This is a genomic window from Streptomyces ochraceiscleroticus, assembly GCF_000720485.1.
GTDB classification, from domain to species: Bacteria; Actinomycetota; Actinomycetes; order Streptomycetales; family Streptomycetaceae; genus Streptomyces; species Streptomyces ochraceiscleroticus.
Genome location: NZ_JOAX01000045.1, coordinates 1 through 45,772 on the forward strand (window position 1 = coordinate 1; position 45,772 = coordinate 45,772).

Below are 45,772 nucleotides of genomic sequence, written 5' to 3' on the forward strand. Positions count from 1 at the left end.
CTCCGCGATCTGCTGCAGCGTCGCCCCAATGTCCGCCGTACGCGTCGTCGTCATCGACTGCACGGAGACGGGCGCGTCCCCGCCCACGGCCACCGGCCCCACGTGGATCTTCCGGCTGACACGGCGGTCGGCCAGCTTGGTCGGTACGTCCGGCATTCCCAGCGCAATGGCAGTCATCTGGCGAGCAACCCCAAGGTTTGATCAAGGTCCCGAGATCGGCGGGCTCCGGAAACCGAGGTTACGACACCGGGGTTGCGCGAGGCACATCGCGCGCCCCACACCGCCCGAAAGTAGGCAATCGGGCACCGCAGGTGATGATGCGGATGCCCGATTGTCCGACTTCCGTACATGCGTTCTACCCGGTCAGCCCGTTAGACGTACCGGATTGACCACGTCGGCGACGAGGACCAGGAGCGTGAAACAGATGAAGATGCCCGCAACCACGTAGGCGACCGGCATCAGCTTTGCCACGTCGAAGGGGCCGGGGTCGGGGCGCCGGAAGACCTTGGCGAAGGCGCGGCGCAGGGACTCCCACAGGGCGCCCGCGATGTGCCCGCCGTCCAGCGGCAGCAGCGGCAGCATGTTGAACAGGAAGAGGGAGAGGTTGAACCCCGCGACCAGGAAGAGCATGGTCGCCACCCGCTGCGAGGGCGGGATGTCCAGGGAGAAGACCTCGCCGCCGACGCGGGCCGCGCCGACCACGCCCATCGGGGAGTCCTGCTTGCGCTCGCCGCCGTTGAACGCGGCGTTCCAGAGGTCGGGGACCTTGCCGGGCAGTGCGATCAGCGAGTCGACGCCCTGCGTGACCATGTTGCCCATGCGGTCGACGGACTGGCCGAAGTCCTGCCGGACGATGCCGCTGGCGGGCGTGAAGCCGAGGAAGCCGGCGGTGACGTACTGGTCGGCGACGTAGCCGCCGTGGCCGTCCGTCTTGGCGACCTTGTTCTTGATGAGGTCGGCGTGCAGCACCTTCTCCGCGCCGTCCCGCCGGACGGTGATCGTCGCGGGCCCGGTGGTGTCGCGGATGGCCTGCTGGAGGGTGTTCCAGTCGGGCACGGCCCGCCCGTCGAAGGCGACGATCTTGTCGCCGGCCCGCAGCCCGGCCGCCTTGGCCGGGGAGTCCTTGGCGTCGGACGGGCACTTGTCGGTCTTGGCGGAGGCGGCGATGACGCAGTCCGAGACCGAGCCGACCTGGGTGGTCTGGGTGTTGATGCCGAAGCCCATCAGGACGCTCATGAAGATCACGACCGCGAGGATCAGGTTCATGAACGGCCCGGCGAACATCACGATGACGCGCTTCCAGGGCTTGCGGGTGTAGAACAGCCGCTTCTCGTCGCCCGGCTGCAGCTCCTCAAAGGCGGCCGAGCGGGCGTCCTCGATCATGCCGCGCCAGGGCGAGGTGGAGCGGGCCGAGAGCTTCCCGTCGTCGCCGGGCGGGAACATGCCGATCATGCGGATGTAGCCGCCGGCCGGGATGGCCTTGATGCCGTACTCGGTGTCGCCCTTGCGGCGGGAGAAGATCGTCGGTCCGAACCCGACCATGTACTGCGGCACGCGGATGCCGAACATCTTCGCCGTCGAGAGGTGTCCCAGCTCGTGCCAGGCGATCGAGAAGAGCAGGCCGACGACGAAGACGACGATGCCAAGAACGGTCATCCAGGTCGTCATGCGCGGGCCTCCGATGGTGTACGTGCCGCACGGGCGGCCAGTTCGCGGGCGCGGGCGCGCGCCCAGGTCTCCGCTTCCAGTACGTCCGAGAGGGTCAGGGAGGTTCCCGGCGCGGGCGTGCCGTGCTCGGCGACGACTTCGGCGACCGTATCGACAATTCCTGTGAACGGCAGCCCGCCCTTCAAGAATGCGTCCACGCACTCCTCGTTGGCGGCGTTGAAGACGGCGGGGGCGGTGCCGCCGAGCGCGCCGACGTGGCAGGCGAGCGGTACGGAGGGGAAGGCGTCCTGGTCCAGCGGGAAGAACTCCCAGGTCTGGGCCTTGGTCCAGTCGATGCCGGGCGCCGCGTCCGGCACCCGGTCGGGCCAGCCGAGTCCCAGCGCGATGGGCATCCGCATGTCGGGCGGGCTGGCCTGGGCGAGGGTGGAGCCGTCGGTGAACTCCACCATGGAGTGGATGTAGGACTGCGGGTGGACGACGACCTCGATGCGCTCGAACGGCACGTCGTACAGCAGGTGTGCCTCGATGACCTCCAGGCCCTTGTTGACCAGGGTCGCGGAGTTGATCGTGATGACCGGGCCCATCGCCCAGGTGGGGTGTGCGAGCGCCTGTTCGGGGGTGACGGCGGCCAGCTCGGCCTTGCTGCGGCCGCGGAAGGGGCCGCCGGAGGCGGTGACGACGAGCTTGCGCACCTCGTCGCGGCGGCCGCCCATCAGGCCCTGGAAGAGCGCGGAGTGCTCGGAGTCGACGGGGACGATCTGGCCGGGCTTCGCGAGCGCCTTGACCAGCGGGCCGCCCACGATCAGCGACTCCTTGTTGGCGAGCGCGAGGGAGGCGCCGCTCTCCAGGGCCGCGAGGGTGGGCGCGAGGCCGATGGAGCCGGTGATGCCGTTCAGTACGGTGTGGCACTTGGTACCGGCGAGCCGGGTGGCGGCGTCGGGGCCGGCCAGGATCTCCGGCAGCGGCTCGCCCGGTCCGTACTGCGCCGACAGGGCCTCGCGCAGCGCGGGCACGACGTCCTCGCGGGCCACCGCGACCGTACCGACGCGCAGCTGCCGCGCCTGCTCGGCGAGGAGCGCGACCCGGCCGCCGGCGGCGGACAGGGCGGTGACGCGGAAGCGGTCCGGGTTGCGCAGCACGAGATCGATCGCCTGGGTGCCGATGGAGCCGGTCGAACCGAGGATCACGATGTCGCGTGGCTCGCCGGGTGCGGCGGCCGGCGGGTCGAAACGCAGGTGCGGATGGGCGAGGGATTCCGTCATGGGCACCATTGTGGCCGGTCACGTCCGGAGTGCGGACACCAGCTCGCAGGAGATCCGGCCGGAGGGGGGCGCCGGGAGGCACGCCGGGTGGTGCGCGCGCCGGGCCCGCCGGTCGGCGGGTACCGGAGCCGCCCGGGGAGATTCGCTGGTCACGGAGCGGAAACAGTGGCTGTCGGGGGCCCGGTCGCTGCTTAGCCTCGGGAAATGAGTCCGCCGAGCCGCGAGGAGTGCCGCCCGTGGAGAGCCCGCGCGAGCGTGTGGAGACCACGCTGACCCGCTACTTCCAGCTGTGCGACGTGCCGGCGCCGAGCGGCGCGGGCGGCCCCGGGGCGGTACGGGAGGCGCTGTCCGCGCTGTTCAGCGAGGACGCGGTGTGGGAGGGCGTGGGGCCCGCGTACGCCGCGAAGTTCGGCCGGGCGCAGGGGCGGAAGGCGGTCGTCGCGAAGGTCGCCTCGTTCCTGCCGCCGCGCCCGCACTTCACGTCCACCGTCCATCTGCTGGGGCAGGGCACGGTCGTGACGGACGGGGTGACCGCGCACGGGACGTGGCCGCTGCAGCAGTTCTCGCGCTATGTGTCGGGCGAGGCGGAGCTGCTGGTGGCCCGGCTGGAGGTGGCCTTCTACCTGAGCGAGGAGCGGACACTGATCACGCACTTCCGCACCGAGCGGATGTTCCGCACTCCGCTGAGCTGATGCGTGCGGGCGCAGTACGGGCCGGTCCTCGTGCTTCACGAGGACCGGCCCGTCCCCCGTCCCGTCACCGGCGGATCCGCCCGTCACCGGATCCGCCGGTGTACGTCTCACCTGATGCGCCGGTGCACGTTCTCCCTCCTCGCGGGCCCCGGTGTCGCGTCCGCGATCCACGGGCCGTCGCCGCTGGGGTCGATGACGCCCTCCTCCAGCCAGGCGTACGTACCGGTCAGCACCCCGGCCACGACCTTGCGGTCAAGGTCGTCGGTGTTGGTCCACAGCCGTGCGAACAGCTCTTCGACCCGGACCCTGGCCTGCCGGCAGAACACCTCGGCGAGCTGGTGCGCCTCGCGGCCGTGCTCGCCGGTGGACAGCAGGTGCTCGGCCCGTACGCACGCCGCGCTCATCGCGAACAGCTCCGCGCCGATGTCCACGATCCGCCCGAGGAAGCCCTGCTTGGTCTCCATCCGGCCCTGCCAGCGGGACATCGCGTAGAACGTGGCGCGTGCGAGCTTGCGGGCGCTGCGTTCGACGTACCGCAGGTGCGTCGCCAGCTCGCCGAACTCCGCGTACGCGCCGGGCACCTGGCCGGGCCCGGCGACCAGCTTGGGCAGCCAGCGGGCGTAGAAGCCGCCCGCCCGCGCCGCGGCCTTCCCCTTGTCCGTGAGGGACTTTTCGGGGTCGATGAGGTCACCGGCGACGGACAGGTGGGCGTCCACCGCCTCGCGGGCGATGAGCAGGTGCATGATCTCCGTGGAGCCTTCGAAGATCCGGTTGATGCGCATGTCGCGCAGGACCTGCTCGGCGGGGACGGCCCGTTCGCCGCGCGCGGCGAGCGACTCCGCGGTCTCGAAGCCGCGGCCGCCGCGGATCTGGACCAGCTCGTCCGCCATCAGCCAGCCCATCTCCGAGCCGTACAGCTTGGCGAGCGCCGCTTCGATGCGGATGTCGTTGCGGTCCTCGTCGGCCATCTGCGAGGAGAGGTCGACGACGGCCTCCAGCGCGAAGGTGGTGGCGGCGATGAAGGAGATCTTGCCGCCGACCGCCTCGTGGTTGGCGACCGGTTTGCCCCACTGCTCGCGCGCCGCGGACCACTCGCGGGCGATCTTCAGGCACCACTTGCCGACGCCCACGCACATGGCGGGCAGCGACAGCCGTCCGGTGTTGAGCGTGGTCAGCGCGATCTTCAGGCCGGCGCCCTCGGGCCCTATGCGGTTCGCGGCGGGGACCCGTACCTGATGGAAGCGGGTGACGCCGTTCTCGATGCCGCGCAGCCCCATGAAGGCGTTGCGGTTCTCCACCGTGATGCCGTCCGAGCCCGCCTCGACGACGAAGGCGGTGATGCCGCCCTTGTGCCCCTCGGACTTCGGTACGCGCGCCATGACCACGAGCAGGTCGGCGACGACCCCGTTGGTCGTCCACAGCTTCACGCCGTCCAGTACGTACTCGTCCCCGTCCGGTACGGCCATGGTGGCCAGCCGGGCCGGGTCCGAACCTACGTCCGGTTCGGTGAGCAGGAACGCGGAGATGTCCGTACGGGCGAGGCGCGGCAGGAACTGGTCCTTCTGCTCCTGTGTGCCGAAGAGTTTCAGCGGCTGCGGTACGCCGATCGACTGGTGCGCGGAGAGCAGCGCCCCGATCGCGGGGCTGGCGGAACCGACCAGTGCCAGGGCCTTGTTGTAGTACACCTGGGTGAGGCCCAGGCCGCCGTACTTGGTGTCGATCTTCATGCCGAGCGCGCCGATCTCCTTGAGGCCGGCGATGGTCTCGTCGGGGATCTGCGCCTCGCGCTCGATGCGCGCACCGTCGATCTTCGTCTCGCAGAAGTCACGGAGCTTGGCGAGGAATTCCTCGCCACGCTGGACCGCTTCCGCGGCAGGGGTGGGATGCGGGTGTATGAGGTCGAGCCGAAAGCGCCCCAGGAACAGCTCCTTGGCGAAGCTGGGCTTGCGCCAGTCCTGTTCACGGGCCGCCTCGGCGACCTGCCGGGCTTCGCGTTCGGAGACGTTGCGGGTGGATGGAGCGGTCATGAGGAGGGTCACCTCACCGCGGAGTCGGGTCATCCGTACCGGTCCGCCAGGTTGGCTACCGGTCAGTTCGCCTGCCCGGGTTGGCTACCGGTCAGTGCTACTTGTGAGTCTGTACCCGATCCGCACGACTTGCACCAGCCTTCGCGCACACGGACGCAGGGCTGTGACCCCGGGGCCGGCGCCCGGCTCCCCGGTCCTCAGTCCCGCGGCGGGTCGATCAGCCCGCGCTGGTACGCCTTCACGAGACGGCGCGGCACGGTGTACTGACTGCCGTCGATGGTGATCGGCACCAGGTCCGGCTGCGCGGCCTTCCAGTTGGAGCGGCGGTGGCGGGTGTTGGAGCGGGACATCTTCCGCTTGGGGACGGCCATGGGGATCCTCCTGTCGGCAGGGCTCGGTACGGCCGCAGCTTACCTGAAAATGATTCCCATGTTTACGACGGGTCCGGTCGGCGCACCCGGTCCCGCGCAAACCGGAGGGCCGGGGCGCACCCGAATATGCGCCCCGGCCCCTGCTGTCCAGTTGTCCGGCCCTTGGCCGGAAGCGTCAGAGTTCCAGCCCGGTCATCACCATCACTCGCTCGTAGGTGTAGTCGTCCATCGCGTAGCGGACGCCCTCGCGGCCCACACCGGACTGCTTGGCGCCGCCGTACGGCATCTGGTCGGCGCGGTACGACGGCACGTCGCCGATGATCACGCCGCCCACCTCCAGCACCTTGTGGGCGCGGAAGGCGGTCTGCAGGTCGTGGGTGAACACGCCTGCCTGGAGGCCGTACTTGGAGCTGTTGACGGCGGCGAAGGCCGCGGCCGCGCCGTCCACCTTCTGGACCGAGAGGACCGGTCCGAAGACCTCTTCGCACGCGAGGGTAGTGCCCTCGGGGAGGTCGGCCAGCACGGTCGGCGCGTACGTGGCGCCCTCGCGCTTACCGCCGGCGAGCAGCTGGGCGCCGGCCTGCACGGCCTCGTCGACCCAGGACTCCACGCGCTTGGCGGCGTCCTCGCTGACCAGCGGGCCGACCTCGGTCGCGGGGTCCGTCGGGTCGCCGGTGACCTGGGCCTCGACGCGCTCGACGATCTTCGGCAGCAGCCGGTCGTACACGCTCGCGTCGGCGATCACGCGCTGCACGGAGATGCAGGACTGGCCGCCCTGGTAGTTGGAGAAGGTGGCAATGCGCTGCGCCGCCCAGTCCAGGTCCGCTTCGGAGGCGTAGTCGGCGAGGATCACGGCCGCGCCGTTGCCGCCGAGCTCCAGGGTGCAGTGCTTGCGCGGCACCGAGTCCATGATCGCGTAACCGACCGTCTCGGAGCCGGTGAAGGAGATCACCGGCAGCCGCTCGTCCTGGACCAGCGCGGGCATCCGGTCGTTCGGGACCGGGAGGATGCTCCAGGAGCCGGCCGGCAGGTCGGTCTCGGCCAGCAGCTCGCCGAGGATCAGGCCGGAGAGCGGGGTGGCCGGGGCGGGCTTGAGGATGATCGGGACGCCGGCCGCGATCGCCGGGGCGACCTTGTGGGCGCTCAGGTTGAGCGGGAAGTTGAACGGCGCGATGCCGAGCACGGTGCCCTTCGGGACCCGGCGGATCAGCGCGAGGCGGCCCGCGCCGCCGCCGTCGGTGTCCAGGCGCATGGCCTCGCCGGCGTTGAAGCGGCGGGCCTCCTCCGCGGCGAACCGGAAGACCGACACGGCGCGGCCGACCTCGCCGCGCGCCCACTTGATCGGCTTGCCGTTCTCCGCGGAGATGAGCTGCGCGATCTCCTCCGTACGCTCGACCAGGCGCTTGGTGACGTGGTCCAGCGCGGCGGCGCGCACGTGCGCGGGGGTGGCGGCGAACTCGGCCTGGACCGCGACGGACGCGGCCACGGCCTCCTCGACCTGCTCCTCGGTGGGCACGCTCACGGTGCCGACGGTGCGGCCGTCCCAGGGCGAGGTGACCTCGAAGGTCTCCGCGCCGGTGGCGGCTCGGCCGGCGAGCCAGAAAGCCGTGGTGGCTGCGTCATTACGGATCGGCACAGTGGATACCGGCCCTTCTCGGTGGCGTGGTGAGTGGCGTGCCGGTCGGTACGCGCGGCGGCTGCCTGCCGCGTCCGACCTCGGTCGCTCTTCCGGACGGGATCCACGGTAGGGCGGCGCTCCCGGACCGTCGTTTGTCCGGTGCGTACTACTACGGGAACGCGATCCGCCGGTTTGGCGAGTGCGGGGCCGGCCGGGCGGGTGCGGGGGCCGCTCGGCGGCGTACGCGGGGCGGTCCGGTGGGCGCGCGGCCCGGCAGGGCGGGGCAGGCCGTCGTTACGGAGTGTCCGGCGACAGCGTGGTGGCCTTCAGGGCCAGCCACAGTTCCATCCGTACGTCCGGGTCGTCCAGCGAGCGGCCGAGGATCTCCTCGACGCGGCGCATCCGGTAGCGCAGCGTGTGCCGGTGCACCCCGAGGTCGGCGGCGGCCGCGTCCCACTGACCGTGCCGGGACAGCCACGCGCGCAGCGAGGCGACGAGGTCGCCGCGGCCGGTCGCGTCGTGGTCGTGCAGCGCCCGCAGCATCCCGTCGGCGAAGGCGCGTACCGCGTCGTCCGCGAGCAGCGGCAGTACGGAGCCGGCCGCCACGTCCTCGTGCTCGACCAGGGCCCGCGCCCGCCGCCTGGCCACCGAGAGCGCCTGCTCGGCCTGGCGGTGCGCGGTCGCCGCAGCGGCCGGTCCGGACGGTGCGGAGAGGCCCACGGCCAGGCCCGGAGTGCCGCGGGCCGCGTCGGTGGCGGCGCTCTTGCGCGTGCCCGCTCCGGTACCGGAGCGGGCCTGCAGCGCGGCGGCGTGGTCGGCGCACGCCTCGATGGCGGCGCCGCCGTCCGCCGCGAGCACGGTCAGCCGGGTGCCGTCCGGGACCGCGAGCACCGCCTCGCCGCCGCGCGCCGCCGCCGACTCCACCGCGTCGGCCAGCGCGTCCAGCGTGCCCTGCGCGTCGTCGGCGGAACGCTCCTCGGCGCCGGTCACCGGCTCGGCCACCAGTACCCGGAACGGCGCGTCGAGCAGCCCGCCGTACAGCCGCCCCGCCACCGCGCGGGCGTGGTCCGGCTCGCCGGCCAGCAGCATCCGCAGCACCGCGGCGCCGAGCCGCTGCTCGGCGTCCTGCAGCGCGCGGGACCGTTCGGTGGTCAGGGTCAGCAGGGCGACGGCGGAGTGCATGGCATACCGCTCCGCCGTGCCCAGCGGGGCGCCCGTGCCGACCGCGAGGACGCCGCGCGCCCGGCGCCCCGTGCCCAGCGACTGCAGCTCCACCCGGTCGTCGCCCTCGGTGTCCGCCACCACCGAGCTGGCGGGGGCCGGCCGCTCCCGCAGCTTCGCGATGTCGTCGGTGAGGCGCGCCGCACGGCGGGCCGCCCAGTCGGGGGCCGCGGCGACGACCGCGCCGGAGGCGTCGTACAGCGCGGCCCAGCCCTTGAGGTGCGCGGCGAGCCGGGCGAGCAGCTCGGCCGGGCCCTCGGCGCTCAGCGCCGCCCGCGTCAGCTCCCGCTGCGCCTCGAAGCCCTCGGTCACCGCCCGGTACTGATCGGCGGCCACGGCCGCCGAGACGGCCTTGCTGATCGCCACGAACGGCGTCCGGCGCGGCACCGCCAGCAGCGGGAAGTCCGCCTCGCGGGCCGCGGTGAGCAGCGCCTCGGGCACGTCCTCGTAGTTCACCCCGACCGCGAAGCCCAGGCCGACCACGCCGGCGTCGGCGACGCGGTGCACGTACCGCCGCGCGACCTCCGGGTCCTCCGCGTCCAGCTTGAGCGCGGTGATCAGCAGGAGCTCGCCGCCCTCCATGTACGGCACCGGGTCGATCAGCTCGCTCACGTGCGCCCAGCGGACCGGTGTGTCCAGCCGGTCCTCGCCCGCGAGCACGGTCAGCTTGAGCGCGGAGTGGTGGGCGAGGGAGGCGAGGGTGTGAGGCATGGGACCTTCGATGCGCGTGAGGCGTGTGGCGGGGGTTTTCTCCGTCCCGTATGAACGGCCCTCACCGATTCTGCCTCAGCGGAGGAATCGAGGCGTTCCCTTCCGGGGCCGTGAGGGCCGTACGGGGCGCGAGCGCGGCGCGAAGCCGCACGTGACGGCGCACGCCCATGGCCTACGCCCCGTCCGCACGCCCTTCGCCCACGTGCCGTCCCCGCCGCGGGCCTCACCCCCGCAGATCCACCAGCACCGGCGGTGCCGACTCCCCCGTCACGGACGTCACCGACAGCACCGCGTGCCCGGCCGGTACGGCATTGGCCAGGTCCGACGCCGACCAGCGCTCCCGCTCCACGGTCCGTACCGTCACGGCCTTCGCCGTCACGTCCTTCCCCGTCACCAGCCGCCGGATGGAGTGCATCAGCTTGGTGAACGGCTCGTCGGAGACGATCTGCCGGTCGGTGACGTCCCGCGTCTCCACCCACGCCTTGCCCCACACCTCGGCGAACCGCGCGCCGTCCCACGTCGTCACGCCCGCGAACGCCATCCGGCAGCCGACCGTCCCCAGCAGCGCCCCGCGCAGCGCCTCCGGCACGTCGTCCAGCGCCCGCAGGGTCAGGACGACCCCGGCGTTCGCCGACCGCAGCCGCTGCAGTCCCCGCAGCGCCTCCTGCGTGACGACGTGCGAGGCGTCGTCGAGCACCAGGCACGCGAACACCGACCGGTCCGACCGCGCCACCGCGCACTCCGTGAACTGCGCCAGCACCAGCCGCGCGAGAATCCGCGACGCGTCCGCGTGGCCGCGCTCGGGAAGATCGATCCGTACCCGCAGCGGGCGGTCCAGCGCCCGCAGCGACACCTGCCGCGACTGCCCCGTCGGGTCGAAGAAGCCCGCGAACGCCGGTCGGTCCAGCAGCGCGATCCGGTCCGCGAGCAGCGCCCCGATGTCGCCCGCGCGCTGCGCCTGGCGCTCCCGCGCGTCCAGCTCACGCAGCGCGCCGTGCTCCCCCGCCGCCTCCAGCGCGCTCCGCAGCGCGGCGATCGCCTCCGGCGCCCCGTCCAGCAGCTCCCGCAGCTCCGCCACCCCGGGAAACCGCCCGTACGCCACCCGGAACGGCCCCAGCAACTGCCCCAGCACCGTCCCGGCCCGCCGCCCTTCCCCACCCGGCGCCCCGGCCACCACATCCCCCACCAAAGCCTCCGCCAGCACGGCAGCGGCTTCGTCGGGGTCGGTCGTACCACCGTAGAGGTCGAGGTCGCAGGGCGATTCGCGGTGCCCGACGCGGACGACGGCATCGAACGCGTCGGCCCCCGCCGGCCCGGCCCCGGCCGCCCCGACCGAGACCACCGCGGCCCGGCCGGCGAGCGCCTGCAGGCACATCGCCTCCAGGACGGGGCGCACCAGGCCGTTGGTCTTGCCCGCACCGGGCGGCCCGACCGCCAGCAGCGAGGTCCCGAGCACGGCCGGGTCGAGCGCGCAGCCGACGCCTCGCCGCTCGTAGGGGTTGCGGACGTCGTCGGAGGCGGTGCCGATGCGTACCTGGCCGGTGAGCAGGTCGTGCCGGGCGGTCCGCACCGGCAGGTCGCGGGCGCCGGAGGGGTGACCGCAGGCGCCGGAGCCGTGCTGCTGGACGCTGTCGACGAACGCGGGGAGGCGGCCGGTCTGCGCCCGTACGGACTCCCAGGCCCGGGTGATCCGCGCATGATCGACGTCATTCATCAGCCCGGCCCACGCCTCCCGGGCCAGCCGCTCCGCGGCGGCCCCCGCCCCTGCGGCCCGCAACTCGGCCCATTCGGCGTGGTCGACCTGGAGGACGGGGGCGGCGGAGGCGGACGCGTCCGCGGCCTCGGCCCTGCGGCTCCGGTCCCCCGGGGCACAGCGGCGCCACGCCTCGGCCCAGCACCCGAAGGGGCTGAAGAGTGCCAGCAGCAGCGCGAGGTCGATGAGGGAGTAGCTCGTGGAGTAGTAGAAGTACGACGCCGCGTCGCCCGAGACGGGGGTCAGGTTCTCCAGCTGGAGCATGAGAAGCGAGGAATCGCGTGACTCATCGGTGCACCACTGCCAGAGGAGCCAGACGACGGCCAGGGCCAGCACGACGCGCAGGATCAGCGCGCCACCGGGCATGGCGGCCGGGTCCTTCGGTGCCAGCCACCCGGGCAGTCTTTTCCACACCCGGCGGCCCACGGGGGCGAGCAGCCGCCGGAAGAGGGCGGGCCACCGCCCGACCCGTCCGAAGAGCACGACGATCGCGCCGAGGACGATCGCCATGTAGACGAACGAGGAGATGACGCCCGTATTACCCGTCTTCCAGGAATCGGGGAGCATCACTTCCAGGGGCCACTTCCAGTAGGGCCCGAGATAGCCGTTCATCAGCAGCGACCACAGCAGCCAGGCACACAGGAACGAGATGACGGCCCCGGCGATCAGCTGCGGCACCGCGATCTCGTGCGGCTCCTCCTTGGGCCGGGGCCGGTGTTCGAAGGACCAGATGCCCGGGCCCGCCAGGACGCGTGGGGCGCGGAGCCAGGTCATGAAGGGGGATTCCGGCGCGCCGGGTGCCCCGCCGGGCGCCGGCCCGGCGGCAGGTGGCACCTGCGGCATCGGCGGTGTCATCGGTGGTCCGGGCCGAACCGCCGGATGTGGGATTCCGGGCGAGTGGGTGTTGCGTGCGTCGTGCGTGCCCTCGGTGTCCATCCGGTGTCCCTGTTCCCCCTAGTCAGCGGTGGCGGTGCGGCGAGCGGCGAGCGGTGTGCCGCGGGTCAATCTACTGGCCGTGCGCCGTCCCCATACCCGGCCCGCGCGATGTCCGCACCGGACAACCGCTATGTCCGGTGCGGACAACGCGGGGCGCGCACTTCTCCCGAACGGTGCATGCCGCTCCCGCCCCGCCGCCCCTAGCCTGCGAAACGCAATCCCTTTAGTACGTCACGTAGTACGCCGCCTCAGTGCGTCCGCGTCCTCGTTCCCTCCAGGAGACTCCCATGTCCGAACTGACCGGAGGCCCCGCCCTCCCCCAGGAGCGCCGCGTCGTCACCGCGATCCCCGGCCCCAAGTCCCAGGAGCTGTGGGAGCGCAAGCAGGCCACCGTGGCGGCCGGTGTCGGCGCGGTCCTGCCCGTCTTCATCAAGCGCGCCGGCGGCGGCGTCCTGGAGGACGTGGACGGCAACTCCCTCATCGACTTCGGCTCCGGCATCGCCGTGACCTCGGTCGGCAGCAGCGCCGAGGCCGTCGTGCGCCGCGCGACCGCGCAGCTCGCGGACTTCACCCACACCTGTGCCATGGTCACGCCGTACGAGCCGTACATCGAGGTCTGTGAGCAGCTCGCCGAGCTGACCCCGGGCGACCACGAGAAGAAGTCCGCCCTGTTCAACTCGGGTGCGGAGGCCGTGGAGAACGCGGTCAAGATCGCGCGTGCGTACACCAAGCGCCAGGCTGTGGTCGTGTTCGACCACGGTTACCACGGCCGTACGAACCTGACGATGGCGCTGACGGCGAAGAACATGCCGTACAAGCACGGCTTCGGGCCGTTCGCACCCGAGGTCTACCGGGTGCCGCTGGCCTACCCGTACCGCTGGCTGACCGGCCCGGAGAACTGCGCGCAGGAGGCCGCCGACCAGGCCATCTCGCAGATCACCAAGCAGATCGGCGCCGAGAACGTCGCCGCGATCATCATCGAGCCGGTGCTCGGCGAGGGCGGCTTCATCGAGCCGGCGAAGGGCTTCCTGCCTGCCATTGCCCAGTTCGCCAAGGACAACGGGATTGTCTTCGTGGCGGATGAGATCCAGTCGGGCTTCTGCCGGACCGGGCAGTGGTTCGCGTGTGAGGACGAGGGCATCGTGCCGGACCTCATCACGACCGCGAAGGGCATCGCCGGCGGTCTGCCGCTGGCCGCCGTGACCGGTCGCGCGGAAATGATGGACGCTGCCCACGCGGGCGGCCTCGGTGGTACGTACGGCGGTAACCCCGTCGCCTGCGCCGCAGCCGTCGGCGCCATCGAGACCATGCGCGAGCTGGACCTGAACGCCAAGGCCAAGCGCATCGAAGAGGTCATGAAGGCCCGCCTGCAGACCATGGCCGAGAAGTACGACATCATCGGCGAGGTCCGCGGCCGCGGCGCGATGATCGCGATCGAGCTGGTGCAGTCCGGCTCGAAGGACCCGAACCCGGAGGCGACCTCGGCGCTGGCCAAGGCGTGCCACCAGGAGGGCCTGCTCATCCTGACCACCGGCACGTACGGCAACGTCATCCGCTTCCTGCCGCCGCTGGTCATCGGCGAGGACCTGCTGAACGAGGGCCTGGACATCCTGGAGTCGGCCTTCGCCGCACTCTGAGACGCCTGAGTCACCAAGCACCGAGCGCCCGTACGCATGTTCGTACGGGCGCTCAGTGCTTTCCCGGGCACGGACGGGCCGGAAAGGCGCCGACGGACCCCGGAATCCGGGCTACCGGCCTGAAGTGGCGAGACCGCGTGAAGAAGATGTGCGGGGGCCATGGCGGGTGGGTGATCCGCCTGTTGGAGGGCCACCGCTCTGCCGTACGGTTTCTGCAGATGAGAGAAACACCCCGCTCGCAGGGGACTGCGAGCGATGCCCGGTCGGTGCTTCCCCGGCTTCGACCAGGCCGTGCCCTCGCGCACACCACCGGAGCCTCTGGCTCCGGGAATCCTCACCGATCGGATGGCCGCCCGCCCCAGACCCCCCGGGGCGCGCGGTTCACCGGTCAGCACGGCCGTCCCGGAACCACCCCCCCTGTTCCGGGGCGGCCGGCCTCTCTCTCCGCCCTCGCGGGCACACTGGCCGCGACGCTCGCGCTCTTCGCGCTCCTCACCTGGCAGGTCGCGGCCCACGGACCGCTGCTGCGGCTGGACGCCCGGCTGGACCACGTCCTCGTGGACCGCGCCCTCCCGGCGCCGCTCGCCGAACTCCTCGCCGATCTGGGCAACATGGCGGTGGCCCTGCCCGTGCTGCTGGCCGCCGCGGTGTACGCGGGATGGCGCGGCCACGCCGCCGGGCTCCCCCGCTGGTGGCTGCCGCCGCTCGCCGCCGCCGTCGCGATGACCCTGGTACCGGCGTGCGTCGGGCCGCTGCAGGCCGCGCTCGCCCGGCCCGCGCCGCCGGGCCCGCTGGCCGGCACGACCGGCTTCTACCCTTCCGGGCACGCCGCGACGGCCGCCGTCGCCTACGGGGCGGCCGCACTGCTCCTGCTCCCGTACGCGGCCGCCCCGCCGGCCCGCCGTCTGCTGCTCGCCACGGCGCTCGTCCTCGTCCTGGCGAACGGTCCCGGCCTGGTCGTCCGCGGCTACCACTGGCCGGTGGACGTCCTCGGCTCCTGGGCCCTGTCGGCAGCGCTGCTCCTCCTCTTGTACGGACTTCTGTACGGGCTCCTCCACGGGCTCCTGTACGGAACGGTCAGCCGTCGCCGGCCCCCGCCACCCGAGCCGCCGCCTCGTGCAGAGCGAGTTCCAGGACGCCCGGGTCGGTGAGCGTGCCGTCGCCGTCCGGGGGGACGAGCCAGCGGGTGCCGCCGGTGTACCGGCCCGGGTAGGGCACGACGATCCAGGTGCCCCGGCCGGCCCCGCGCACCCCGGTGCCGAGCCAGCGGGCCGTCGTGCCCGGCGGGACGAAGAAGCCCATGCGGCCCTCCCCGAAGTCGGCGAGGACCGGTCCTGGCCGGTCCAGGCAGCTGGTGAGCACGTCCAGGGTGGGGTGGCCCAGGTCGCCGGGGACGATCAGCACGTCCCAGGCCAGCCCGGCCGGGAGGAGCGTCACCCCGAGCGGATTGCGCTCCCATTCGAAGCGGCAGGCTTCCGGGTCCGGTGCCACCGATACGAGCCATTCCACGGCACGCTTGTCCCCCGTGGGGTCCATATCCGCCTCCCTCACTCGTGCGCCGGCCCGTCGGGGCCGCGTTCCGAGAGGGAGAGGCGCTGACCGCCGCCTCCTTACACGGGTTGATCAAGAACTTGGGTGTCATGGGTCACACCGACCACCAAGTGGTGCGCGGGCGCGCCCCGTGGGCCCGCCCGCGCCGGGTCAGCTGTCGAAGCCCAGCCCCATCTTGTCCATCGCCTTCAGCCAGAGGTTCCGCCGGCCGCCACGGGCGTCCGCGCGGGACATCGACCACTGGGTGATGCCGATGCCAGCCCAGCGCAGCGGCTCCGGCGGGAACGGCAGCGGCTTCGTGCGGACCATCTCCAGCTCCGTGCGCTCCGTGCGGGCGCCGGAGAGCAGGTCGAGCATGACGTCGGCGCCGAAGCGGGTGGCGCCCACACCGAGGCCGGTGTAGCCCGCCGCGTACGCGACCCGGCCGGCGTGCGCGGTGCCGAAGAACGCCGAGAAGCGGGAACAGGTGTCGATCGCGCCGCCCCAGGCATGGCTGAAGCGGACCTCCTCCAGTTGCGGGAAGTGCTGGAAGAAGTGGCGGGCGAGCTTCTCGTAGGTGGCGGGGTGGTGGTCGTACTCGGCGCGGACGCCGCCGCCGTAGCGGTAGATGGCGTCATAACCGCCCCACAGGATGCGGTTGTCGGCGGTGAGGCGGAAATAGTGGAAGTGGTTGTTGCTGTCGGACAGCCCCTGGCGGTTCTTCCAGCCGACGGCGGCGAGCTGCTCCTCGGTGAGCGGCTCGGTCATCAGCGCGTGGTCGTAGACCGGGACGAGGTACGGGCGGACCCGGCGGACCAGGTTCGGGAAGGCGTTGGTGCCGAGCGCCACGTGGCGGGCGAAGACGCGCCCGTAGGGCGTGCGGACCGCCATGCCCGTGCCGTCGGAGGCCAGGTCGGTGGCGCGGGTGTGCTCGTAGATCCGTACGCCCTGGTCCAGGCACGCCTGCTTCAGGCCCCAGGCCAGGCGGGCCGGGTTGAGCATGGCGACGCCGTCGCGGTTCCACAGGCCGGCCAGGAAGGCCGGCGAGTCGACCTCGGCGCGCACGGCGTCCTGGTCGAGGAAGTCGTACCCGGTGAGGCCGAGGCGGGCGGCATCCTCGGCGGCCTCGCGGAGCTCGGCGATCTGGTGCGGCTCGGTGGCGAGGTCGATCTCGCCGGTGCGCTCGAAGTCGCAGTCGATGCCGTACCGCTGGACGGCCTGCCCGATGGCGTCGAGGTTGCGGGCGCCCAGCTCTTCGAGTTTCTTCAGCTCGCCGGGCCAGCGGGCCAGGCCGTTGCCGAGGCCGTGGGTGAGCGAGGCGGCGCAGAAGCCGCCGTTGCGGCCGGAGGCGGCCCAGCCGACTTCCTGGCCCTCGACGAGGACGACGTCGCGCTCCGGGTCGCGCTCCTTGGCCAGCAGCGCGGTCCACAGGCCGCTGTAGCCGCCGCCGACGACGAGCAGGTCGCACCGTTCGTCGCCGACGAGGGCCGGGAGGGCCGCGGGGCGGTCCGGGTCGTCCAGCCAGAAGGGGGTGGGGGCGGCCTCGGCGAGCGCGTGCACGGCCGGTGCGGGCGTCCGGGCGGTCTGCCCGGCGGTCGGGTTCATGGCAGCTCGTGCCATGGTTCTCAGCTCCTCTTACGGCGTCCGGTGAACAGTTGTCCGCCCAGTACGCAGAGCACGGCGATGAGGAACATCGCTGTTCCGATGACATTGATCTGAACGGGCGTGCCCCGCTGCGCCGATCCCCAGACGAACATGGGGAAGGTCACGGTGGAGCCCGCGTTGAAGTTGGTGATGATGAAATCGTCGAACGAGAGGGCGAAGGAGAGCAGCGCGCCCGCGGCGATGCCGGGTGCCGCGATCGGCAGCGTCACCTTCAGGAACGTCTGCACCGGGGTGGCGTAGAGGTCCTGCGCCGCCTGTTCCAGCCGCGGGTCCATGCTCATCACGCGCGCCTTGACCGCGGTGACCACGAAGCTCAGGCAGAACATGATGTGCGCGATCAGGATCGTCCAGAAGCCGAACTCGATGCCCATGTTGAGGAAGAGCGTGGCCAGCGAGGCGGCCATGACGACCTCGGGCATCGCCATCGGCAGGAAGATCAGTGTGTTGACGGAGGAGCGGGCGCGGAAGCGGTAGCGGGCCAGCGCGAAGGCGATCAGGGTGCCCAGGACGGTCGCGCCCACCGTGGCCCAGACCGCGATCTGCAGGCTCAGCCCGAGGGAGCCGCACAGGTCGGCGACGCCGCAGGGGTCGGTCCAGGCGTCGGTGGAGAAGCGCTGCCACTCGTAGTTGAAGCGCCCGTTCGGCTTGTTGAACGAGAAGACCATCACGATGACGTTGGGCAGGATCAGGTACGCCAGCGTCAGCAGGCCCGCGATCACCACCGCATTGCGTCGAAGCCAGCGCATCAGACCAGGTCCTCCGTCCCCGACTTGCGGATGTAGATGGTGACCATGGCGAGGATGGCCGCCATGAGGATGAAGGAGAGGGCGGCCGCTGTGGGGTAGTCCAGGACGCGCAGGAACTGCGACTGGATCACGTTGCCGATCATCTTCTGGTCGGTGGAGCCCAGCAGTTCGGCGTTGATGTAGTCACCGGCGGCCGGGATGAAGGTCAGCAGCGTGCCGGCGACCACGCCGGGCATGGACAGCGGGAACGTCACCCGGCGGAAGGTGGTGGCCGGCTTGGCGTACAGGTCGCCCGCCGCCTCATGGAGCCGGGGGTCGATCCGCTCCAGGCAGGTGTAGAGCGGCAGGATCATGAACGGCAGGAAGTTGTACGTGAGGCCGCAGACCACCGCGAGCGGGGTGGCGAGCACACGGGTGCCCTCGGTGAGGCCGATCGCGCTGGTGACGTCCAGGACGTGCAGCGAGTTGAGGACGCCGACGACCGGGCCGCCGTCGGCGAGGATCGTCTTCCAGGCGAGCGTGCGGATCAGGAAGCTGGTGAAGAACGGCGCGATGACCAGGATCATCACGACGTTGCGCCAGCGGCCCGCCTTGAAGGCGATCAGGTAGGCGAGCGGGTAGCCCAGGACCAGGCAGAGCAGCGTCGCGACGGCGGCGAAGGCCACCGAGCGGACGAACTGCGGCCAGTACTCCCCCAGCGCGTCCCAGTAGGTGGCGATGTGCCAGGTGACCTTGAAGCCCTCTTCGAGGGAGCCGGTCTGGAGGGACGTGGACGCCTGGTAGACCAGCGGCGCGGCGAAGAAGACCAGCAGCCACAGGATACCGGGCAGCAGCAGCCAGTACGGGACGAGCCGCTTGCGGGTGGGGGGCTTGCGCACTTCGAGGGCGGGCGCCGTCGGCTCCGGCGGCGCCTGGGTGGCGGCACTCACGCGGCCTCCTCGTCGGCGCCCGCACCGGCGGTGATGTCCTGGTCGGCGGAGAACCCGAAGGTGTGCGCGGGGTTCCAGTGCAGGATCACCTCGGCACCCGGCACCAGCCGGCCGTCGCGCTCGATGTTCTGCTCGTAGACGGCCAGTTCACCGGCCCTCTGGGTGTCGATCAGGTACTGCGTGGAGACGCCGATGAAGCCGGCGTCCTTGATGCGGCCCGGCAGCCGGTTGACGCCCTCCGGTATGGACCCCGCGTCGTCGGCGTGCGCGAGGGCGACCTTCTCGGGGCGGACGCCCGCCAGCACCTTCTCGCCCGTACGGACGCTGCTCGCGGAACATCGCGCGGCAGGCAGCCGCAGCTTGGTGTCCCCGGCCGTCAGCAGGAGCTGCTCGCCGCCCGCCTCGGCGATCTCCGCCGCGATGAGGTTGGAGGTGCCGAGGAAGTTGGCGACGAAGGTGGAGCCGGGGTTCTCGTACAGGTCGGCGGGGGCGCCGAGCTGCTCGACCCGGCCGCCGTTCATCACCGCGACCGTGTCGGCCATCGTCATGGCCTCCTCCTGGTCGTGCGTGACGTGCACGAAGGTGATGCCGACCTCGGTCTGGATCCGCTTGAGTTCGAGCTGCATCTGACGGCGCAGCTTGAGGTCCAGGGCGCCGAGCGGCTCGTCGAGGAGCAGCACCTGCGGGTGGTTGATCAGGGCGCGCGCGACGGCCACGCGCTGCTGCTGGCCGCCGGAGAGCTGCTGCGGCTTCTTGCGGGCCTGCTCACCGAGCTGCACCAGGTCGAGCATCTCGCCGACCTGCTTCTTCACGGACTTGACGCCGCGGCGGCGCAGCCCGAAGGCGACGTTCTCGTAGATGTCCAGGTGCGGGAAGAGCGCGTAGTTCTGGAAGACGGTGTTCACCGGGCGCTTGTAGGGCGGCAGCGCGGTGACGTCCTTGCCGGCCAGCTCGACGGTGCCGGTGGTCGGCTCCTCCAGGCCCGCGATCATGCGCAGGGTGGTGGTCTTGCCGCAGCCGGAGGCGCCCAGCAGGGCGAAGAAGGAGCCGGCGGGGACGGTCAGGTCGAGCGGCTGGACGGCCGTGAAGGCGCCGTAGGTCTTGCTGATGCCGGACAGCCGGACGTCGCCGCCGCTGCTGTCGTTCTTCGCGAGGTCTGTCATGTGTCGGGTCCCGGGTGTGAGGTGGGCGGAAGGGCGGTCAGGCACCGGTCAGGTCGGCGAACTTCTGCGCGTATTCCTTGCTTTCCTTGGCATTGAGCGCGCGGAAGGTGTGCGACTTGGACGCCATTTCCTCGTCGGGGAGGATGAGTTTGTTCTCCGCCAGCTTCTTGTCGATCTTCGCGAGTTCTTCGCGCACGCCGTCGACCGGGCACACGTAATTGATGTACGCGGCGATCCGCGCGGCCACCTTGGGCTCGTAGAAGTAGTCGATGAGGCGCTCGGCGTTCTCCTTGTGGCGCGCCTTGTTGGGCACCATGAGGTTGTCCGCCGCGGTCGTGTAGCCCTTCTCCGGGATGACGTACTCGATGTCGGAGTTGTCGTTCTGCAGCTGTACGACGTCGCCCGCCCAGGCGAGACAGGCCGCCAGGTCGCCCTTGCTGAGGTCGTTGAGGTAGTCGTTGCCGGTGAAGCGGCGGATCTGCTTCTTGTCGACGCCCCTCTGGAGCCGGGCGACGGCCGCGTCGAAGGTGTCGGCGGTGACGTCCTCGGGCCGCTCACCCATGTCGAGCAGGGTCATACCGATGGTGTCGCGCATCTCCGAGAGGAAGGCGACCTTTCCCTTGAGCTTGGGGTCGTCCAGGAGCTGACCGACCGAGTCCACTTTCCGGCCGCCGGTGGCCTTCTTGTTGTACGCGATGACGGTCGGGACGCCCTGCCAGGTGTAGGAGTGGGCGCGCCCGGGGTCCCAGTCGGGGTTGCGGAACTGCTGCGAGAGATGGGTGTACGCGTGCGGCAGGTTGGCCGGGTCCAGCGGCTGGATCCAGCCCAGCGAGATCATCCGCGCGCACATCCAGTCGGTCAGGCAGATCAGGTCGCGCCCGGTGTCCTGACCGGCCGCGAGCTGGGCCTGGACCTTCCCGAAGAACTCGTCGTTGTCGTTGATGTCCTCGGTGTACTTGACCCTGATGCCGGTCCGCTTCGTGAAGGCTTCCAGCGTCGGGTGGTGCTTCTCGTCGTCGCTGACGTCGATGTACTCGGTCCAGTTGGAGAACGCGACCCGCTTCTCCTGGCGCGAGTGGTCGTCGGAGGAGCCCGCGTCCGTCCGGCCCGCGGGCGGGATCCCGCAGGCCGACAGGGCGCTGAGGCCCCCGAGCGCCAGTACCCCGGCGCCGCTCGCGCGCATCAGGGACCGCCGGGTCAGGGCCATCCGGCCGTTGGTCATGCTGCGCCGCATGGCGGCCAGTTCCGCCGCGGAGAGCGGTTCGGGCTGCGCGGTGTGCTCCATACGGTGTGGCCTTTCGAGGTCGGCCGGTGGTCAGCCGGTGGAGTGACGGATGGTGCGGCGCCGGACAGCTCTCAGCCGCGGTCCCCGAAGACGGTGCGGTGCCAGTCCTTCCTGGCCACGCCCGTGATGTCGTACATGACGTGCTTGACCTGCGTGTACTCCTCGAAGGAGTACGCCGACATGTCCTTGCCGTACCCCGATGCCTGGTATCCGCCGTGCGGCATCTCGCTGATGATCGGGATGTGGTCGTTGACCCACACGCAGCCGGCCTTGATCTCGCGGACGGCGCGGCCCGTGCGGTAGACGTCGCGGCTCCAGGCGGAGGCGGCGAGTCCGTAGGGGGTGTCGTTGGCGAGCGTGATGCCCTCGTCGTCGCTGTCGAAGGGCAGCACGACCAGCACCGGGCCGAAGATCTCGGACTGCACGATCTCGCTGTCCTGCGCGGCGTCCGCGATGAGGGTCGGCCGGTAGTACGCGCCCCTGGCCAGCGCGCCCTGGGGCGCCTCGCCGCCGGTGACGACGGTGGCGTACTTCCGTGCGCGCTCGACGAAACCGGCCACCCGGTCGCGCTGGGCGTGCGAGATGAGCGGGCCGAGGTCGGTGGCCGGGTCGAAGGGGTCGCCGAGCCGTACGGTCGCCATCAGGTCGGCGACGCCGCTGACGAAGGCGTCGTACAGGGGGCGCTGCACGTAGGCGCGGGTGGCGGCCGTGCAGTCCTGGCCGGTGTTGATGAGCGCGCCGGCCACCGCGCCGTGCACGGCGGCGTCCAGGTCGGCGTCGTCGAAGACCACGAAGGGAGCCTTGCCCCCGAGCTCCAGGTGGAGGCGCTTGACGGAGGCAGTGGCGATCTCGGCGACCCGCTTGCCGACGGCGGTGGAGCCGGTGAAAGAGGTCATCGCGACGTCGGGGTGGCCGACGAGGTGCTCGCCGGCGTCCCGCCCGGCTCCCGGGACGATGTTGACGACACCGTCCGGGATGCCTGCCTCCCGCGCGGCCTGGGCGTACATCACCGAGGTCAGCGGGGTGATCTCGGCGGGCTTGAGGACGATGGTGTTGCCTGCCGCGATCGCCGGAAGGACCTTCCAACTGGCCATCTGCAGCGGATAGTTCCAGGGCGCGATGGAGCCGACGACACCGATGGGCTCGCGGCGGACCGAAGAGGTGTGGTCGCCGCTGTACTCGCCGGCCGCCTTGCCCTCCAGGTGGCGCGCGGCGCCCGCGAAGAAGGCGGCGTTGTCCACCGAGCCGGGGACGTCGAACTCCCGGCTCAGCTTGATCGGCTTGCCGCACTGCAGCGACTCGGCGTACGCGAACTCCTCGGTCCGCTCGTCCAGCACGGCGGCGAAGCGGTGCAGCGCCTCGGAGCGCTCGCCGGGCGTGGCGCCCGCCCATTCGGGGAGCGCCTGCCGGGCCGCGCCGACGGCCGCGTCCACGTCCGCCGTTCCGGCCAGTTCGTACGTGTACACCTGCTCGCCGGTGGCCGGGTCGGTGACGGCCTGGGTGCGCCCCGAGGTCCCCGCGCGGAGCTCTCCGGCGATGAACTGAGCCCCCTGGGCGAATCGTTCGGTGACATCGAATCGCTGGTCCATGGCGCTCTCCTCCACCGGCGGCCGGGCGTTCGCAGGCACTGCCGGGCGTAGCTCTTTCCCGAATTGATGGCCGATCTTGACAGGGAAAGCAGGGCCCAACAAGTGATTCCGTTGTTTCCTTTTGGTTACGCGACGGATTCTGCGAAATCCGTCGTTCCGGCGCCCGACAGGTTGTCAGTGCCCGCTGGCAGAATCCCGGCATGGTGCAGGACCGGGGAAGACCGGATCGGGGAAGAGCGGGGGCGGCGGGGATGACGGGGATGACGGAGAAGACGCGGGCGGCCGACGGGCCGCGGTCGGTGGCGGAGCTGTGCGCGGCCCTGGAGTCGGGCGAGAAGCACAAGTACGTGTACTTCTGGGGCCATGCGCCGCGCCGGGACGGCAGCCTGGGGGCGAGCTGCTTCAGCCAGTGGTGGCCGGCGCCGTTCATGGTGGACGGCGTGCGGTACGCCACGGCGGAGCACTGGATGATGGCCGGCAAGGCGCGGCTGTTCGGCGACCGCCAGGCATGGCAGCGGGTGCTCAGGGCGGGCCACCCCAAGCAGGCGAAGGACGCGGGCCGTTCGGTGCGCGGCTTCGACGACGAGACCTGGCAGCGCGAGCGGTACGCACTCGTGGTCGAGGGGAATGCGCACAAATTCGGGCAGGACGCGGCGCTGCGCGACTATCTGCTGGGCACGGCGCAGCGGGTGCTGGTCGAGGCGAGCCCGCTGGACCGGATATGGGGCATCGGGCTGGCGGCGGACGACGAGCGCGCCGCCGATCCGGCCCGCTGGCAGGGGCTGAATCTGCTGGGCTTCGCGCTGATGGAGGCGCGGCAGCGGCTGGCGGCGGAGCGGGGCTGAGCGGCCGGGGCCGGCAGAGCGGGGGCCGTGGGGGCCCAGGTCAGCGGCCGGGGGCGGCGGGGGCCGCGCTGTAGGTGTCGGAGTAGTCGTCGTAGGGGGTGGCGTCGCCGCCTTCGCTGACCCCGATGACGATCGCGACGATCAGGAGGACGCTCACGAGGAGGCCGGCCACGCCGCAGAGGAGACCGGCCAGTGCCATGCCGCCGTTGGTCGCCTCGCCCCGCCTGGCCCTGGCCCGGCCGAGGCCGCCGAAGATGATCCCGAGGACGCCCGTGATCACACCGAACAGGAGGGTGAGGCTGGAGACGATGCTGAGGATGCCGAGGACGAGCGCGGCGATGCCCATGCCGTTGTTCGGCTGCCCGGGCCAGCCGGCCTGCGTCCCGGGCCCACCGGGCAGGACGCCGTAGGGGGCGGGGGCGGATATGTACTGCTGCGGCCCGTACGGCTGCTGAGGGTACGGCGTGCCGTACGCACCCTGGGGTCCGACGGCGGGCACGGGACCCGGCGTATGGCCGTGGCCGGGAGCCGGCGGCGGGGCGGGGACGGCGAAGCCGGCGCCCACGGTCTGCTGGTCGTGCGGCGGCGTGCCGTACGGCGGCAGGCCCCGCGCCCCCGTGTCCGGCCGGTGCGGCGGCACGCCGTCCCCGGACGGCGGCGCCCACGGGTCGTACGGCTCGGGCTGCTGGCTGTCGGACATCGCTCTCCCCCATGTGGCTGCGCTCCATGCTAAGACCCGGCCGCGCCCGACGGCCGCGCTCCCCGGCGGACCGGCACCCGGCCACGCCCGTCGGCCGCACGCCCGTCGGCTGCACGGCCGACGACCCCGCGGCCGCGCTCCCCGGCAGCCGGGCATCCGTACGGCCCCGGCGGCCCGGCCCCCGTACGGCCCGGCACCCGGCCGACCCACGGTGCCCCCGCCCGCGCCGCATACGATGACGACCGACCGACACCACGACCGACCGGCTCTCCGCCGACCAGGAGGCACCGTTGTCCGACCTCGACGCATTCATCGCGGGCCTGCCCAAGGCGGAGCTGCACGTCCACCACGTCGGCTCGGCCTCCCCGCGCATCGTCGCGGAGCTGGCCGCCCGGCACCCCGACTCCAAGGTGCCCACCGACCCCGAGGCGCTGGTGGACTACTTCACCTTCCGCGACTTCGCGCACTTCGTCGAGGTCTACCTCTCCGTCGTGGACCTCATCCGCGACGCCGAGGACGTGCGCCTGCTGACGTACGAGGTCGCCCGCGACATGGCGCGGCAGAACATCCGCTACGCCGAGCTGACCGTGACCCCGTACAGCTCCACCCGGCGCGGCATCCCGGACGCCGCGTTCGTCGAGGCGATCGAGGACGCCCGGAAGTCCGCCGAGTCGGAGCTCGGCGTCGCGCTGCGCTGGTGCTTCGACATCCCCGGCGAGGCCGGTCTGGAGGCCGCCGAGGAGACCGCGCGCATCGCCTGCGGCCTCAAGCCCGAGGGCCTGGTCTCCTTCGGCCTCGGCGGACCCGAAATAGGCGTACCGCGCCCGCAGTTCAAGCCGTACTTCGACCGCGCCCTCGCCGAGGGCCTGCACTCCGTGCCGCACGCGGGCGAGACCACGGGCCCCGAGACGGTGTGGGACGCGCTGACCGAGCTGCGCGCCGAGCGCATCGGCCACGGCACCAGCTCCGTACGGGACCCGAAGCTGCTGGCCCACCTCGCCGAGCACCGCATCCCGCTGGAGGTCTGCCCGACGTCGAACATCGCCACTCGCGCGGTCCGCACCCTCGACGAGCACCCGGTCAAGGACATGGTGGCCGCCGGGGTGCTGGTGACCATCAACAGCGACGACCCGCCGATGTTCGGCACGGACCTGAACACCGAGTACGGCGTGGCCGCGCGGCTGCTGGAGCTGGACGAGGAGGGCCTCGCCGCGCTGGCGAAGAACGCCGTCGAGGTGTCCTTCATGGACGCCCCGGCCAAGGCCCGCCTCGCCGCGGAGATCGACGCGTACACCGCTTCCTGGCCCCGCTGACCCGGGCTCCTCTCCCGCCACAACGGCCGAATCTGCCCGGGTCATATGCGGCCGCACGCGCCTACCCTTCCGATGACGTGTACACGTACATCGGGAGGTGGCGTGGCCGACGAAGACTCCTGGCTGAAGCGGCACGGCCCCGAAACGCTCGGCGGGGCCCTGATCCTGGCCGTGGTGACCACGGTCCTCACGGTGGGCATCCCGCTGCTGGCGGGCGACGACGGGAACCAGGCACAGGGCAGCGGCCCGCCCGCACCGACCGCGGCGGCCAGGACCGAGCCCCCGACCTGCGCGATGAACGACTGCGCGGGACTGGACCCCGAGAAGACCCACTGCGCACCGGGCGCGCGCACCCTGGCGGAGGACTCGGCCGGCAGCATGCGGGTGGCCATCCGTTACAGCCCCGGTTGCCGGACCGTGTGGGGCAAGCTCACCGGGGCGGCGGTGGGCGACACGATCGAGATCGCGACCTCGCCGACGAAGAAGGAGCGCGCGGCGGTGGTCTACGGCGAGAAAGTACACGCCCATGCTCCCGGCCGGCCGGACCTTCTCCGCCGAGGCCGCCGGCACCAGCGTCAAGGGCGACCCCGACCACGACATCCCGGCCGGTCACCGCCTCCCGGTCGGCGCCGACCAGAACGACATTCCGCCGACCTGACCCGCCTCACAACCCCACGATCCCGTTCCACTCCTTGGCGAGTTCCGGGCGCTCCTCGGCGCTGATGTCCCGGGCGATGGCGAGCCGGCCGCGCATGCCGTCGTCCGGGAAGATCAGCGGGTCCTCGGCGAGCGCGGCGGTCTCCTTGTCCTTGGCGGAGGCCAGCACGTCGCGCGCGGCCGGGACCGGGCACACGTAGTTGACCCAGGTGGCCAGCTCGGCTGCGACCGCCGGCTCGTAGTAGTAGTCGACGAGCCGTTCCGCGTTGCGCTTGTGCGCGGCGAGGTCGGGGATCATCAGGCTCTCCGACCACAGCTCGGCGCCCTCTTCGGGGACCACGAACTCGATGTCGGGGTTGTCGGCCTTGAGCTGGATGACGTCGCCGGAGTACGCCTGCGCGGCCAGCACGTCACCCGAGGAGAGGTCCTTGATGTAGTCGTTGCCGGTGAAGCGGCGGATGTGCTGCGCGCGGACGAGCGCCGCGACCCGGTCGGTCATCCGGTGGAAGTCGTCCGCCGTCCAGCGCGTGATGTCCACGCCCTCGCCCTGCATGAGCAGCGCGAACGCCTCGTCCATGCCGGCCAGCAGGGTCACCCGGCCCTTCAGGTCGGCCGCCCACAGGTCGCCGGTGTGCTTGATCTCCCGGCCGAGCTTCCTGCGGTTGTACGCGATGCCGGTGATCCCGGACTGCCAGGGGACGCAGTGCTTGCGGCCGGGGTCGAACGCGGGCTTGAGCAGCAGCGGGTCCAGGTGCTTCGCCACGTTCGGCTGCCGGGACCGGTCCATTTCCTGCACCCAGCCGAGCCGGACGAAGCGCGAGCACATCCAGTCGCTGATGACGATCAGGTCGCGTCCGGTGGTCTGGTGGTTCATCAGCGCGGGGCTGATCTTCCCGAAGAACTCGTCGTTGTCGTTGATCTCTTCGGTGTACGTCACCGAGATGCCGGTGCGCCGTTCGAAGGCGTCCAGTGTGGGGCGGCGCTGCTTGTCGTGGTCGTCGACGTCGATGTACAGCGGCCAGTTGGCGAAGGTGAGGGAGTCATCGGCCGCCGAGCGGTCGGGGGCTTTGCGCTCGCCGGGCCGCACGTACGCGGGCGGTACGCCGCACCCCGCCACCGCCGCCAGGAATCCGGCCGTACCGACACCTCTGAGCAGCGCACGCCGCGAAAGACGATCCATATGAGGACTCTCACGCGGCGCGGGCCGGGGCGGCAACAGACAGATCGTCTGCTGCCGGGCCCCGGCCCGCGACGGTGTGTCAGGTGCCCCGCACGGCACCCGACTTGTGGCTGTACGGCGGCGGGCCGTCAGCCGTCCAGCGAGGTCATGACGTGCTTGATGCGGGTGTAGTCGTCGAAGCCGTAGGCGGAGAGGTCCTTGCCGTAGCCGGACTTCTTGAAGCCGCCGTGCGGCATCTCGGCGACGAGCGGGATGTGGGTGTTGATCCACACGCAGCCGAAGTCGAGCTTCTTGGACATCCGCATGGCGCGGGCGTGGTCCTTGGTCCACACCGAGGACGCGAGCGCGTACTCGACGCCGTTGGCCCACTCGGTGGCCTGGTCCTCGTCGGTGAAGGACTGGACGGTGATGACCGGGCCGAAGACCTCCTGCTGGACGATCTCGTCGTCCTGCTTGAGGCCCGAGACGACGGTCGGGGCGAAGAAGTAGCCCTTCTCGCCGACCTGCTGGCCGCCGGCCTCGATCTTCGCGTGCGCGGGGAGGCGCTCGATGAAGCCCTTGACCTGCTTGAGCTGGTTGGCGTTGTTCAGCGGGCCGTAGAGCACGTCCTCGTCGTCGACCGCGCCGGTCTTGGTCTCGGCGGCGGCCTTGGCCAGCGCGGTCACGAACTCGTCGTGGATGGACTCCTGGACGAGCACGCGGGTGGCGGCCGTACAGTCCTGGCCGGCGTTGAAGTAACCGGCGACGGAGATGTCCTCGACGGCCTTGGCGATGTCGGTGTCCTCGAAGACCACGACCGGGGCCTTGCCGCCCAGCTCCAGGTGGACCCGCTTGAGGTCCTTGGAGGCGGACTCGGCGACCTGCATGCCGGCGCGCACGGAGCCGGTGATGGAGGCCATCGCGGGCACCTCGTGCTCGACCATCAGGCGGCCGGTCTCGCGGTCACCGCAGACGACGTTGAACACGCCGCGCGGGTGGCCCAGCTCGTCCAGCACGCTGCCGATGATCTCGCCGATCAGGACCGTGGACGCCGGGGTGGTGTCCGAGGGCTTGATGACGACCGTGTTGCCCGCGGCCATGGCCGGCGCGAACTTCCACACGGCCATCATCATCGGGTAGTTCCAGGGCGCGACCTGGGCGCAGACGCCGATCGGCTCGCGGCGGATGATGGAGGTCAGGCCCTCCATGTACTCGCCGGCCGAGCGGCCCTCCAGCATCCGGGCTGCCCCCGCGAAGAAGCGGATCTGGTCCACCATCGGCGGGATTTCCTCGGAGCGTACGAGGGCGATGGGCTTGCCGCAGTTCTCGGACTCGGCGGCGATCAGCTCCTCCGCGCGCTCCTCGAAGCGGTCGGCGATCTTCAGGAGCACCTTCTGGCGCTCGGCGGGGATCAGGTCGCGCCACGCCGGGAAGGCCGCCTCGGCGGCGGCCATCGCGGCGTCGACGTCGGCGGCCGCGGACAGCGGCGCGGTGGCGTACACCTCGCCCGTCGCGGGGTTGACCACGTCCGTGGTGCGGCCGTCGGCGGCGTCCCGGAACTCCCCGTCGATGTAGTTGCGCAGACGACGCAGTTCGGTGGTCACGTGCGACCCCTCCTGTCAGGTCCGGTGTTGGATGACCGGTCTCTGGTGTCCGGTGGATGAGATGCCCACCCTAACCATGCGAGCCCCGTTTTCGACATACCCACGCGCCAGTAACAACGAATTTCGTGGTCCGAACTTCGGTGAACAACTGATTTCGGCGAATCGGGCTTGCGTCACGGACGATGCTGGTGCACAGTGAGGGACGTGGCCACTCGTGACAGAAACGGCACTCCGTCGATCGACTCCGTCTCCCTGGCGATCATTGAGCAGCTCCAGGAGGACGGGCGCCGTCCGTACGCCGCGATCGGCAAGGCCGTGGGCCTGTCCGAGGCGGCCGTACGGCAACGCGTACAGAAGCTGCTCGACCAGGGTGTGATGCAGATCGTCGCCGTCACCGACCCCCTCACGGTCGGTTTCCGGCGGCAGGCAATGGTCGGAATCAACGTCGAGGGCGACGTCGATCCCGTGGCAGAGGCCCTCACGGGCATGTCCGAGGTCGAGTACTGCGTCGTCACCGCCGGTTCCTTCGATCTGCTGATCGAGGTCGTCTGCGAGGACGACGATCACCTCCTGGACGTGATCAACAAGCGCGTCCGCACGCTTCCCGGCGTGCGCTCCACCGAGAGCTTCGTCTACATGAAGCTGAAGAAGCAGACCTACACCTGGGGAACGCGATAACCATGAGCGCCGACCTTTCCAAGACGGCGTACGACCACCTGTGGATGCATTTCACCCGCATGTCGTCGTACGAGAACGCCCCCGTGCCCACGATCGTGCGTGGCGAGGGCACCAACATCTACGACGACAAGGGCAAGCGCTACATCGACGGCCTCGCGGGCCTCTTCGTGGTCAACGCGGGCCACGGCCGGGTCGAGCTGGCCGAGACCGCGTACAAGCAGGCTCAGGAGCTCGCCTTCTTCCCGGTGTGGTCCTACGCCCACCCCAAGGCCGTCGAGCTCGCCGAGCGCATAGCCGGCTACGCCCCGGGCGACCTGAACAAGGTCTTCTTCACCACCGGCGGCGGCGAGGCGGTCGAGACCGCCTGGAAGCTCGCCAAGCAGTACTTCAAGCTCACCGGCAAGCCGATGAAGCACAAGGTGATCTCCCGCGCGGTTGCCTACCACGGCACCCCGCAGGGCGCCCTGTCCATCACCGGTCTGCCCGGCCTCAAGGCCCCCTTCGAGCCGCTGGTCCCCGGCGCGCACAAGGTGCCGAACACCAACATCTACCGCGCCCCGATCCACGGCGACGACCCCGAGGCCTTCGGCCGCTGGGCCGCCGACCAGATCGAGCAGCAGATCCTCTTCGAGGGCCCGGAGACCGTCGCCGCGGTCTTCCTGGAGCCGGTGCAGAACGCCGGCGGCTGCTTCCCGCCGCCGCCCGGGTACTTCCAGCGCGTCCGCGAGATCTGCGACCAGTACGACGTGCTGCTCGTCTCCGACGAGGTCATCTGCGCGTTCGGCCGCCTCGGCACGATGTTCGCGTGCGACAAGTTCGGCTACGTCCCGGACATGATCACCTGCGCCAAGGGCATGACCTCGGGCTACTCCCCCATCGGCGCCTGCATCATCTCCGATCGCCTGGCCGAGCCGTTCTACAAGGGTGACAACACCTTCCTGCACGGCTACACCTTCGGTGGCCACCCGGTCTCCTCGGCCGTGGCGCTGGCGAACTTCGACATCTTCGAGCGCGAGGGCCTGAACAAGCACGTCCTCGAGAACGAGTCGAACTTCCTCTCCACGCTGCAGAAGCTGCACGACCTGCCGATCGTCGGCGACGTCCGCGGCAACGGCTTCTTCTACGGCATCGAGCTCGTCAAGGACAAGGTCACCAAGGAGTCGTTCAACGACGAGGAGACCGAGCGCGTCCTGTACGGCTTCCTCTCCAAGGCGCTGTACGACGCCGGTCTGTACTGCCGTGCCGACGACCGCGGCGACCCGGTCATCCAGCTGGCCCCGCCGCTGATCGCCGACCAGACCGTGTTCGACGAGATCGAGCAGATCCTGCGCGGCGTCCTCACGGAGGCATGGGCCAAGCTCTGATCCGCGGTACCGAGCTGTCCCTCCGGCCCTCACCGGGGGGATTGGGCGGAGCGGAGCCACGGACTCCGCTCCGCCCGACACGCTCGGCGGCCCCTGACGGCTTCCGCACAGGGGCCCGAATAACGGAAGAAACGGCGGCCGAGGTCACTCATATCAAGCCATATGAGTGAACCTCGGCCGTCTTCCGTGCTGACCGGTGAATGGCGGGACCCGGCAGTACCTACCGTGCTTGTGACCGATACCCTCCATGGTCGTTCACCCGGTCAGGGGAACGAAGGACGCGAGCGAGCACGAGGTGCGCAGATGGTGGCCCCGCCCGACAACGACGTTCTATGGGCTCGCGGACTGCACCACGCCCACGGTCAGAGCCCCGCACTCACCGGGATCTCCCTCGGTGTGCGCGAGGGAGAGATCCTTGCCGTCACCGGTCCGCGCGGCTGCGGCAAGACCACGCTCCTGAAATGCCTCTCCGGACAGCTCGTCCCGGACAGCGGCGAGGTCTGGTTCAACAGTCATCCGGTCCACACCCTCTCCGCGACCAGCCGCGAACGGCTCCGGCTGGACCGCTTCGGCTGGATCGGCACCGAACCCCGGCTGGTCCCCGAGCTGACCGCCCGGGAGAACGCCGCGCTGCCCCTCCTGGTCCGCGGTGACGGCCGCCGCGCCGCCATGCAGGCCGCCACCGAGTGGCTGGAGCGGCTGGACGTGGCGGACTGCGCCAAGCGGCGGCCCGCGGCCCTGGACCGGGCACAGCAGCAGCGCGTGGCCGTCGCCCGGGCGCTGACCACCACCCCGCAGGTGCTCTTCGCCGACGAGCCGACCGCGCCGCTGCACCGCGCGGACGCCGCCCAGGTGCTCCGTACGATCGTCAACGCCGCCCGCAGCCACGCCCTCAGCGTGGTGCTGGCCACCCAGGAAGCGGAAGCGACCACGCTCGCGGACCGCACGATCGCCCTGCTGGACGGCCGGCGGGCCGGCGCCGCACAGGCCGAGGGCCCCGCCGAGACGGAAGGCAGGGAAGAGTGCTCGCTCTCCGTCTAGCCCGGGGCGCACGCCCGGCGGTGCAACTGCGCCGCCTGCTGGTCGTCGCGGCGGCGGCCGGCACGGCCTTCCTGCTGCTGGCCACGCTCGGCCACGCCGTCGACGCGCCGCGTGGCGAGGCCGCCGGTTCGGCGCTGCGGCTGGCCTGGTGCCTGGTGCCGCTGGCCGCCACGGCCCAGTTCGCCGTCTCGGTGGCCCGTACGGACCCGGCCGCCCGGCTGCGCGAGGGCATGTCGGCGGCCGGTCTCGGCCCGGTCCGGCTCACCCTGACCGCCGCCGCCTCGACCGTGCTCGCCTGCCTCCTGGGCAGCGCGCTCGGCCTGCTGGTCTTCCTGCGGCTGCGCGGTGATCTGGGCGGTACGCCGATGGGCGCGCCGGAGCTGCTGGGCCGCGGCCCGCTCCCGTACGCGGCGGTGGGCGTGCTGCTCGCGGCCGTCCCCGTGGTGGCCGCCGTCGCGACCGCCTGGGCGCTGCGCCCGGGGCGGAACGCGCCGGCCGAGCCGTGCGCCGACGCCCCGCCCCGTACGGACACCGCCACTCCGGCCGGGCTCCCCTGGGGCATCGCGCTCGCCGCCGCCGGGCTCGCCCTGGAGGTCTACGCGGCGGGGCACACCGGCCCCGGCGCCCGGCTGCTGCCGCTGCCGGGACGGCTGGTCACCGGCGAGGCGGGCGTGCTGGTCGGCTGGCTGCTGTCGGCGGCCGGCCTGGTGCTGGCGGTGCCCGGGCTGGTCCACGCGAGCGGGCGGGTGCTGGGCGCGGGCCGGGCGGGCGCGGCGCGGCTGCTGGCCGGACGGGTCCTCCAGGAGGAGTCCCGCCGGGTGGGCCGCCCGCTGGGCATCCTGATGGCGGCCGCTTCGGGCGTCCACGCCGCGTACACCCTGTACGGCCACGGCGCCCCCGGCTCCCTCGGCCCGCTCTCCGCGCTCGGCGGCGGCCTGGTGCTGGCCTGTACCGCGCTCAGCGTGCTGGCCGCGGTCACCGAGTCCCGCGCGGCCCGCGCCGCGACGACGGACGCCCTCCGCCGCCTCGGCGCCCCGGCCGGCCTCCTGCACCGCGCCGCTGCCCTGCGCGCGTGCGTCCTGGTCGTCGTCCTGACGGCGGTGACGGGCGGGGTGGCCCACCTGGCGGCGGGGCCGCTGGTGGGCTGAGGGCTCCGGCTCTCGGGGGCGTGCGGGATCCTTCGGGGCGTGCGCGCAGGTCGGTCGTGTGCGGACCGGTTCAGTCGCGTACGGGCAGGACCACGACGTCCTCCGCGACGAACGCCGCGCCGACCTTCTCGCCCACCTCCGGCGCGGCCGCGAGCGCGCAGGCGGCGTCCAGTTCCGGGCCGGCCGCCGGGCGCAGCCGGAGGGAGACGTGCGTACCGCGGAAGGTGCGGGCCGCGACCGTGCAGGGCAGGCCCTCCCGGGCCGGCACCAGGCGGACGCCGGCCGGGCGGACGAGCAGCCGGCAGGCGCCCTCCGCCGTACCGTCCGGGACCGGCACCTTGCCCCACGGGGTGTCCGCCGCCTCGCCGGTGACCGTGGCCGACACGACGTTGTCGAAGCCGAGGAAGCGGGCGACGAACTCGTCGGCGGGTCGCTGCCAGACCTCCAGCGGCGTACCGGTCTGCGCGATCCGCCCGTCGCGCATGACGACGACCCGGTCGGCGAGTGCGAACGCCTCGCCCTGGTCGTGTGTCACCGCCAGCACGGTCGTCCCCAACTCACCGAAGAGCCGCCGCAGTTCGACCACCAGGCGCTCGCGCAGCCCGCGGTCGAGCTGGCCGAGCGGCTCGTCCAGCATCAGCAGCCGGGGGCTGGGCGCCAGCGCCCTGGCCAGCGCGACGCGCTGCTGCTCGCCACCGGAGAGCGAGCCGACGGCCCGGCGCTGGGCGCCCGGCAGGCCCACCAGGTCGAGCAGTTCGGCGACCTTCCGTTCCTGTTCGGCCCGTGCGGCGCCGCGCATCCGCAGCCCGAAGGCGACGTTGCCCGCCACGTCGCGCTGCGGGAAGAGCTGGTGGTCCTGGAACATCAGCCCGACGCCTCGCCGGTGGGTGGGCACGGTACGCAGGTTCCGGCCATCGAGTACGACCTCTCCCGCGTCGGCCTGCTGCAGCCCGGCGATCACCCGCAGCAGCGTGGACTTGCCGCTGCCGCTGGGCCCCAGGACGCAGACGGTCTCGTGCTCGGCGACGTCCAGCCCGACCGCGTCCAGCGCGGCGTGCGCCCCGAAGCGCACGGTGAGCCCGGCCAGGCGCAGGAGAGGGCCGTCAGTCCGGTTGTCGGTCACCTAGAACTCTCCCGTCCGGTCGGTGCGTACCCGCTCCAGCGCCAGCAGCGCCCCCGCGCACACCACCATCAGAATGGTCGACAGGGCCATCGCCTGCCCGTAGTTGAGCTCCCCCGCGCGGCCCAGCAGCCGTGCCACGGCCACCGGCAGCGTGGGTTGGTCCGGGCGCGCGATGAACACCGTCGCGCCGAACTCGCCGAGCGAGACGGCGAACGCGAAGCCGGCCGCGATCAGCAACGCCCGCCGCACCAGCGGCAGATCGACCTCGCGCCACACCTGCCAGGGCGTGGCCCCCAGTACCGCAGCGGCCTCCCGCAGCCGCCCGTCCACCGCGCGCAGCACCGGCAGCATGGTCCGGACGACGAACGGCACGCCCACCAGGGCCTGCGCGAGCGGCACCAGCCACCACGAGGCGCGCAGGTCCAGCGGCGGCTCGTCGAGGCTGATCAGGAAGCCGAAGCCGACGGTCACGGCGGAGACGCCGAGCGGCAGCATGAGCAGCGCGTCGAAGCCGCGGACGAGCCGCCCACCGCGCCGGGTCAGCGCGGCCGCCGCCAGCCCGCCGACGACGACCGCGATGGCCGTGGCGGCGACCGCGTACGCGAGGGAGTTCCACAGGGCGGTCAGCGGCGGCACGGTGAACGTCGAGTCGGCGCCGGCCGCGGCCTGCAGGGCGCGGTAGAAGACCAGGCCGTAGCCGTCGGGCCCGGCGAAGGACCGCTCGACGAGCACGACGAGCGGCAGCACGAGGAGTACGGCGATCACCACGAGGGTGCTCGCCAGGAGCGCCCACTGCCCGGCGCCGCGCGGCCGGCGGGCGGTACGGGACGCGTCGACCAGCTTCAGTGCGCTCTCGCGCCGCCGTACCGTCCAGGCGTGCAGCGCGAGCAGCCCGAGCACGGCGGCGAACTGCACGAGGGTGAGCACCGCGGCGGTCGGCAGGTCCAGGAAGTCGGCGGTCTGCCGGTAGATCTCCACTTCGAGGGTGGCGAAGCGCGGGCCCCCGAGGATCTGCACGATCCCGAAGGAGGTGAAGGTGAAGAGGAAGACCATCAGCGCGGCGGCGGCCACCGCGGGCGCCAGCGCGGGCAGCGTCACCCGCCGCCAGGCCGCGAACCGCCCGGCGCCGAGCACCCGCGCGGCCTCCTCCTGGCGCGGGTCCAGCGCGCTCCACAGCCCGCCCACGGTGCGGACGACCACCGCGTAGTTGAAGAAGACGTGCGCGAGCAGGATCACCCAGACCGAGGTGTCCAGCCGTACGCCCCACAGGTCGTCCAGCAGTCCGCCGCGGCCGACGAGGGCCAGGAAGGCGGAGCCGACGACGACGGTGGGCAGCACGAACGGCACGGTGACGACCGCCCGCAGCAGCCCCTTTCCGGGGAACTCGAAGCGCGCGAAGACGTAGGCGCCGGGGAGCGCGATCAGCAGCGTGAGCGCCGTGGAAGCCGCCGCCTGCCAGCCGGTGAACCACAGCACATGCAGCAGGTCGGGGTCGGTGAGCACCTCCCCCACCCGCCCGAACTGCCAGCTCCCGCCCTCCCGCAGTCCCCGGCCGACGATCATGGCGACCGGGTAGGCGAAGAAGAGCACGAAGAAGGCGAACGGCACGGCCATCAGCGCGAGCCGGGTGGCCGTGGCCCGTCCGGCCGGCCGGCGCGGGTCCGGCCCGCGCCCCGGCCGGAACCGTCCGCCGCCCCGGTCCGGTCCGGGGTCTACTTCAGGACGAGCGAGGACCACTGCTTGATCCACTGTTCACGGTTGTCCGCGATCTCCGCCGGCGCCACCGTCTTCGGGTCGTCGATCCTCTGCCCGTACTTGGTGAACAGCTCGGGCACCTTCGCGTCCTTGACCGCGGGGTTCACGAACATCTGCAGCGGCATGTCCTCCTGGAACTTCTTGCTGATCAGGAAGTCCAGCAGCGCCTTGCCGCCCTTCTCGTTCGCCGCGCCCTTCAGCAGCCCGGCGAACTCGGTCTGCCGGAAGCAGGTCCCGGTGGCGACGCCGGTCGGCGCCTCCTTGGGTGCCGGCTTCTTCTCCATGACCTCGGCGGGCGGGCTGGACGCGTAGGAGACGACCAGCGGCTTGTCGCCCTTGCTGCCGGCCGCGCCCGAGAACCGCTCGTAGTACGCCTGCTCCCAGCCGTCGACGACCTCGACGCCATTGGCCTTGAGCTTCTTCCAGTAGCCCTGCCAACCGCCCTTGCCGTACTCGGCGATGGTCCCGAGCTGGAAGGCCAGCCCCGGCGAGGAGGTCGCCGAGTTCTCCGTGACCAGCAGGTTCTTGTACTGCGGCTTGATGAGGTCCGCGAACGTCTTCGGCGGTGCGATCTTGTGCTTCGCGAAATACGCCTTGTCGTAATTGACGCAGATGTCGCCGTAGTCGACCGGCGTGACGCGGTGCTTCGCCTTGTCCAGCTGCAGCTTCTCGTCCACGCCCGCCAGGCCCTTGGCCGCGTACGGCGTGAAGAGCCCCTCGTCGAGCCCGCGCGACAGCAGCGTGTTGTCGATCCCGAAGAAGACGTCCCCCTGCGGGTTGTCCTTCGTCAGCACCGCCTGGTTCACGGCCTTGCCCGCGTCCCCGCCCTTGACGAGCTGGACCTTGTACCCGCTCTGCTTCTCGAACTCCTTCAGCACGGACTTCGAGGCCGCGAAGGAGTCGTGGGTGACGAGCTTGACGGTCTTGGCGTCCGCCGCCTTGTCGCCGCCGGAGCCGCCGCAGGCGGCGAGCGTCATGGCGCCCAGCGTCACCGCGAGGCCGAGCGCTGCGGTCCTTCTTCTGCCGGTGGTCACCGTTCTTCAGTCCTCCTGGCTGGCCAGGAAGAGACGCGGCCCTGCCCGCGGCGGCCGGCGGAACCGGCGCCGCGGGCAGGGCGCAACAGCATGAGGAGACCGAACTTCCTACCCGGAATGACCCGGGCGAGGTTCAAGGGTCTGCGGCGGCGTCGTCACGACGGCCGGCCGCACTCTCAGCGCTGTGGCGCTCCCCTGTCGGATGGTGTCTATGTAGAGATGTTCGAACGCTACGGTATCAGCGCTCCGACGCCGCGAGCTGGCCGCAGGCGCCGTCGATCTCCTGCCCACGGGTGTCCCGCACGGTCACCGGCACGCCGTGCGCCGCGATCGCCTCGACGAACGCCTTCTCGTCCTCGGGCCGCGAGGCGGTCCACTTCGAGCCGGGGGTGGGGTTCAGCGGAATCAGGTTCACATGCACCCGCTTCCCCTTGAGCAGCTTCCCGAGCAGGTCTCCGCGCCACGCCTGGTCGTTGATGTCCCTGATCAGCGCGTACTCGATGGAGATCCGCCGCCCGGACTTCTCCGCGTAGGTCCACGCCGCGTCCAGTACCTCGCGCACCTTCCACCGCGTGTTCACCGGCACGAGCGTGTCCCGCAGCTCGTCGTCCGGCGCGTGCAGCGAAACGGCCAGCCGGCACTTGAAGCCCTCGTCGGCGAAGCGCAGCATCGCCGGCACCAGCCCCACCGTGGACACGGTGATCCCGCGCTGCGACAGCCCCAGCCCGTCCGGCTCGGGGTCCGTCAGCCGCCGAATCGCCCCCGTGACCCGGTTGTAGTTGGCGAGCGGCTCACCCATGCCCATAAAAACAATGTTCGACAGCCGCGCCGGCCCACCCGGGATCTCCCCGTCCCGGAGCGCCCGCATGCCATCGACGATCTGATGAACGATCTCCGCCGTCGAGAGGTTCCGGTCCAGCCCCGCCTGTCCCGTCGCGCAGAACGGGCAGTTCATCCCGCATCCGGCCTGCGAGGAGATGCACATCGTCACCCGGTCCGGGTACCGCATCAGCACCGACTCGACGAGCGTCCCGTCGAACAGCTTCCACAGCGTCTTGCGCGTCTGGTCGTCGTCGCACGAGATGTGCCGCACTACGCTCATCAGCTCCGGCAGCATCTCGGCCGCCAGCTTCTCCCGCGCGGCGGCCGGAATGTCCGTCCACTGCTCCGGGTCGTGCGCGTACCGCGCGAAGTAGTGCTGCGAAAGCTGCTTGGCGCGGAACGGCTTCTCCCCGATCGCCGCCACGGCCTCCTTGCGCTCGGCAGGCGAAAGATCGGCAAGATGCCGCGGCGGCTTCTTGGCCCCGCGCGGCGCGACAAAAGTAAGTTCTCCAGGTGCAGGCATGGTCCGTCCAGTGTGGCAGATGTACGCGCAAGGGCCCGCCGCCCTGTGGACGGCGGGCCCTCGGGAGGCTCGGGTGGCTGCGTAAGAACTGGTCAGCCGGTTCCTACGAAGATCACGAGCAGCAGCCACACGACCGGGGCCGTCGGCAGGAGGGAGTCCAGGCGGTCCATGATCCCGCCGTGGCCGGGCAGGAGCGTGCCCATGTCCTTGATGCCGAGGTCGCGCTTGATCATCGATTCGCCGAGGTCGCCGAGGGTGGCGCTGGCGGCGACGGCGAGGCCCAGGAGCAGGCCCTGCCACCACGCGCCGTTCTCGATGAGGAACTCCATGCACAGCGCGCCCGCCGCCATCGCGAAGGCCACCGCGCCGACGAGGCCCTCGCGGGTCTTGCCGGGGCTGATGCGGGGGGCGAGCTTGTGCTTGCCGAAGCGCCAGCCGACGGCGTACGCGCCGGTGTCGCTGACGACGGTGAGCAGCAGGAAGGTGAGGACCCGGTACGGGCCGTCCGCGTCCGCCGCGAGCATCAGGGCGACGAAGGTCGCGAGGAACGGGACGTAGAACGCCGCGAAGACACCGGCCGTGACGTCCCGGAGGTAGTGGTCCGGGGCCTCGGTCATCCGCCAGACCAGGACGGCGAGCGCGGTGAGCGCCATCGCCACCCAGGCGCCCTCGGCCCCGCGGACGTACCCGGCGACCACCATGGCCGTACCGCCGACCGCGAGCGGTACGAGCGGTACGCGGATGTCCTTGCGCTCCGCGAGGCGGGAGGTCAGCTCCCACAGCCCGACGACCACGGCGACCGCGATGACGCCCACGAAGACGGGCTTGTAGACGAACAGCGAGAGCACGATGACCGCGCCGAGGCCGACGCCCACCCCTATCGCGGCCCGCAGATTGCGGCCCGCGCTCTTCTTCGCCGGCTTGTCCGAAGAGGGGCTGTCGTCCGGTGCCGACGGGGATGTGGACATGGGTTCCTGGGGGTGGTCATCGCGGAAGAGGGGGCCACTCAGCCGAGCGGCCCCCCGATCGTCCCGGTGGTCGTCCTGGTCTCCGCCTGCGTCGGGCACGGTGGGCATGGGCCGAGTCTGCGCTGCCGCGGCCCGGTCGTGCACGGGACCCGCCGACGGGGCCGGGGGCCCCTCCCAGCCGTAGCCGGGGGTCGGTCCCGTGCCGGCCGCCCATGGGCCGGCGCCGGGTGGGGTCCCGCCTGCCGAGGGCGAGGGCCGGGCCCCCCAGGATGACTCGTTCATCACACCTCGAGCAGCTCGGATTCCTTGTGCTTGAGCAGCTCGTCCACCTGCGCGACGTACTTCGCGGTGGTGTCGTCGAGCTCCTTCTCGGCGCGGCGCACCTCGTCCTCGCCGGACTCCTTGTCCTTGACGAGCTTGTCGAGGGTCTCCTTGGCCTTGCGGCGGATGCTGCGAATCGAGATCTTCGCGTCCTCGGCCTTGTTCTTGGCGACCTTGATGAACTCCTTGCGGCGCTCTTCAGTGAGCTCGGGGAAGTTCACGCGAATGATGTTGCCGTCGTTGCTCGGGTTGACGCCGAGGTCGGAGTCGCGGATGGCCTGCTCGATGTTGCGCAGCGCGCTCTTGTCGAACGGGGTCACCACGGCCATCCGCGGCTCGGGCACCGAGAACGACGCCAGTTGGTTGATCGGCGTCAAGGCACCGTAGTAGTCCGCCACGATCTTGTTGAACATCGCCGGGTGCGCACGCCCGGTGCGGATCGCGGCGAAGTCCTCCTTGGCGACCACGACGGCCTTCTCCATCTTCTCCTCGGCCTCGAGGAGGGTCTCTTCGATCACCACTTGCTCCTGGTCTTAATCGTAAGAAGCAGAGCCTCGCCCCTGCGCGCGTCTTCTCCTGCACGGTGTCCGACCGGCAGGCGGTTGTCCATCCCCGTGCCGTGGTCTTCCCACGGCCGGGAGTTGCCGCGCGTACGGGTATGCCGTCCGTACGGCGCGTACGGACGTGCTCTCCGTACGGCCGTACGAACACGTGCTGCCCGTACGGATCCGCGGCGATGCGGGCCGTCAGGCCCTGGTGCCCTGATCGCTGACGAGCGTGCCGATCTTCTCACCCTTCACGGCGCGCGCGATATTGCCCTCTGCGAGCAGCTCGAAGACGAGGATCGGCAGCTTGTTGTCGCGGCACAGCGTGATGGCGGTGGCGTCGGCGACCTTCAGGTCGCGGGTGATGACCTCGCCGTATTCGAGGGCATCGAACTTCACCGCATCGGGGTTCTTCTTGGGGTCGGAGTCGTAGACGCCGTCGACCCCGTTCTTGCCCATGAGCATGGCCTGGGCGTCGATCTCCAGGGCGCGCTGGGCGGCGGTGGTGTCGGTGGAGAAGTACGGCATGCCCATGCCCGCACCGAAGATGACCACGCGGTCCTTCTCCAGGTGGCGGATGGCGCGGAGCGGGATGTACGGCTCGGCGACCTGCCCCATGGTGATGGCGGTCTGCACGCGGCAGTCGATGCCCTCCTTCTCCAGGAAGTCCTGGAGGGCCAGGCAGTTCATGACCGTGCCGAGCATGCCCATGTAGTCGCTGCGGGCCCGGTCCATGCCACGCTGCTGCAGCTCGGCGCCGCGGAAGAAGTTGCCGCCGCCGATCACGATGGCGATCTCGTAGCCCTCGCGGACCACGGCCGAGATCTCACGGGCGATGGCGTGCACGACGTCCGGGTCGACACCCAGACCGCCGCCACCGGCGAACGCCTCCCCCGAAAGCTTCAGAAGGAAGCGGCCCTTCCCCTTTTTGTGGGCTTTGTCCGCGCCGTCGGCACCGTGATTCATTGCGCTCTCCTCGTGCACATACGAAGAAGGCCATTGCCGGGGGTCTGGTCAGATCCCTGTACGGCAATGGCCTCCTCGTCACATCTGCGGTCGGCCGGTGAGCGGCCGACTGCGTACGACCCTAGCGGGGCCGCGGGTCATTCGCTGCCCTGCGACAGGCCCTCGGCCCCGAAGGCCGTGGCCCGACCGCAAGGCTTCGGCTCAAGCTCAGATGCCGACCTTGATGCGCGAGAAGCGCTTCAGGGTGACACCGGCCTCCTGGAGGACCTTCTCGACGGACTTCTTGTTGTCGAGGGCGTACGGCTGACCGAGCAGCGTCGCCTCCTTGAAGAAGCCGTTGACGCGACCCTCGACGATCTTCGGCAGGGCAGCCTCGGGCTTGCCCTCCGCACGCGTGGTCTCCTCGGCGACGCGGCGCTCGGCCTCGACGACCTCGGCCGGGACGTCCTCGCGGGACAGGTACTTCGGCGCGAAGGCGGCGATGTGCTGCGCGATGCCCTTGGCGACCTCGGCGTTCTCCTTGTCGAGCTCGACGAGGACGCCGATCTGCGGGGGCAGGTCGGGCATGGTGCGGTGCATGTACGCCAGCACGAAGCCGTCGGTGAACTGCGCGAAGCGGTCCAGGACGATCTTCTCGCCGAGGTTGGCGTTGGCCTCGTCGACGAACGCCTGGACGGTCTTGCCGGCCTCGATCTCGGAGGCGAGCAGGGCCTGGATGTCGGCGGGCTGCGTCTTGGCGACGTGCGCGGCGATCTCGTTGGCGACGGCCTGGAACTTGTCGCCCTTGGCGACGAAGTCCGTCTCGCACTTCAGCTCGACGATGACGCCGGAGGTGTTGTCGTCGGCGATCAGGGAGACCACGGCGCCGTTCTCGGCGGAGCGGCCCTCGCGCTTGGCGACGCCCTTCTGGCCCTTGATACGCAGCGCCTCGACGGCCTTGTCGACGTTGCCCTCGGCCTCGTCCAGCGCCTTCTTGCAGTCCATCATGCCGGCGCCGGTGAGCTCACGGAGCTTCTTGACGTCAGCGGCGGTGTAGTTCGCCATGATCTGTTGAGTCTCTTCTCGAAAGTCGAAAGATCTACGGGTGGACGGCGGGGGCGGTGCTTGTGGCACCGGCCCCCGCCGTCATCATCCGATGCTGAGGTGTCAGGCCTGCTCGGCCGGCTTCTCGGCCTCGGCCTCGGCGGCGGGGGCCTCGGCAGCGGCGGGCTCCTCGGCCGGCTTCTCCTCGGCCTTGGCCTCGTCGGCCTTGGGCTCCTCGGCCTTCTTCTCGCCCTCGAGCAGGTCACGCTCCCACTCGGCGAGCGGCTCGCCGGCGGCCTTCTCGCCCTTGGCCTCGGCACCACCGGAGCGGGCGATGAGGCCCTCGGCGACGGCGTCGGCGATCACGCGGGTGAGCAGGGTGACGGAGCGGATCGCGTCGTCGTTGCCCGGGATCTTGTAGTCGACCTCGTCGGGGTCGCAGTTGGTGTCGAGGATGGCGACGACCGGGATGTTGAGCTTCCGGGCCTCACCGACCGCGATGTGCTCCTTCTTGGTGTCCACGATCCAGACGGCGCTGGGCACCTTCTGCATCTCGCGGATACCGCCGAGGGTCTTCTCCAACTTGGCCTTCTCGCGCGAGAGCACGAGAAGCTCCTTCTTGGTGAGACCCGAGGCCGCGACGTCCTCGAAGTCGATCTGCTCGAGCTCCTTGAGGCGCTGCAGACGCTTGTAGACGGTCGAGAAGTTGGTCAGCATGCCGCCGAGCCAGCGCTGGTTCACGTAGGGCATGCCCACGCGAGTCGCCTGCTCCGCGATGGCCTCCTGGGCCTGCTTCTTGGTGCCGACGAACATGACGGAGCCGCCGTGCGCGACGGTCTCCTTGACGAACTCGTAGGCGCGGTCGATGTACGACAGCGACTGGAGCAGGTCGATGATGTAGATGCCGTTGCGCTCGGTGAAGATGAAGCGCTTCATCTTCGGGTTCCAGCGGCGGGTCTGGTGCCCGAAGTGGACGCCGCTCTCCAGCAGCTCCCGCATCGTGACGACGGCCATGGCCGTTCTCCTCGTGTTTCTCGGTTCCACCGCGGCCGGGCGGCCGCTGTGCCTGACGCCCCTGCGCGCCTGCCTGAACCGACTCCGGTGGTGTACCGGGAGCCTTGCCAGGACCGAGGGACGCGGCCACCGTGGTGCAGCGCACTACCGCTGTGCTTCTGACGAAGCACGGGGAGTCACGCGCCGGTGGCGGGGCGTGCGAAGTCGACCCGGTCACCCGGATCGCCACAAGAAGTGTACGGGACCGCCGAACCGCCTAGCGACATGCTGCGGGTGGGAGAGGTTCGGTGGTGGGGAGAGGTTCGGTGATGGGGAGAAGTTCGGTGGTGGGGAGGGGTTCGGTGATGGGGAGAGGTTCGGTGGCGAAGGAGGGAGCGAGGCCGGACCCGGGCTCGCATCACTCACACGCGTGACGATGTTGTCCACAACCGCGGAGTGGTCCACAGGAGCCGACCAAGATCCCCCCGGATCTGCCCTGGTCCGCCACTGTCATGCCATGCGCGACTCGTACTGCCTCGGGCTTCCCCGACTCCGGCTTCCCCGGCTTTTTGATGGACCGCCGCCCTCGCTCTGTCGATCTCCAGGGCCGCTTCTGCCTGATGTGCGGCGCCTGCGGCGGGCGGTCCTGACAGGGCCGGCGGGCCTCCTGCCCCCTCCCCCTCTCCCTCTCCCTCTCCCTCTCCCTCTCCCTGTGATGCGGGTACTCGCCTACCTCGCGTCCCTGCACCCCGGTCGGCTCGTCCGCCGCACGACGGCTCGCACCACCCTGAGTACGGCCGCCATCCTGAGCACGGCCGCTTGCGCGCTCGGCTGCATGATCGGCTGCGTGCTCCTGCTCGGCCCGGCGCTCTTCGCACCGCTCTCCCTCGCGGCGAACAGCAACGCCCCGCCCACAAGCGGCACCGCACCCCCACCTCACCTCACACCGGTCACACACGCCCGCCCCCTTTCCGAGAACACGTTCTCGGGAATCCGCTCGGACGCGACCCCGGGCCCTGACCCAAGCCCACCAGCCAGGACTTCCGACACCCGGGCATCGGCATGGTCCGGGACTTCCGAGACCCGGGCATGGCCGGTGGCAGGACCAACCGGCGCGCGTCCAGCCATCGCACGCCCCTGGTTGCCTCCACCCACCCCCTGGGCGGCCGGCCACCGCGGCGTGGACCTCGCCTCGCGTGCCGGAGCGACCGTACGAGCCGCCGCCCCCGGCCGCGTCTCTTTCGCGGGCAAGGTCGCCGATCGAGGCGTCCTCTCCATCGAACTATCCGGCTCCGGCCGACCGCCGTTGCGCATCACGTACGAGCCGGTGCGCCCCACGGTTCACAAGGGCGATCGCGTCCGAGCAGGCCAGCCGGTCGCCGTCCTCCAGCCGGGCCCGTACCACTGCGACGCCCTCTGTCTCCATTGGGGCCTGCGCCGCGGCCGTACCTACCTGGACCCGCTGTCCCTCCTCCCACCGTCCCTGCTCGCCCCGCCCTCACCCCGACTACTCCCGGTCTTCCACATCCCCGAACCCGTCCCGCCCCCAGCTCACAGCCCGGAGACACCGCCTCTCCTCCCCACAGCCGCCGGCACCCCCACCCTCGCGGCAGCCACAGCCCTCGCAGCCATAGCCACCTGGTCCCACTCCCGCCTCCGGAACCAACGCCCCCGGCGAGCTCCCGGCAGCCTGCCCCTCCGGCTCGGCGGCCTGTCCCGGAACAACCGCCCTCACGGTGACGCCCTGCCCGACCAGCGCCCCAACGAGTGAGCACTCCACCGTTGACCGGCCGACCAGAACGACTGACGCCCGATTGGAACGACTAACACCCTGTTGGTCGGAAATGACCGGCGCGCTGAAGCACCGGATGGCTGAAGCAGCGGGACACCCCGGAGTACCGAGCCGCCCCTGGAGTACCGGGGCGCCTCCGCCGGCCCGGTAGTTGAGATCGCCAGGTCGTCGGAGCGCCGAATTCTGGTCGCACGGATCCCTGAACGCCCGAACGCCCGGACGCCCGAATCACCGGACCGTGGGATCACGAGCATCCGGATCACCGGCTCGGGGGATCGCCGGACGACCGGGCCAAGGGGCTACCGGACAGAGCGGGGAGGCAGGATCGCCAGACGGCCGAGACGCCGGGGCACCGGACAGCCGGGACACAGGACAGCCGGACGGCCGGGCCGCGGGGGCCGCCGGGACTCGAGGGCGAGGGCACGCGAGCGCCGCCGGGGCGCGGGTGCGGGGGCGAGGGCAGGGCCACCGTGGGGCGAGGCCCAGGCGTGCGTGTGCGTGGGGGGGGCAGACAGGCGTGTCTGCTTTTGGAGGTGGTGGTGGAGGGCTGTCTCTTATACACATCTCCGAGCCCACGAGACTCCTGAGCATCTCG

38 protein-coding genes and 1 pseudogene are annotated in these 45,772 nt (G+C 71.3%); 12 read left to right on the forward strand and 27 right to left on the reverse strand.

The annotated features are described in order from the left end of the window. From IG84_RS40320 to dxr, 3 genes are all read right to left on the reverse strand, one after another. A partial coding sequence (locus tag IG84_RS40320; protein ID WP_169749920.1) for a flavodoxin-dependent (E)-4-hydroxy-3-methylbut-2-enyl-diphosphate synthase occupies nucleotides 1–177 on the reverse strand: 177 nt, incomplete at its 3' end. A 186-nt stretch (nucleotides 178–363) separates the two neighbouring features. Continuing rightward, nucleotides 364–1,668 carry a M50 family metallopeptidase gene (locus IG84_RS0135315; protein WP_031066915.1) on the reverse strand — a complete coding sequence of 435 codons (1,305 nt, stop codon included), beginning with the start codon at nucleotides 1,666–1,668 and terminating at the stop codon, nucleotides 364–366. Next, the gene (gene dxr, locus IG84_RS0135320; protein WP_031066918.1) at nucleotides 1,665–2,930 is read right to left on the reverse strand and encodes a 1-deoxy-D-xylulose-5-phosphate reductoisomerase; all 1,266 of its coding nucleotides are present in this window, start codon (nucleotides 2,928–2,930) and stop codon (nucleotides 1,665–1,667) included. Before dxr ends, IG84_RS0135315 begins: the two co-directional genes overlap by 4 nt. Nucleotides 2,931–3,166: 236 nt before the next feature. On the opposite strand from dxr, the gene IG84_RS0135325 reads away from it, so the two are divergent. Further along, entirely contained in the window at nucleotides 3,167–3,622 is a 456-nt protein-coding gene (locus tag IG84_RS0135325; RefSeq protein ID WP_051862823.1) for a nuclear transport factor 2 family protein, read from the forward strand. A 107-nt stretch (nucleotides 3,623–3,729) separates the two neighbouring features. Here the strand turns inward: IG84_RS0135325 and IG84_RS0135330 are convergent, their stop codons facing one another. The 5 genes from IG84_RS0135330 to IG84_RS0135350 all read right to left on the reverse strand — a co-directional run bounded on the left by IG84_RS0135330 (nucleotide 3,730) and on the right by IG84_RS0135350 (nucleotide 12,259). Next, a complete protein-coding gene (locus tag IG84_RS0135330) occupies nucleotides 3,730–5,649 on the reverse strand; it encodes an acyl-CoA dehydrogenase family protein (protein ID WP_031066925.1) in 1,920 nt (639 codons plus the stop codon). 197 nt (nucleotides 5,650–5,846) lie between these two features. Further along, complete coding sequence (gene rpmF, locus IG84_RS0135335) at nucleotides 5,847–6,020, reverse strand: 50S ribosomal protein L32 (RefSeq protein WP_030624779.1); 174 nt, start codon at nucleotides 6,018–6,020, stop codon at nucleotides 5,847–5,849. Between the two features lie 175 nt (nucleotides 6,021–6,195). Then, the gene (locus IG84_RS0135340; RefSeq protein WP_031066928.1) at nucleotides 6,196–7,656 is read right to left on the reverse strand and encodes an aldehyde dehydrogenase family protein; all 1,461 of its coding nucleotides are present in this window, start codon (nucleotides 7,654–7,656) and stop codon (nucleotides 6,196–6,198) included. A gap of 276 nt (nucleotides 7,657–7,932) precedes the next feature. Then, nucleotides 7,933–9,570, reverse strand: coding sequence for a PucR family transcriptional regulator (locus IG84_RS0135345; RefSeq protein WP_031066932.1), 1,638 nt, complete (start codon nucleotides 9,568–9,570; stop codon nucleotides 7,933–7,935). 223 nt (nucleotides 9,571–9,793) lie between these two features. Further along, nucleotides 9,794–12,259 (reverse strand): hypothetical protein, encoded by a 2,466-nt coding sequence (locus IG84_RS0135350; RefSeq protein ID WP_031066935.1) that lies wholly within the window; start codon nucleotides 12,257–12,259, stop codon nucleotides 9,794–9,796. A gap of 287 nt (nucleotides 12,260–12,546) precedes the next feature. Between IG84_RS0135350 and gabT the strand changes: the two genes are divergently transcribed. Both gabT and IG84_RS40325 read left to right on the forward strand, forming a co-directional pair. Then, complete coding sequence (gabT, locus tag IG84_RS0135355) at nucleotides 12,547–13,896, forward strand: 4-aminobutyrate--2-oxoglutarate transaminase (RefSeq protein ID WP_031066937.1); 1,350 nt, start codon at nucleotides 12,547–12,549, stop codon at nucleotides 13,894–13,896. A 218-nt stretch (nucleotides 13,897–14,114) separates the two neighbouring features. Then, the gene (locus tag IG84_RS40325; RefSeq protein ID WP_078649830.1) at nucleotides 14,115–15,047 is read left to right on the forward strand and encodes a phosphatase PAP2 family protein; all 933 of its coding nucleotides are present in this window, start codon (nucleotides 14,115–14,117) and stop codon (nucleotides 15,045–15,047) included. Here the strand turns inward: IG84_RS40325 and IG84_RS0135365 are convergent. The 7 genes from IG84_RS0135365 to IG84_RS0135395 all read right to left on the reverse strand — a co-directional run bounded on the left by IG84_RS0135365 (nucleotide 14,974) and on the right by IG84_RS0135395 (nucleotide 22,803). Then, complete coding sequence (locus IG84_RS0135365; protein WP_031066943.1) at nucleotides 14,974–15,432, reverse strand: hypothetical protein; 459 nt, start codon at nucleotides 15,430–15,432, stop codon at nucleotides 14,974–14,976. The two genes, IG84_RS40325 and IG84_RS0135365, sit on opposite strands and share 74 nt — an antisense overlap. Before the next feature lie 165 nt (nucleotides 15,433–15,597). Continuing rightward, nucleotides 15,598–17,046 carry an NAD(P)/FAD-dependent oxidoreductase gene (locus IG84_RS0135370; RefSeq protein WP_078649832.1) on the reverse strand — a complete coding sequence of 483 codons (1,449 nt, stop codon included), beginning with the start codon at nucleotides 17,044–17,046 and terminating at the stop codon, nucleotides 15,598–15,600. 5 nt (nucleotides 17,047–17,051) lie between these two features. Further along, nucleotides 17,052–17,837, reverse strand: a complete 786-nt coding sequence (locus IG84_RS0135375) for an ABC transporter permease (protein WP_031066947.1) — start codon at nucleotides 17,835–17,837, stop codon at nucleotides 17,052–17,054. After that, complete coding sequence (locus IG84_RS0135380; RefSeq protein ID WP_031066951.1) at nucleotides 17,837–18,766, reverse strand: ABC transporter permease; 930 nt, start codon at nucleotides 18,764–18,766, stop codon at nucleotides 17,837–17,839. The genes IG84_RS0135375 and IG84_RS0135380 overlap by 1 nt, the downstream gene beginning before the upstream one ends. Beyond that, nucleotides 18,763–19,929 carry an ABC transporter ATP-binding protein gene (locus IG84_RS0135385; protein ID WP_031066953.1) on the reverse strand — a complete coding sequence of 389 codons (1,167 nt, stop codon included), beginning with the start codon at nucleotides 19,927–19,929 and terminating at the stop codon, nucleotides 18,763–18,765. The genes IG84_RS0135380 and IG84_RS0135385 overlap by 4 nt, the downstream gene beginning before the upstream one ends. A 37-nt stretch (nucleotides 19,930–19,966) precedes the next feature. Continuing rightward, the gene (locus IG84_RS0135390) at nucleotides 19,967–21,214 is read right to left on the reverse strand and encodes a polyamine ABC transporter substrate-binding protein (RefSeq protein WP_031066955.1); all 1,248 of its coding nucleotides are present in this window, start codon (nucleotides 21,212–21,214) and stop codon (nucleotides 19,967–19,969) included. Nucleotides 21,215–21,285: 71 nt separating this feature from the next. Further along, nucleotides 21,286–22,803 carry a gamma-aminobutyraldehyde dehydrogenase gene (locus tag IG84_RS0135395; RefSeq protein WP_031066957.1) on the reverse strand — a complete coding sequence of 506 codons (1,518 nt, stop codon included), beginning with the start codon at nucleotides 22,801–22,803 and terminating at the stop codon, nucleotides 21,286–21,288. A 260-nt stretch (nucleotides 22,804–23,063) separates the two neighbouring features. On the opposite strand from IG84_RS0135395, the gene IG84_RS0135400 reads away from it, so the two are divergent. Next, nucleotides 23,064–23,648 (forward strand): riboflavin biosynthesis intermediates N-glycosidase, encoded by a 585-nt coding sequence (locus IG84_RS0135400; RefSeq protein ID WP_031066959.1) that lies wholly within the window; start codon nucleotides 23,064–23,066, stop codon nucleotides 23,646–23,648. Nucleotides 23,649–23,688: 40 nt separating this feature from the next. Here IG84_RS0135400 and IG84_RS0135405 read toward each other — a convergent pair whose 3' ends face one another. Continuing rightward, the gene (locus tag IG84_RS0135405) at nucleotides 23,689–24,348 is read right to left on the reverse strand and encodes a DUF4190 domain-containing protein (protein WP_031066962.1); all 660 of its coding nucleotides are present in this window, start codon (nucleotides 24,346–24,348) and stop codon (nucleotides 23,689–23,691) included. A gap of 290 nt (nucleotides 24,349–24,638) precedes the next feature. On the opposite strand from IG84_RS0135405, the gene IG84_RS0135410 reads away from it, so the two are divergent. The 3 genes and pseudogenes from IG84_RS0135410 to IG84_RS42720 all read left to right on the forward strand — a co-directional run bounded on the left by IG84_RS0135410 (nucleotide 24,639) and on the right by IG84_RS42720 (nucleotide 26,319). Further along, nucleotides 24,639–25,661, forward strand: coding sequence for an adenosine deaminase (locus IG84_RS0135410; protein WP_031066965.1), 1,023 nt, complete (start codon nucleotides 24,639–24,641; stop codon nucleotides 25,659–25,661). 294 nt (nucleotides 25,662–25,955) lie between these two features. Next, nucleotides 25,956–26,150 (forward strand): annotated as a pseudogene (locus IG84_RS43035) (DUF2690 domain-containing protein); the annotation flags it as partial. Between the two features lie 37 nt (nucleotides 26,151–26,187). Then, a complete protein-coding gene (locus IG84_RS42720) occupies nucleotides 26,188–26,319 on the forward strand; it encodes a hypothetical protein (RefSeq protein ID WP_281179404.1) in 132 nt (43 codons plus the stop codon). A 6-nt stretch (nucleotides 26,320–26,325) separates the two neighbouring features. Here the strand turns inward: IG84_RS42720 and IG84_RS0135425 are convergent, their stop codons facing one another. Next, complete coding sequence (locus IG84_RS0135425; RefSeq protein ID WP_031066972.1) at nucleotides 26,326–27,498, reverse strand: polyamine ABC transporter substrate-binding protein; 1,173 nt, start codon at nucleotides 27,496–27,498, stop codon at nucleotides 26,326–26,328. Between the two features lie 128 nt (nucleotides 27,499–27,626). Next, on the reverse strand, nucleotides 27,627–29,081 hold the full coding sequence (locus IG84_RS0135430) for a gamma-aminobutyraldehyde dehydrogenase (protein WP_031066975.1): 1,455 nt from the start codon (nucleotides 29,079–29,081) through the stop codon (nucleotides 27,627–27,629). Nucleotides 29,082–29,285: 204 nt separating this feature from the next. Here IG84_RS0135430 and IG84_RS0135435 point away from each other — a divergent pair, with 204 nt between their 5' ends. From IG84_RS0135435 to IG84_RS41935, 4 genes are all read left to right on the forward strand, one after another. Further along, complete coding sequence (locus tag IG84_RS0135435; RefSeq protein ID WP_037801321.1) at nucleotides 29,286–29,759, forward strand: Lrp/AsnC family transcriptional regulator; 474 nt, start codon at nucleotides 29,286–29,288, stop codon at nucleotides 29,757–29,759. 2 nt (nucleotides 29,760–29,761) lie between these two features. After that, nucleotides 29,762–31,123: an aspartate aminotransferase family protein gene (locus tag IG84_RS0135440; protein WP_031066979.1), complete on the forward strand. Its 1,362-nt coding sequence runs from the start codon at nucleotides 29,762–29,764 to the stop codon at nucleotides 31,121–31,123. Between the two features lie 303 nt (nucleotides 31,124–31,426). After that, nucleotides 31,427–32,164, forward strand: a complete 738-nt coding sequence (locus IG84_RS0135445) for an ABC transporter ATP-binding protein (protein WP_031066982.1) — start codon at nucleotides 31,427–31,429, stop codon at nucleotides 32,162–32,164. After that, nucleotides 32,146–33,312 carry a hypothetical protein gene (locus IG84_RS41935; RefSeq protein ID WP_031066984.1) on the forward strand — a complete coding sequence of 389 codons (1,167 nt, stop codon included), beginning with the start codon at nucleotides 32,146–32,148 and terminating at the stop codon, nucleotides 33,310–33,312. Before IG84_RS0135445 ends, IG84_RS41935 begins: the two co-directional genes overlap by 19 nt. A 70-nt stretch (nucleotides 33,313–33,382) precedes the next feature. On the opposite strand, the gene IG84_RS0135455 is transcribed toward IG84_RS41935, so the two are convergent. The 9 genes from IG84_RS0135455 to rpsB form a co-directional block, all read right to left on the reverse strand. Next, a complete protein-coding gene (locus IG84_RS0135455) occupies nucleotides 33,383–34,435 on the reverse strand; it encodes an ABC transporter ATP-binding protein (RefSeq protein WP_031066987.1) in 1,053 nt (350 codons plus the stop codon). Continuing rightward, the gene (locus tag IG84_RS0135460) at nucleotides 34,436–36,049 is read right to left on the reverse strand and encodes an ABC transporter permease (RefSeq protein ID WP_031066990.1); all 1,614 of its coding nucleotides are present in this window, start codon (nucleotides 36,047–36,049) and stop codon (nucleotides 34,436–34,438) included. It lies immediately after the preceding gene. Between the two features lie 98 nt (nucleotides 36,050–36,147). Beyond that, on the reverse strand, nucleotides 36,148–37,167 hold the full coding sequence (locus IG84_RS0135465; protein ID WP_051862825.1) for a thiamine ABC transporter substrate-binding protein: 1,020 nt from the start codon (nucleotides 37,165–37,167) through the stop codon (nucleotides 36,148–36,150). A 295-nt stretch (nucleotides 37,168–37,462) separates the two neighbouring features. Next, entirely contained in the window at nucleotides 37,463–38,569 is a 1,107-nt protein-coding gene (gene rlmN / locus IG84_RS0135470; RefSeq protein ID WP_030266522.1) for a dual-specificity RNA methyltransferase RlmN, read from the reverse strand. Nucleotides 38,570–38,661: 92 nt separating this feature from the next. Next, nucleotides 38,662–39,819 (reverse strand): phosphatidate cytidylyltransferase, encoded by a 1,158-nt coding sequence (locus IG84_RS38455; RefSeq protein WP_031066995.1) that lies wholly within the window; start codon nucleotides 39,817–39,819, stop codon nucleotides 38,662–38,664. Then, nucleotides 39,819–40,376: a ribosome recycling factor gene (gene frr / locus IG84_RS0135480; protein ID WP_030266530.1), complete on the reverse strand. Its 558-nt coding sequence runs from the start codon at nucleotides 40,374–40,376 to the stop codon at nucleotides 39,819–39,821. Before frr ends, IG84_RS38455 begins: the two co-directional genes overlap by 1 nt. Nucleotides 40,377–40,604: 228 nt before the next feature. Beyond that, a complete protein-coding gene (gene pyrH / locus IG84_RS0135485; protein ID WP_030624865.1) occupies nucleotides 40,605–41,369 on the reverse strand; it encodes a UMP kinase in 765 nt (254 codons plus the stop codon). A gap of 207 nt (nucleotides 41,370–41,576) precedes the next feature. Continuing rightward, a complete protein-coding gene (gene tsf / locus IG84_RS0135490) occupies nucleotides 41,577–42,413 on the reverse strand; it encodes a translation elongation factor Ts (RefSeq protein ID WP_031066999.1) in 837 nt (278 codons plus the stop codon). A gap of 102 nt (nucleotides 42,414–42,515) precedes the next feature. Next, nucleotides 42,516–43,406, reverse strand: a complete 891-nt coding sequence (rpsB, locus tag IG84_RS0135495; protein ID WP_031067001.1) for a 30S ribosomal protein S2 — start codon at nucleotides 43,404–43,406, stop codon at nucleotides 42,516–42,518. A 1,120-nt stretch (nucleotides 43,407–44,526) separates the two neighbouring features. Between rpsB and IG84_RS40335 the strand changes: the two genes are divergently transcribed. Next, nucleotides 44,527–45,156: a peptidoglycan DD-metalloendopeptidase family protein gene (locus IG84_RS40335; RefSeq protein WP_382467313.1), complete on the forward strand. Its 630-nt coding sequence runs from the start codon at nucleotides 44,527–44,529 to the stop codon at nucleotides 45,154–45,156. The last annotated feature ends 616 nt before the right edge of the window (nucleotides 45,157–45,772 follow it).

Bases quoted from the DNA above. Each gene is read 5' to 3' on its own strand.
- IG84_RS0135345 (WP_031066932.1), bottom strand. From the start codon at position 9,570: ATGCCTCACACCCTCGCCTCCCTCGCCCACCACTCCGCGCTCAAGCTG.
- rlmN (WP_030266522.1), bottom strand. From the start codon at position 38,569: ATGCCTGCACCTGGAGAACTTACTTTTGTCGCGCCGCGCGGGGCCAAG.
- tsf (WP_031066999.1), bottom strand. From the start codon at position 42,413: ATGGCGAACTACACCGCCGCTGACGTCAAGAAGCTCCGTGAGCTCACC.
- dxr (WP_031066918.1), bottom strand. From the start codon at position 2,930: ATGACGGAATCCCTCGCCCATCCGCACCTGCGTTTCGACCCGCCGGCC.
- IG84_RS0135440 (WP_031066979.1), top strand. From the start codon at position 29,762: ATGAGCGCCGACCTTTCCAAGACGGCGTACGACCACCTGTGGATGCAT.
- IG84_RS0135375 (WP_031066947.1), bottom strand. From the start codon at position 17,837: ATGCGCTGGCTTCGACGCAATGCGGTGGTGATCGCGGGCCTGCTGACG.
- IG84_RS0135405 (WP_031066962.1), bottom strand. From the start codon at position 24,348: ATGTCCGACAGCCAGCAGCCCGAGCCGTACGACCCGTGGGCGCCGCCG.
- IG84_RS0135465 (WP_051862825.1), bottom strand. From the start codon at position 37,167: ATGACGCTCGCCGCCTGCGGCGGCTCCGGCGGCGACAAGGCGGCGGAC.
- IG84_RS40325 (WP_078649830.1), top strand. From the start codon at position 14,115: ATGAGAGAAACACCCCGCTCGCAGGGGACTGCGAGCGATGCCCGGTCG.
- rpsB (WP_031067001.1), bottom strand. From the start codon at position 43,406: ATGGCCGTCGTCACGATGCGGGAGCTGCTGGAGAGCGGCGTCCACTTC.
- IG84_RS0135385 (WP_031066953.1), bottom strand. From the start codon at position 19,929: ATGACAGACCTCGCGAAGAACGACAGCAGCGGCGGCGACGTCCGGCTG.
- IG84_RS0135425 (WP_031066972.1), bottom strand. From the start codon at position 27,498: ATGGATCGTCTTTCGCGGCGTGCGCTGCTCAGAGGTGTCGGTACGGCC.
- IG84_RS0135370 (WP_078649832.1), bottom strand. From the start codon at position 17,046: ATGGCACGAGCTGCCATGAACCCGACCGCCGGGCAGACCGCCCGGACG.
- IG84_RS0135365 (WP_031066943.1), bottom strand. From the start codon at position 15,432: ATGGACCCCACGGGGGACAAGCGTGCCGTGGAATGGCTCGTATCGGTG.
- IG84_RS0135350 (WP_031066935.1), bottom strand. From the start codon at position 12,259: ATGGACACCGAGGGCACGCACGACGCACGCAACACCCACTCGCCCGGA.
- IG84_RS0135315 (WP_031066915.1), bottom strand. From the start codon at position 1,668: ATGACGACCTGGATGACCGTTCTTGGCATCGTCGTCTTCGTCGTCGGC.
- IG84_RS0135400 (WP_031066959.1), top strand. From the start codon at position 23,064: ATGACGGAGAAGACGCGGGCGGCCGACGGGCCGCGGTCGGTGGCGGAG.
- IG84_RS0135445 (WP_031066982.1), top strand. From the start codon at position 31,427: ATGGTGGCCCCGCCCGACAACGACGTTCTATGGGCTCGCGGACTGCAC.
- gabT (WP_031066937.1), top strand. From the start codon at position 12,547: ATGTCCGAACTGACCGGAGGCCCCGCCCTCCCCCAGGAGCGCCGCGTC.
- IG84_RS0135330 (WP_031066925.1), bottom strand. From the start codon at position 5,649: ATGACCGCTCCATCCACCCGCAACGTCTCCGAACGCGAAGCCCGGCAG.
- IG84_RS42720 (WP_281179404.1), top strand. From the start codon at position 26,188: ATGCTCCCGGCCGGCCGGACCTTCTCCGCCGAGGCCGCCGGCACCAGC.
- IG84_RS0135390 (WP_031066955.1), bottom strand. From the start codon at position 21,214: ATGGAGCACACCGCGCAGCCCGAACCGCTCTCCGCGGCGGAACTGGCC.
- rpmF (WP_030624779.1), bottom strand. From the start codon at position 6,020: ATGGCCGTCCCCAAGCGGAAGATGTCCCGCTCCAACACCCGCCACCGC.
- pyrH (WP_030624865.1), bottom strand. From the start codon at position 41,369: ATGAATCACGGTGCCGACGGCGCGGACAAAGCCCACAAAAAGGGGAAG.
- IG84_RS0135395 (WP_031066957.1), bottom strand. From the start codon at position 22,803: ATGGACCAGCGATTCGATGTCACCGAACGATTCGCCCAGGGGGCTCAG.
- IG84_RS38455 (WP_031066995.1), bottom strand. From the start codon at position 39,819: ATGAACGAGTCATCCTGGGGGGCCCGGCCCTCGCCCTCGGCAGGCGGG.
- IG84_RS0135460 (WP_031066990.1), bottom strand. From the start codon at position 36,049: ATGGCCGTGCCGTTCGCCTTCTTCGTGCTCTTCTTCGCCTACCCGGTC.